Source organism: Alteromonas sp. ALT199, assembly GCF_018619335.1.
Taxonomy (GTDB): Bacteria; Pseudomonadota; Gammaproteobacteria; order Enterobacterales; family Alteromonadaceae; genus Alteromonas.
This window is the reverse complement of the sequence record NZ_JAHHDX010000060.1, coordinates 1-44,363: the sequence shown is the minus strand read 5'-3', so window position 1 is coordinate 44,363 and position 44,363 is coordinate 1. Positions and strand designations below refer to the sequence as shown.

Below are 44,363 nucleotides of genomic sequence, written 5' to 3'. Positions count from 1 at the left end.
AAATAAGGTATAAGGAAGTTATAAGCATGAAATGGTTAAGCACTGTTGCAGTTGCCTCACTAACCCTCGCGAGTTTTTCATTTAACACCCAGGCCAATATCATCATAGGTGGAATGGGCGGACTTGAGGGCTACGGCACAGATGAAACTTACACCGAGTGGGCTCCTGAGTTTAATTTGCCCTTCGAGGTGAAACTCGGCGATAACAGCTATGAAATTTTCCGTCCTAGACAGTACGGTACTATAGCGTTTCTTGAGAGTGCTAGCTTAGCATACAACGGCGATTCTATTGTCCCTTTTACCGCGACCGGCAATTATAACTGTTTTGGTTGCGGTCAAACTTATATTGGTTCGCCCCAAGAAGGTGTAGTTGCTGTAACTTGGAGTGAAATGAGTACTGATGCGTTCTATCAGGAAAGTGAAGATAACCGTTATAATACGTTTCAAGCACTACTTATAGACCGCTCTGATGATACTGGACAAGAAGGTGATTTTGATGTCGAGTTTAGATATCAAAAACTAGAATACAGAGAGGCGGAAGAAGATAGTGAATATACTCCAGCTTCTCAAGCGGGAGTTTCAACTTCCACACAAGGTTTCATTTCACTTCCTGGAAGTGGCGTTGAAAAAATCTTGGAATTAGCTGAAAGTTCGAATGTTGATGAAACTGGCATTTGGGTATATAACTTCAGAGACGGCGTTGCCTCTTTAGCCTCTGATGATGCAACTAGTGAAGGTACGGGTACGTCAGTAGATCCTTTTATGCCAACCGAGGTGGTAGATGGCGGCTGGGAGTTTGACTTCAGTGTTGAACAGGAAGAACAAGTTTTCATCGACCCTGATGTAGCCATTGGATACGACTATGTAGTCGAATCAGGTCCTAACATTGGTTCTGTATACCTACCTTCAGGTTTCGATGCAGATTACGAACTTTGGTTGATGGGAAATAATGGTTGGGAATTTGAGAGCAACCTTCTTGCTGAAGAAGAGTTCCTTTTCAATTCTGATGGTGTGTCTGAGTTTCGTATTTTGGGTATCGACACATCCAACATGATAAATCCTGAAGATGATATGGCATTCGTAACTGGCTTAACGTTTGTTGATTCGGGGAACGTTGTGATGACCCAAACTCCTATCACAGAATTTGTTGCTGCTCCTACAGCAGTAAGTGAGCCTAGTCATATCCTTCTACTTCTCACTGGGTTAGGGTTTATTAGCTTACGTAAATTTCGTAAGAAGTCCGCCTAGTAATTTAGGTTCAAGTAGGTAAATGAATAAGGGTCTAATTAAGAGACCCTTTTTTATATTATAAAAGGTATCAACAAGTGCGACACTCACTCACTAAGCTCATCTTTATTTTATCGTTATTCATAAGAGTTCCATGCAGTTCAGTTTTAGCCGCTGAAGTCTTCGATTCTTGGAGTTATGAATGTAAAGCCAACAGTTGTTTCGCAAGTCAGTTATTGTTGTCGAAAAAGGGACAAAAGACAGGCGTTGTAGCAGGTATGAGCGTTGCTCTTGCGTCTAAGCAACGTACTATTCTTACTTTACGCTTTACGAATGATGCAGAGAAGAGCGCTGGGGTTGGTTTAAAAATAGATAATGAAAAAGCAATTCGCACTAAAATATTGGCTTGCGATAGTAAAATTTGTGAAACCAATATAGTGATGGATGAGAAATTGATTTCAGAAATGCTAGAAGGGCAGGTGGCCCAAGTAGCCTTTATGAGTCAAACCACTAATAAGCAAATCACGCTTCCATTCTCTTTGCAGGGGTTTGCGCCAGCATTTCTCAAGCTCAACGAGAAAAAATAACTTATCCAAATTGTAGGCTGTAAATATATTACGTTCGAGTACGAGAGCAAAACACAGCATCTACCACCTCAAAAATTAGCCGTGCAGCCAGCTTTGCTGTGCGGCTATCAATATCATAGTTGGGGTTCATTTCCGCAATGTCACACAGTCTCCATTGATACCCGTAAGTGCTTTGGTGCTGTGCTAAAAAGTGTAGCGTGTTGATGACAAGCGCTGGGGAAATCCCCAAGGTGCTGGGAGCGCTTACGCCGGGGGCAAGAGCAGCAGGAAATGCATCTAAACATACTGTGACGTAAAGCTCGTCGATGTCTTTTAGCATCGGGGAGAGCAGCTCACCTATTCGCTGCATACAAAGCGATTCATCACCTAATGCCACGTCGGTTAAATAGCGCGTGTTAGACGTATTGGCAAAGTTAAAAAGTGCTTGTGTATTGGCTGCTTTAGATACGCCCAAACAGGCATAATAAAACGGTACGCCGTGAAGCTGACAATGTTCGTATACTTGCCGAAATGGCGTACCAGAACTGGTGTTTGGAGAAGGCTTTCTAAGGTCAAAGTGGGCGTCAAAGTTTATAATGCCAATGCGGGCATTGTCCGCTCTAGTATTGAAAAGCCCCTGATAGCTGCCCCACGCGATTTCATGACCTCCTCCTAAGCCGATTGTTAACCCCTTGTGTTGACTAAGTGCAAAGGTAATAGCATCGGCATATTGCTTCTGCGCTTTGGATAAGTTCTCTTGGGCGGTGACATTACCTAAATCAGCCAGTGAAGTTCTTGACCAGTGCCAGGGTAAGTTAGCAAGTGCTTGGCGAATAGCGTTAGGCCCACTAGATGCGCCTACCCGACCTTTATTAAATGCTACACCTAAGTCGCATTCAAACCCCACAAGGGTAATGGTATTGGCCAAAGCGCTATCTTCACCAACCTCAATTTCGTTAACTTTTTGATGCCAGCGCAAGCCTTCAGCACCATCTTCACTGTCTATTCTACCTTGCCACTTAAACATGTTTACCCTCCTTATACACAGCAATAGGGCGATAGCCATTAATACAGTAGGCAAGTTCAGCTGGCGTTTCTATATCCCACAAGGTGAAGTCGGCAAGCTTTTCCACATCAATAACGCCTCTGTCTTGAAGCCCGAGCGCCTTCGCCGCGTGCACCGTGGCGCCCCGAAGTGCTTCTTCTGGGGTTAACTGAAACAACACGCAACTCATATTCATCGCCGTAAGTATAGAAGCTAAAGGCGAACTGCCAGGGTTAAAGTCTGTCGCTATCGCCATAGGTATTTTATGAGCTCGAAGCGCATTTACAGGCGGCTTTTGTACTTCGCTTAAGTAATAAAATGCACCAGGTAACAAAACGGCAACGGTACCACTTTGTGCAAGTAAGGAAATATCGCTATCAGCCAAATACTCGATATGATCTACCGATAAGGCGCCATATTTAGCCGCTAAAACAGCACCTTTACTGTCGCTAAGCTGCTCTACATGAGCCTTAATCGGCAGGCCATGTTGCTGCGCACTGGTAAATACTCGTTCTGTTTGTGAAGTGGAAAAGCCGATGGTTTCACAAAATACATCGACGGCATCGGCCAATTTCTGTGAGGCAATAAATGGAAGAGCTTGGTCGCAAACAAAGTCGATGTACCCGTCTGGATCCTCAGCAAATTCATTGGGCAGGGCGTGAGCGCCTAAATAGGTGGTTTGAATACTAACAGGAAGGTGCTGTTCAAGAGATTTAGCCACACGTAACATGCGCACTTCAGTGTCTAAATCTAATCCGTATCCTGATTTTACTTCAATGGTCGTTACGCCCTCTTCGCACAGTCGTTTAGCACGCTTTATCGCGGTATTAAGCAAAGTACTCTCATCAGCACATCGCGTTTTTTCCACTGTGCCTTTAATGCCGCCACCTCGCTGTGCAATGTCAACGTAGCTTGCGCCCTGCAATCGCATCTCAAATTCTTCAGCGCGATTACCGCCGTAAACTAAGTGAGTATGACAATCGATGAAGCCTGGCATTAACCAGGGTAGTTTAGTTGGTTCGCCTTTATTTTGTGGAATGAACGTAGTGGCATCTATCATGTTATCTGCCTGCTCAAATGCTTCGTGTAGCGAGCTAGCGCAAGGAAGCAAGGCGGTGATTTTGCCGTCCTTTAGGGCAATAGCGTGTGAAGATAGTTCGCCGTAAGGCGAGCCATTGTATTGCATAGACGCAATACGTACGTTGTAAATAATCGAGTCGTACTGATAGCCCATAACATGATCCACTTTTAGCCACTTCTATCTGATTTTTATCCAATAGTCGTTATTAGATTTGTTGCAACAAACTTCTCTTACAATGACGATTTCTTGGCCGATTTCCGGAACGCCTTCAGAAACTAGTTTGAAGCAACGCCTAAATTCAATTCAGCATACTTGTACATACTTGTATATACAAGTATGCTGTTAGCATATTATTAACAATTTAGTTGTGAATAACCACGATATGCAACCTAGGTACAGGATAATCAAAACGGCAATTTTGGATGCCATAGAAAACGGTGTAATGAAGCCTGGTATTCAAGTGCCTTCAGAAAACCAACTTGCTCAGCAACATGGTGTTAGTCGAATGACTGCACGACGTGCGTTAAGTGAAATGGTCGACGAGGGCATATTAATGCGTAGCCAGGGCATAGGCACATTTGTTTCAGATAGCCGCCCTATGAGTTCAATGTTAGAAATCAAAAGCATTCGCGATGAAATTGAACGGCGGGGGCATAGATACACTAACGAAATATTGGTGCTTGAAACTGCACCTGCCAGTGATGCTATTTCACAGCGTCTAGCCGTTGATGTAGGTGAACCTGTATTTCACAGCATTATCGTGCATTGCGAGAACAATTTGCCCGTTCAGTATGAAGACAGGTGGGTTAATCCAGCTTGGATTAATGACTACTTAGATAAGGATTTTAAAGCGCAAACCGCAAACTTTTATCTAAACCAAGTTGCGCCCCTTTCACAGGCGGACCATAGCGTAGAAGCTGTAATCGTTGAAAAAGATATTGCACAAGCGTTACTGATAAAACCTAAAGAGCCTTGCCTAAAGATTACTCGAAGGACTTTTTCACGTGGGACGGGAAATGAAAATGGGTCAGCCGCTGTAGTTAGTCACGCTGTGTTGTTCCACCCTGGCAGTAGATACCGACTGGGAGGACACTTGGAGTTTTAAGTGTAGACGCGCCTAAGACGCTAACTCTCAAGGCGCTTTTTATAAAGATACTGCTTCTTATAACAAAAATATTTCAGTAAAAGAAAAAGATGCCTAGGAGAAGTTTATGAAACGCCTCGACCCTACAAGAGAAATTCGTGCCCCAAGAGGCAGTACGTTAAACGCAAAGAGTTGGCAAACCGAAGCACCGCTTCGCATGTTAATGAACAACCTGGATCCAGAAGTGGCGGAACATCCACAAAACTTAGTAGTTTACGGCGGCATTGGGCGCGCGGCCCGAGATTGGGCGTCATACGACAAAATTGTTGAAGTACTTAAGCGCTTAAATACAGATGAAACATTACTTATTCAATCAGGCAAGCCGGTTGGCGTATTTCCTACCCATGAAAACGCACCTCGCGTGTTAATTGCTAACTCTAACCTTGTCCCGCACTGGGCTAATTGGGAGCACTTTAATGCTCTGGATAAAGAAGGTTTGATGATGTACGGGCAAATGACGGCAGGGTCGTGGATATATATAGGCTCGCAAGGCATTGTGCAAGGCACGTACGAAACCTTTGTGAGCGTGGCTAAAACCCATTTTGACGGCAGTGCTGAAGGGCGCTGGATTTTAACCGGCGGCTTGGGCGGTATGGGTGGGGCGCAGCCACTTGCCGCTACCATGGCAGGCTTTTCAATGGTGGCAGTGGAGGTTGATGAAACCCGTATAGACTTTAGAATTCGCACAGGCTATCTAGATAAAAAAGCGCATTCGTTAGAAGAAGCTATGCAACTACTAAAGGAAGCCAAGCTAGACGGTAAACCGGTCTCCATTGGCTTGCTTGGCAATGCTGCTGAGGTATTTCCCGATATACTAGAAAACGAGATTATTCCAGATGTCGTTACCGATCAAACCAGTGCTCACGACCCGCTTAATGGCTATTTACCGGTGGGTTGGACGCTCGATCAAGCCGAGGCGCAGCGTGCAAAAGACGAAGCCTGCGTGATTAAAAAAGCGAAACAGTCGATGGCATTACAGGTTAAAGCCATGCTGGGTTTTCAAGAAGCCGGCGCGGCAACGCTCGATTATGGCAATAATATCAGGCAAATGGCGCTGGAAGAGGGCATTGAGCATGCTTTTGATTTCCCAGGTTTTGTTCCCGCCTACATTCGACCGCTGTTTTGTCAGGGGATTGGCCCATTTAGATGGGGAGCGCTGTCGGGCGACCCAGAAGATATCTATAAAACAGACGCTAAAGTCAAAGAACTAATCCCTGACAACCCACATCTTCACAATTGGCTGAACATGGCCAAAGAACGCATTCAGTTCCAAGGGCTACCTGCGCGCATTTGTTGGGTTGGTCTGGGAGAAAGACAAAAGTTAGGTCTGGCCTTTAACGAGATGGTTCGCCGTGGCGAGCTAAGCGCACCAGTAGTGATTGGGCGGGATCATCTCGATTCTGGCTCAGTAGCTTCCCCAAATAGAGAGACCGAGGCCATGCTCGATGGGTCAGATGCCGTATCAGATTGGCCGCTGCTAAACGCGCTATTGAATACCGCAGGTGGTGCAACCTGGGTGAGCCTTCATCATGGTGGTGGGGTAGGTATGGGCTTCAGCCAACATTCGGGCGTAGTGATTGTTTGTGATGGAACTGATGCAGCGGCCGAACGTATTGCTCGGGTATTACATAACGACCCTGCCACAGGCGTGATGCGTCATGCCGATGCGGGCTATGATATTGCGAGAGACTGTGCTGCTAAACACAACCTTGACCTTCCTATGGTCAATACCGTGGCTAATAATAAAGGAGCTGGCAATACAGGCTCAAGTCATGGCTTACACCAAAAAAGCTCACATCAAAATAGCTCATACCAAAACCTAGGCGGGGAGGCGTAGTTATGTCCCAGACGTCTTTTTTCACTGAGCTAGGTGGTATTAAAAAGTTAACCCTTGTTCCTGGCACATTGACCCTAGAACAGTTAAGAGAAGTACATCGAAATCACATTCACTTGTCGCTGGTCGAAAGTGCGATACCTGCCGTAAATGCAGCCGAGCAAGTAGTGTTAAACGTTATCGAAGAAAACCGCACCGTGTACGGCATTAATACGGGCTTTGGGCTGTTGGCTAATACGCGAATTGATGTTGATGAATTGGAGCTATTACAGCGCAGTATCGTGCTGTCTCATGCGGCCGGTACCGGTGACTTTATGCAAGAAGACACAGTGCGTTTACTTATGCTGCTAAAAATAAACTCGTTAGCACGGGGCTTTTCGGGCATTCGGTTAAGCGTAATAGAGGCGCTGATTACCTTGTTTAACGCACAGGTTTATCCTGCCATTCCAGAAAAAGGGTCGGTAGGGGCTAGTGGAGATTTAGCGCCTTTGGCCCACATGAGTGTGGTCCTTTTAGGAGAAGGTGAAGCCTTCTACAAAGGAGAGCGTATCAGTGCGGCCAAAGCGTTAGAAATAGCCGGTATGCAGCCTATTTCGCTGGCCCCCAAAGAGGGTTTGGCACTGTTAAACGGTACACAGGCATCGACAGCGTTTGCCCTTCAGGGGCTGTTTTATACTGAAAATGCGCTTCACAGTGCTATCGGTATTGGTGCTCTCACGGTTGAAGCCGCGCTGGGCTCTCGGGTGCCATTTGACGCTCGCATTCACAAAGTACGAGGTCATAAAAGCCAGTGTGATGTGGCGGCTGCATATAGAACATTGCTGGATACGTCAGAGATTGGTAATTCGCATCAGCGGTGTGAAAAAGTTCAAGACCCGTATTCACTGCGTTGTCAGCCGCAAGTAATGGGTGCTTGTTTACAGCAAATGCGCTACGCCCAAGACATTTTAGTGACTGAAGCTAATGGTGTTAGCGACAACCCGTTAGTTTTTGTTGAAAGCAGTGATGATTCGAATGTTGGCGAAGCGACCGCTGGAGACATTTTATCGGGCGGAAACTTTCATGCAGAAACGGTGGCGATGGCGGCAGATATGCTGGCTATTGCGCTTGCTGAAATAGGCGCGCTGTCAGAGCGTAGAATGTCGTTAATGATAGATACTCACTTAAGCGGTCTACCGCCATTTCTGGTTGAAAACGGTGGGGTAAACTCAGGGTTTATGATTGCGCAGGTGACCTGTGCGGCACTTGCTAGTGAAAATAAAACCTTGGCGCATCCCGCGTCCATCGATTCTTTGCCTACGTCTGCTAACCAAGAAGATCACGTGTCTATGGCTACATTTGCGGCAAGGAGATTAAGAGACATTTTTGACAACGTAGCGGGCATTTTAGCCATTGAATGGTTAGCGGCCTGCCAAGGTTTAGATTTTAGAAAACCTCTAAAAACGAGTGAAAAGCTGCAGGAATTAGTGCAGCTACTGAGAAAGCAGGTGCCTTTTTACGACAAGGATCGCTATTTCGCGCCAGACATAGAAAAAGCCAAGCAACTTATAAAACAGTATGCGCTTATGGATAAAATACAGCTAAACCTGTTAGGCTAAAATGATCACAGACTCGGTAATTCGAGTAGGTACATAACAGGTTATAAATAGCATAGAGGTGATAAAGGTATGAAAACAAGCGGACGTTGGATAAAGCTCAAAAAGCACCGTACTTCTTTAAATAGGACTTCAATAAAAAGCACCTCATTTAAAGGTTCTGTGCTTGGGCTACTCACTGCCTCGCTATTTACAGTAGCAGGCTGTAGCGATAGTGAAGTTGGTGATGTGTCGCTTGGGCTCTTCACCACAAAGGATATCAAAATTGATGCGCTTCAAGACCCTATTGTCACTGGCGTCACCTGTCATATTTCAAGTATTGAAGCGAACTTAGATTTGTCTGACCCATCAGATAGCTCTATTGCGTGCAGACAAACGGGCCCAATTACGGACGAGATGTTAGCGGCGATTGATAAGTCAGATTCCGGTGAAGTGATATTCAAAAAATCTAAAAGCGTGTTTTTTAAAAACATGAAGCTTCGACGAATTTATGATGCAGACTCGAAGACGCTAATTTACCTGTCTTACAGTACTAAAGAAACATCGGGCAGTTACAAACATAGCTTGTCTACCGTCCCACTGTGGGAAACGCTCGCGTTTAAAAATCCAGCGTAAGTGCTAAACCGTAAATATTAAAAATGCCCCGAAGGTAAAGTGCCCCTAGTAAATGGTAATTCCGATTACTGGGGGCTTTTTATATCTAAACATCAAAGGCGAAGGCTTTTACAACTGAGCTCCATTAGTGCAGCTTAAACGAGAGACCAACTGTATAAAGTGGTGCTCAATTTTTACCATTACGAATTCGCATTTACTCGTCGTCTGCCGAGACAAAACAAAACGTTAGAAAAAGCGGGTGTAAACCAGCATGGCACTTAATGCGGTGTCATCGTCGGTTAGCGGGCTATCGCTAATGCTATCGTCAAAGAAAGTAGCGCCAACTTCTAAACGCGTCATGCCGCCTAAAAACTGGCGGGTAGAAACAGCAACGCGAACCTCTGTATTAAGCGCGCTATCGCCGTTATATGCCTTTCGAAACGCAGTAGCTTCCTCGGGACGTACCCCGTAATAATAGTCTACATAGTTACTGTCTTGATAGCTAACGCCGACCGATGGCTCAATCATGAAGTTATTTATTCTAAACCGTTTGCCTATTCGAGCAGATGCTTGGTAACCGTCGAACTTACCAAGAATATCGGCATTAGTTGACAATGAATATAACCAGCTACCCGCGTTATAGTTGAGGCTTACGCCAGCCGCAAAGCTGAAATCTCTGTCTTCCATACCGGTAAACACGGCGCTGTCATCTTCTTCATAACCTGCAAATACCGGCACAAGTTGGGCATCAAGGGTGAAGCCTTTTTCTCTAAATAGCTCGTAACCTATGAATGGCCCGTAAACCCTAAGCTTTTCACCTGTGTAGCCAATGATAGGAATGGGCACAATACGGTTATCAAAGTCGGTATACACATCTTGGGATGCAGCAACACCAACCCCCCACATCCAGCCTTTTGGCTGCTGTGCCCTTGCTGGCTGTTGTGCAGAAACGGTGGAGGAGAAAACGAGCAATGTCGATAGGCTTGCTAAGCCCAAACACTTTAGTAGAGTCATTAGTAAATTTCCTTTTTAATCACTATACAGCCTTAACTTCAGGTTCGATCAATACTTTGCCTGCTCTTTATGTTAAATGCTTATCCAAAAGTGAAATCTAAAAGGGCTATATCTTTTTCGAAGTAGGTGGCTAGCAGGGCTACTAACCCCCTCTATATAAGTCACGGCTGTAATCACCTCTATTGTTAGCTTTTCTTCTATGAGGAAACGAAATCACTGAAAACAGTATGAAGGTTGTTTGTTACAGTCAAATTTAAAGTGATTTGGAAAGTTGAACTGTGTATTAGAAAAGCGTAAAGCAACTATTTATCGTTAGGTAAGATTGCGTGTAATACACTGAGTGCAGGTTTTGTACAAAACCAGAATAGCCTAAATTAAGTATTAAGCTCATTAGCTTTGAAATAGGGAAGTGTTATGAAGTTTGTGACAAAGTTTAGTGTGCTGGTTGCCATATTGATGCTGGCAACAGGGTGTGTGACGCAAAGAGGTATGGAACCAAGAGAAAATGTTCCTTCCGAGATTAATGTCGATAAATCAAGTTCAGGTGATCAAACAAATAATGATGTGGTAGATCAGGAGGCTGATGTTTCAAGGCAAAAAAGCGAGGACGATGCAGATGAAGCTAAAGAGCCGACAGAAGTTCCGAAGCAAAAGATAGGGGTTTTCATCAATGCCAATGAATTCCCATCGCACACCCATGTTGGTACGACTAAGTTTAATAACTTCACGAAAGAGTATGCATACGACTGGCAGATAGCGTCTACGCTTTTCACTAGACTTAAAACAGCAATAGAGCAATCAAGCAGCTTTGAAGTGGTTGATGTATCACCCAAAGTTAAAGGAGCATGGCAACTAGATTTCGTGGTGAAGCAGGATGATAAATGGTTATTTAACGATAATCAAAATGCACTTAGAAAGTCGCTACTTGCTGACGGGGTGACAAAAATTATTGTGGTACAAGAGGCTCCAACAGTAGCCATAACAGAATGCGGCACTTATGGTTGCTCAGAACATCAAAGTGAAGGGTTCGGCCTATTTACTCGAAGCTTTTTGGGAACCGATTATTACATCGCGTCTGCAAGTTTTGATATCAGCATTGAAAGCTTAGATAAGCCCGTAGACAGTGCTTCGAACCCTTTGTTTAAAGAGTTACAAGATGACGCCATGAAGAACGTGCGCATTGAAGAATTTATTCCACCTGAAGACTTTGATGAAGTTACAGAAAAAGAACTAGGGCCTATCAAAGATTCAATCATTAGTTACTTCGATCGCTTAGCTGAAACGGCGGCCAAGTACTTTTCCAATCAATAGATTATAAAAAACAAAAACGGGCACTTAATTAAGTGCCCGTTTTTGTATCGCTTACCAACAAAGCCTCAATCGTATAAAGACTAATTTTCGGTGTTGTTTACGCGCTTTCTGTATGCGTTTTCCTACGCGTTTTCTTTATGAGCCAAAAATTCTTCATAGTTTCCATCGAAGTGATTCAGCTGTTTATCTTTTATTCTATAATTTGTGTAGCTAGCGATGAAACAAACTCGCGGTCGTGGCTTACAAAGATTACTGTGCCATCAAACTTGTAGAGCGCATTATTCAATGCCTCAATCGATTCCATGTCCATGTGGTTGGTAGGCTCATCCATAACCAATACGTTAATATCTTCAAGCATAAGCTTTCCGAACAACAAACGATTCTTCTCACCACCAGAACATACTTGTACCCGTTTGTTGAAGTCATCAGACGTAAACAGTAAACGGCCTAACATGCCTTTAATCTGAAGGTCGTCATGCTTAGGGCTGCGCCATTGGCTCATCCACTCAAACATAGTGATATCTTCAGCAAAGTATTTGGCGTTGTCTTGCGGAATGTAGCCAATAGCGGCGTTTTCGGCCCATTTGTAGCTACCTTCGGTAGGCTCAATATCGTTCACGAAACATTTTAAAAGCGTAGTTTTACCCGCACCGTTTTCACCGATGATGGCCAAACGCTGACCTGCTTCTAACAGTAAGTTAGCATTGTCGAATAAAGGTAGATCTGGGTAACTATGGCCTAACTTTTCTAGGGTGATAGCAAGGCGGTGAAGCTTCTTATGCTGTTTGAAAACAATATACGGCTTACGACGGCTAGACGCTTTTACTTCAGCAAGTTCAATTTTCTCAAGACGGCGTGCACGTGAAGTGGCTTGTTTCGCTTTCGATGCGTTGGCAGAGAAACGCGCTACGAAGCTCTGTAGCTCTTCAATTTCCGCTGACTTTTTAGCATTCTCTGCATGAAGCTGCTCTTGAACAAGCATGGCGGCTTGAATGTAGTCGTCGTAGTTACCTGGGTAAACACGTAGTTCACCATAATCGATATCAGCCATGTGTGTGCACACAGAGTTTAAGAAGTGTCTGTCGTGCGAAATAATAAGCATGGTCGACTTGCGCTTGTTAAGCTCTTCTGCAAGCCAACTGATGGTGTAAATATCCAAGTTGTTGGTAGGCTCATCTAATAGCAGAATATCAGGCTCGGCAAATAGGGCTTGGGCTAAAAGTACACGTACTTTTTTACCGGGTGCCACTTCTTTCATTAAACCGAAGTGATAGTCTTCGTCGATGCCAGCAGAAGTAAGAATTTCACCAGCGCGGGCTTCGGCTGTGTAGCCGTCCATTTCGGCGAACTGGGTTTCCAAGTCTGCTACGCGCATACCGTCGTCTTCGCTCATTTCAGCTTTGCTGTAAATGGCGTCACGCTCTTGTTTAACTTCCCATAGTTCACGGTCGCCCATGATAACAGTGTCGACTACGCTGAATTCTTCGAATGCAAATTGATCCTGGCTCAAGATCCCTAGCTTAGTGCCAGGTGCCATAGAAACGTTACCTGACGATGGGGTAAGTTTACCGCTTAAAATTTTCATGAACGTAGACTTGCCACAACCGTTCGCGCCAATTAGGCCGTATCGGTTGCCGTTGCCGAATTTTGCGGAAATATTTTCAAATAATGGCTTAGAGCCAAACTGCATTGTGATATTTGCGGTGGTAATCAAAACAGGTATCCAGGGGTAAAACGATGAGAAGAGATATTAATTAAGGTCGTTTGACTTCACTAATATATAAAAGCGCGCGCACTATAAGGAATTGAGCGCTTCATGTCGAGGAAATTTTGAACAGCTTTAACGCTGTAATTCACAGAAAGAGTAGTTTCAGCCTTGTTTTTAGTATTGCTTCCTACATGTGGACTGAGCAAATAATTCCAATATAAAGAAAATATTACATATTGGCTTGTAAGGGATGGCGGAACATTGTCACATGGAATACTTACGTTTTTTACTTAAATAGATTTGTCTAAGTCGCGACGCAAGCTAGAGAAAAGATACGATTCGTCTAAAAACGGTTAACAATGTAAACATAGTTTTTTCTTGGTGGTCCTAATCTTGCTGCGATGCTTTATTGAAAACGAGTCGCAGCAGGTATATGTATCTGCTAAATCAGTGCGAAGTTTTATGTGAATGTAGATGGCCTGAAATTGGGCGATATTATAGAAGAATAAAACTGTGCATTTTATAGAGGGAAACATCATGAAGTTTTTGAAAAAAATTGCGATTGGTTGCTTTTCGGCAACGGTTCTAATGTCTGGTAGTGTTCACGCTGAAGCAATTAGCTCAGACTCTGTAATGCAAACTCAAGCCGCTCATTACAATAAGCAGCAGCTTATTGACATGGTTAACCGTTCAGACGTGCAGAGTAAACTAGTAAGCTTAGGTGTAGATAGCAACCAAGCTATTGCCAGAATCAACGGCATGACCGACAGCGAGATTGCGCAACTTAATGATGAAATCAATCAAGCGCCAGCGGGTGGTGTTGTAGGTGCAGTGCTTACTGTACTTGCTATTGTCGCAATTTTGGACCTCATTGGTGTAACCGACGTTTACCCATTTATTCGTCCTGTAAATAGCTAATGGAATGAGTACAATATTTAACAAGGTCTGCATGTTAGCAGGCCTTTCTTTTCTATTTTTACTCTCGGGGTGTCAATCCACGCCTCAAGCTGACAAGCTAAGGCAAGAAGGTCTAGCCTCATTGCCCGAATCTCACACTATTGAATCTGTACCGTTTTTTCCCCAAGAACAGTTTTATTGCGGACCTACCACACTTTCTGAAGTGTTTGGTTACTATGGTAAAAGTACCTCTCCACAAGACATTGCGCCTAAATTGTTCATTCCCAATAAAGAAGGGAGTTTACAACTAGAAATGGTTAGCGCTACCCGACAATTTGGTTTTTTGCCATATACTGAGCGAGGGACATTATCGTCAATTATGGCGTTAGTTAAAGACGATATCCCAGTAATTGTTTTTCAAAACTTATCTATCCAGCTATTACCCCAATGGCACTACGCTGTGGTTATCGGGTTCGATAGTGATAAGGGGACGGTTACTTTACATACGGGCATTACGCCTAATCACGAAATGTCGCTAGAACTTTTTGAAAGAACCTGGGGAAGGGGAAATTACTGGTATTTGGCTCCGGTTCCTCCTAATGTAACCTCGTCTGAAATGACACCTTTCACTTACGTAAGTACAGCCTACGATATGCTTAAAGTGGGGGACAAAGCGCAGTCGCTAGCGTTTTTAAAAACCGCTTCTCAGGCTTGGCCTTCCTATTGGTTAAGCTACTTTCTGATTGCCAATTATTATCTCGAACACCCTGATATCGAAGGGAACGACAAACTGGCGATAACCTGGTTTGAAAAAGGATATGACGTAGGCCAACACCAACAAGCGTATGTGCACAACTATGTTATTGCATTGCGTAAAGGCAATAGGCTTGAGTCAGCAAACGAGGTGCTTAAACAAGCACTTGCACGCTTTCCACATAACGACAGGTTGCTAGCACTAAAAGAGTAGTAACTTTCAGTGAATCTTAGTGAGAATTTTGCGAATTCCTAACAACAGTTGGTGCACCTTTTGCGTATTCTTTCCCGTATTAACATATAGCTAATAAAAAAAGCACCATACTTTTTACGCAGGAGCATCGTCAGCCGTGGATAGCACCCAACTTCTTGAAAATAAGCAGGTACTTGCAATAGCTGGATTAGTCGGTGTTGTTATTGTGCTTTTTATCATTAAACGCCTTATATTGGTGCGCTTGAAAGCCAAAGCGCGTTCTGAAAGCAGCAGCATGTCTGATATTTATCGCGTGCTAGTTCTATCACTAAATGCCCCGCTTAATTTGCTTATTTGGGTTATCTTCCTGCTGTTAGTGAAAAGTATTGTTTCCGTATTTCAGGTAGAAGATGAAAGGGCTATCGAGGCGTTAACTATTGTTATTGAAGCAGGCCTTATAATTACCCTGTTTCTTTTTTTCGAGCGCTTTGTCACTTATTCCTTAAACCGTTATCGCGACCAATCAACCATTGTAAAAAACACCAGCGCTATTGCTGGCGGGGCAGTAAGGGCAGTGTTTGCCGTACTCGCCATTTTAATCATTTTAAGCACAATGGGAGTATCGATAACGCCCATCGTTGCTTCATTAGGTATTACGTCACTTGCAGTAGCACTAGCCCTACAGCCCACGCTTGAAAATTTCTTCTCAGGCATTCAGTTAGTGATGGATAAGCCCATTCGCATCGGCGACTTTATTGAGCTGGATTCGGGGGAGCAAGGGTTTGTCGAGAAAATAGGGTGGCGCTCTACGTGGGTAAGAATGCTGCCCAATAACATCGTTATTATGCCAAACAGCAAGCTCTCTAATTCAAAGCTTATTAACTACTACTATCCCGAGCGCGAACTTTCGGTTCCTGTAGATGTAGGCGTTCACTATAGCTCTGATTTAGATCATGTTGAAAAGGTGTGTTTAGAGGTGGCCAATACTATTTTAGAGCAGCACGAATACGGTGTTGAAACCTATCAACCCTTTGTGTTGTTTCACACCTTTGATAATTCCAGCATCAACTTAACCATTATGCTGAGAACCCGTGAGTACTTTAACCGTTTCTTTATAAAAAGTGCGTTTATAAAAATGCTGAAAAAACGGTTTGATGAAGAAGGGATCGTAATACCATTTCCAATTACTGCGCTCAATATGGAGCAAGAAGGTGCGGCCAATGTGTTGTCGTCAGCGCAAGAGCACGCAAGGCCAAAAGGCTGAGCAAAAGCGATGGTGTTAGCGTAGAACTTTTGTACTTATGAATGCACTGACATTGTCGAACGGATGATCAGTTAAACCTTTTTCAATGTGAAGCAAATAGCAATACTGGCAATACTTAGCGTAAATGTCGCTAAGCTAAAAGAAAAGGTAGGCTCTAGCGTTAGCAGTGTCACTGCATAAGCGCCTATGGCAGCCCCGGTCAGATGAAAAAAGCCAGTGAGTGCTGCTAAAAAACCAGCAGATGTTTCAGAATAGCCCAGCATAATAGTCACGCTACAGGGCATAGCGATACCGATGAAAAAGAACGTGATATAGCAGTAAGCCAAAATACTGACTAACCCACTCCCGGTACCCAAGAAGACGGTCAATGCAAAAAGCACGGAAAGTGCGGCTAAACAGAAACTAGACATCCTGAATTTTTGTAAAGGCGACACAGACGACAGCCGAATATTGAATACGCTGCCTACAACAAAAGACAAGGTGGCTAGCAGTGAGTAAACCGAGAACAAGGTCTTGGAAAGCCCAAACTGCTGCATTACCATAGAGGGCGCAATGGTTATGAAGCAAAACACAATGCCATACAAAAGCCCGCTAGCCATGCCTACCGAGACAAGCTTCACTATAGTGCTTTTAATAAGTACTAACGTATTACTAAAAACATCGTTAGATACCGGCGGCGTAAAATTACGAAGAATGCTAGACACTGAGAATAGCAAAAGTAGGGCGAGTAGCCCCATTACCAGAACGAAATAAAAAATAGCGGAAATACCCAAAGACTCGCCAATTATTGTACCTATCAGCGGCGCTATTGCTGGGGCAATAGCAAAGGCAATATTGATGAGTGAAAGTGAAGCATTTAGCTGCTTTTCGTTAAATATCTGACGCGACAACCCACGCGACACTGATACACCAACCCCGCCACCTAAGCCTTGGATCACACGACCTATCAGAAAAGTAGCCTCTTCACTGGCAAGCGCTACCATAAGCGTGCCTGCAATAAATACTATGATTCCGTAGAACAAAAATTTTTGTTTGTTTATGTAGTCGCACAATATGCCAGACGCTAACTGTGAAAGTGAGAACGCGACTAAAAACACAGCTACGCTTTGTTCGATAATACTCACGTGACTGCCATACATAGTCGCTAAGTCAAAAAAGAATGGGCTATAAATGCTGGTGGAAACTTGGCCAAGAATAGACAAAATAGTGAAGGTAACCGTTAGCGAGTAAAACGCATTGCGCGACATAGTGTGCTTCATCAAATAAGAAACCGGTAACAAAGTAGACTAATAATAAAGATAGGCTACAGATAAGGTATTACAGTTTTAATAAAGGCGCTTTTTTCAAATTTGAGTAGTAGTGTACAACGGAGAACCTAGGGGAGGGACGGTGTTATTAGTAGGTGGCGCTAAGAAAAATGGTGGCCCCACCCTGACTTGAACAGGGGACCTGCCGATTATGAGTCGGATGCTCTAACCAACTGAGCTATGGGGCCGTATAGAGATGTGCTGTGTAGTCATGACTGCAATTATTTTGCATAACAACCACAAGCGAGCGCAAGTATAAGCAGTTTTATTTACCTTGTCACGCCTAGCTGACGGCTTTGTGAATTGATTGCTTTATTTTTGTTCATTTTGCCACTGTTTTACTGTTTTATGCATAGAATGAAAGTACATTTTCCTAGCTTTAATCCTTCAATCCTTCCGCTTAATTACAAAAACAAAGAAGTTAGCACTTTCTTTGTGCAGATAATACTTGTTTACATGGTTTGTATGTTAGTACGCCTTGACTCACAAACGCTAAAAGCAGCACTATTGCCTTAACAGCAATGCACTCATTCTATCGATTATGTGGTGGGTGAAGAAACCGCAGCTTTTTGGGGCTGCGGAATATTTAAAGGAAGTATTGAAATAAATGAAAATACCTTTTCGCATGAAGGCTATGTATTCGTTGCTTTTTACTGCATTACTTACGTTAGTAGGGTGCGATGTTATTAACCTAAAAGGGCGCGAAGCTGGAGAAATACCATTTAAACTTGTGGGCGTAGATACAGGCGCGTGCCCCATGATCATGAGCATTGGCCAGCAGCGTTGGAATATCGATTATTTTGGATTTTATCTTAGCAAACCCGAAGTACGTATAGATGGAAAATGGCAACGGGTGAAGTTCAAGCAAACTCAGTGGCAAACGCCGAATGAAGCATTGTTGAAGTTTCACAATAAGTGCAGCAACCCAGACGATGCTAACAGTAAAATAGTGTTAGATGTATCTGAGGAACTCTTAAAGCTGGCAACTAATCTTCGTTTTACTATGGGGCTACCTTTTGATGTTAACCATGCAAACCCCCTTACTCAACAAACGCCATTAAACGATAAGTCAATGTTTTCGAGTCGTCAGAATGGGCACCAGTTTCTAAGGTTGGATGTTTCCAAAAGTGGTAAAGAAACGCGTAAATGGTCTTATCATTTGGGAAGCGTAGGATGTGCATCTGACTCAGCGTCTACACCACCTGAAACGTCATGTGCATTCACTAATCGCGTTGAGTTTATTTTACCAATGACCCAATTAGATACTGACTTAGACTTAGAGGTTTCTGTCTCTAATATAGTGGCACAAGTTGATATAAACGAAGCTGAAAGCTGTGTATTTAGGTCTCCTGAAACTAAGCCTTGCGAGAAGCTTATCCATAATCTCGTTTATAGACCGTGGATAAAGTGGCAGTAATAGGGCTCTAATCACGGAGCATATATTCTGTTTAAGCTATGATTTCTTTGACGTTCTTGGTTGTTTAGCGTGAAGAGGGGATCGTGTGGTAGATGTAGCCCTTTGAATTTTTAAAACGATAGATTTAAATAAAAAAGGCTTAAATACTAAAAATTAGCGACTTTTTACCCGTTTTATGCATTTTATGTTTATACTTTGCACATAAATATCAACCAAATGCTTATGTGCTGTTTATTAACATCGTGATAGACTCGACTTTCACATTCTTTGTTAATAACTAAATAGCAGGTAAGCGGTCGCGGAGATGAGAATGACTGAAAAACCCTTCATTACAAGTGGTCGAAACACCATCATTCATAAAATTAGAAAGTTAGATTTGTTGGTTATTAATGGCGATGAGCATCCGCCAATTATTGTAACCTATAAAGGCATTAAACAATACGAAGGCAAAGTGCCTGAGAATAAGCGCGATGCCAAAATGATGGATATGGAACTAGTAGACGTAACGACCAGTGACGTTTTTGGCGACGAAAAAACACTATTGTTCATTCAAACGCTAAATGGAAAAGAATATAAGATTGATTACTCGAAAATCGGTACGGGTATGTTTATCAAAATTCACCAAGATAGTATTTTCTAGAAAAACGTTACCTACTTGTGGTAGGTAGTACGCTTTTCTACTGATTTGGGGTTAGGCAATCTGGCCCCAATTGTCGGGCCTTAACGAGTTATAGCCGCCAATTACCCTGCCTTTTCCTTTAAGCTGAACGTAACGTCTTTTAAATATATTGAACCGACAAATGTCAACTGGGGTTACCTCGGAAGCGTTCACGCCAGTCACTACGCCTGCAGTTTCTAGACCTTCAGCAATAAGTTCGGAACAAAACCAGCTATTAAAATCTTCTTGGTTATAGCTAATATTGCTGAAAAGCGGATGCTCGTCAAAGGCGTCAACCGCTGAGCCAAATAGCTGCAGTACATCATAAGGCTTTCCTTCTTGTTCAAACATAAAGTTAAAAAAACTACGTTTGTTTTCTTCGAACACACTTCGTGACGCGTTCGACAAGGGCAGCCACCAAATATCACCGTCATATGACGCGACACGCTCACTTAGCCGGTTTGTCATGACTCCCCGTTTGCCTTTAAAAGATGTGGCCTCCATGACTTGATTGAAATATCGACTTGTTTCATCGTCGCGCATCTTAGTTTGCATAACTACCGCAACATGGGTGACAGAAGAACGAGTGGTGAGTTTTGTCCAACGAGAAAATAAGCTATTTCCACCAAACGCAATGATATCGCCCGGCTGCATGTGTTCTCTTATTAAATGATATTGCTGCTGTTCTAGCATAATGCTTCCTTGTATTCATGTAATTAGTCATAGTGCTGCAGTTTTTTTCACTTAAACAAACTAACTTGCGCACTAAACCTTCGCGATACTCACTTAATTGCGCATTAACTAAATGTTGCAAAGTGTGTGTTAAGTGCGACTAACTACAGTCTTGACCGATTATTAGTCCTTGGGTTTTGTAGTCTTATCGCAATATCTCAGACAGCCGTGTTTTAACGTTTTTATAGCGTGTTTTTTACAAAGTTTCACTAACTTAATGATGCGGAGGCAAAAGAGGTCGTCACCGCGTTGCCAAATATTATCAGAGGAACTTGTTATGTTTATGTCACGCCGTGTTACCCAATTTGCTTTACTCGGAATTACCCTTTCTTTAACTACTACTGCCGCTAGTGCGGGCTCTTATCCAGCAGAACTTGAAGATGATTTAATTGCTGTATGTGAAGCGATTAAAAGCGACAGCCGCTTAAAATTGCATCGTGCTGTGAAAGAAACTGGCCTTAATATGAAAAATTTGCATGAAGGTTTAGTGTGCAACGGACAAGATATGTTGACCTTTGCAGCTACCCACAATGCATCTGAAACTGCTCAGCATATTGCCCGTCGTGTTAATGCAAGCCCTAGAGTTTTAACTGCAAAACGCTAGCAAGAAGTCTTTACCCTGGTGATTGGGCTATGTGGTTTATAGCCCCTTTTTTATAAGAAACAACTAGTTACTTTTTCTTGGTTGTTTTATAAGTTGTTTAAGAGGCGCAGGGTAGGATGCTTTAGCAGCTATAATTATTTGCACTAGCAAGGGAGCTAGGATGATCGCACTGGTTTTCTTACAATCTGAAACTATGCAAAGCTCGCTCTGTGCAATGCTGAAGAGGCTTAATGCTTTTCATAAAATCTTTGAGGCGCAATCGGTGGGGCATTGTTTAACACTTGCCGAAAAGCACCCCGACTCAGTAGGCTTTTATTCGGTTTCTCAATCGAGCAGAAATCTGGCTTCACGCTGCTGGTTAGCAGTAGGAAATAAAGATGAGGAAGCGCTTTTAGCCTTTTCACATAATGCGTCTGGTTTTGTCAAGTTGCCATTTGAAGAAGCACAATTAGTACGTGCTATCGAATATGTTAAAAACAAATGTCATTACTACGAGCGAGATTTTCAATTCAACTTACTTGTAAAAGGTCTATGCGAACAGTACGGCGTATCTGAACCCGCATTGTTAGCAACCTTGCGTCACCAACTAAGTAAAAGTGCTAGACCTAACGTGGTAGGAATTAGGGCTGAAAATGGATGGTGTTGTCTAAACCCCTCAGATATCAGGTGGGTAGAGGCCGCAGGGGATTACATGTGTGTTCAAACGCTATCAGAAAGCTATGTGGTTCGTACAACTTTGTGTGAACTGCTGAAGCGGCTAGGCGAACAGCATTTTAAGCGGTGTAATCGCTCAGTAGCAGTAAATGCAAAGTATGTTGCGCATTTAGAGCAAAGATTAAATCAGCAATGGGCTGTTATGCAGGGGGGCAAGTCTTTTAAAATTACTGACAAATATTACTATCAGTCTTGGCATGTACAAAGCCAAGAACCATAATTGAACATACTGCTTGTTATAGTTTAATAGCCTTTGAACACGAATGTCAGTCAGGTTTTACCAACGAAACTTTGTCATAGAAACCCTTCGATTTTCGATCTTAGCACCATACGACCATGGTCCTGCTGGAGGTCAAACTCGCTAATCGTTACACTTGTCTCTTCATTTAGAGAAATAAGAGATGATAGTGAGTAATGTGAGACATGCAGCAGTGGGGGCTTTGTTGGTTTTTGCCGCTTATTACCTTGGGCTTTTCGTTGTAAACGCGTTGGCCTTGCCTATACCCGGCCCGCTAATGGGGCTTCTTCTCTTGCTGGGGGGATTTTTTATTTTTCCAAAGCTTGAAGTACACACCGCGCGTTTTGTTTCCCTGCCTTTAAAGCATATGTCTTTGTTCTTCGTCCCTGCAGTACTTGGTGTGTCTATTTATTGGAGTGATATTCAAGCCAATGCGCTGGCCATTGCTATCGCCATTATTGCTACTACTTCGCTGAGCCTAGGCTTAACGGCCTGGTTTTCTCAAAAATTATTTCGCAGTAAAAAGAATAAAAGCTCTGATACTTCGCAAGCGAATGAGGAATGTTAATGATAGACGCGTTAAATCAAACGTTTACCCTTACGGGACTATTGTGGCTTTGCGTATCCTTAATTAGCTACGTTATTGCACTGGGGGTTAATAAAAAATGCAATGGTCATCCGGTTGCACACCCCATTATTATTACTGCTCTTTTGGTGTCAGTGGGCCTTTCCCTAACCAATACCAGTGTTGTTGAGTATCAACGCTCGGCTTCCCTATTACATTGGCTTTTAGGGCCTATAACTGTGGCGTTAGCGTTACCAATTTACCGACAATGGCAAAAGCTGAAGTATTACGGTTGGCGATTAATAGTAAGCATAGTTTTTGGAGGAATAATTGCACCTGTTACAGCATGGTTTTCGCTTTATATTCTCGATGCACCAACGGCGATCAATATGACGATGCTAGCTAAATCAATTACTACGCCTTTGGCGATGGAAGCAAGCGCCCAGATTGGTGGAGTGCCAGCGTTAGCAGCTGTTTTCGTTATAACCACTGGTATCGTAGGAGCTATTGTAGCGGCAGGGATGTTTTCGGTTTTTAATGTAACGGATCGTCAAGCGCAAGGTATTGCCTTAGGCACAGTTGCACATGCCGTTGGTACTGCTAAAGCCATTCACATGGGTGAAGAGGTGGCTGCTATGGCAACACTTGGGCTGTGCGTGAATGGCATATTCACTGCTTTAGCGATACCAGTTGTTTTCGGGATATTTGTTTAAATATCCCTTTTAAGGTTTCATTGTTCTAACCATTTAGTAAGCCTGCAGCAAATTGTAAACCACGCTGGCAATATTCCCCAAAAGTGCTATTTCTTAATGAGGGGTTTCGTATCACTATATGCAGGTTACCTGTTTATAAAAATCGATATAGCATAGCCTCTGTCTTATCGCGAAGAAAAATCAATACTTCAGTTCAAATTGGTTGTGCCGATACAATTGAAATTGCTAAAAAATATCAGCATCAGCTGGTTGAAAAAGCTAGGTGGTAAAAGAACTTAATGTTTTCCGTACTCGTATGTGACGATTCGTTAGTTGCGCGCAAGCAAGTGGCTAAGTGCCTCCCCCAAGATTGGGATGTAGCTGTTCACTTTGCAAAAAATGGCCAAGATGCTTTGTCTGCACTTGCGGAGGGCAAAGGCGATCTTTTGCTCTTAGATTTGAACATGCCTGTTCTGGATGGATATGGCACGTTAGAAGCCATTCAAAAGAAGGGGCTGAAAACTAAAGTTATCGTGGTATCTGGTGATATTCAGCCAGAAGCTCATGATAGAGTTACGTCACTTGGTGCCCTAGATTTTATTCGCAAACCTGTCGACCCTAAGAAGCTTGCACAGGTTCTTGATAAATATAATATCCTTCATGTCGAAGAAGAAGAGCCAGAGGAAGTTACGCCACTTGACCCCGATATTCGTGATTGTTATCAAGAGATAACCAACATAGCAATGGGGCAAGCAGGCGACCACCTCGCACGGACTATGAATGTGTTCGTTGAGCTCCCCATACCTAACGTTAACCTTATTGAAGTTTCAGAGCTTCATATGATGCTTTCAGATATTGAAAGCCACGAGCAAGTCACTGCGGTTTGTCAGGGTTTTTTAGGGCCAGGAGTCAGTGGCGAAGCACTGTGTATTTTAAGCGATTCTAGTTTTGACGACGTTGCTAAAATTCTGAATGTAGAGGGTGAAGTAGACGACCAACTTCAGTTAGAACTTCTAATGGATGCAGCGAGTATTTTGATTGGAACTTGTTTAACAGGTTTGGCCAATCAAATGGACATCAATTTCAGCCAAGGCCATCCCATTGTGCTAGGTCAACACCGTGCCATCACTGAAATTATCAGTATGAATCAAATTAAGTGGAAGCGAACCTTGGCCATAGAGCTTAGCTATGGGCTTGAAGGTTACAACGTTCAGTGCGATTTGATTTTGTTGTTCACGGAAGAGTCTATGAAAATGATGAATTCAAAGCTTGCCCACTTGTTGGAGGATTTTTAATGAGCCAGCATTTAGAAGAGTTACAAGAATTCCATTGGATGATGGACATGCTACAAACGGTAGACGTGGGTATTGTGGTACTAGACCGTAACTTTGCCGTTCAGGTATGGAATGGCTTTATGGAAAGCCACAGCGGACTTTTGCCGAGCGAGGTAAGAGATAAATCTCTATTTTCACTGTTCCCTTCAATTAAGCAAGACTGGTTTATGAAAAAAGCAAAGCCCGTTTTCGAGTTAAAAACTCGCGCTTTTATGACGTGGGAGCAGCGCCCTTATTTGTTCAAGTTTCCTAACTATCGGCCGATTACAGGTAGTGAGTCGTATATGTACCAAAATATCACGCTTTCTCCACTTACATCAGCAACTGGCAAAGTGGATTTTATCAGCATGATGATTTACGACATGACTGACGTAGCGGTAGGTAAAAAGCAGCTAGAGGCACTTCAGGTAACGGTATCTGAAGCGCAAGAGGCGAGCTTAGTGGCTGATAAAGCCAAGAACACCTTCTAATATCCGCTACATGTAACGCAAAACGTCTACAGGCCCTTTTGCGATTCTATCTACATCAAGTTTTTGCTCGCACTGCGTTTAACATATCAGCACAGAGTGCGATGGGAGTATGTATGCAATCATGTTTGTCTTCATTTTCAGGCTATCTTCCACGCACCGTGGTTCGAGGGCTAGCCCTTATTGGTGGCGCATTTATGTTAGCTGCCTGCGGTGGCGGTGGCGGCGGTGACTCTAGTGGAGGTGATTCTGGCAGCGGCGAATTAGTTGTGAATGCAGGTCCAGATGCCACCGTTACTGAAAACGTAACCTATTCGCTAAGTGCTGAGGTAAGCGGAGGAGATGGTACTTACGCTTATAATTGGAGTGCATCACCATCGTTAACTATTGCTCACGAAGACACCGGTGCTCCTGCGGCAAGCTTTGTGGCGCCCTCAGTCAATAGCGCTACTGAGTATACGCTTACTGTGACGGTTAACGACCAAAGCGGTAATACAGCTAGTGACTTTACCATCATTACAGTTGCGCCAGTAAACATTGCGCCAGAGGCGAGTATTGACGTGCCTGAATGGGACGACTTACCTGCAAATACGTTTCCCGGCGGCGTCGAAATTGTTTTTGATGGTACGGGAAGCACTGACTCTGACTCCACTGCGTCGGATGGCGAAATAGCTGATTACGTGTGGACGCAAACTGACGGAACTAATGTTATAACGGGTGTGGAAACTAACCTTTCAACTTTGACTATTGTTACGCCTATCGCAAATGATGCTCAGCAGCTCACTTTTCAGTTAGAAGTAACCGATAGTGAAGGGGCAACTGACACTGATACCGTTACTATTTCGGTTCAATCTGAAACCGAAACTTTGCCGGTTGTCGACGCGGGCTACTCGCAAGGCGTATTTAGTGGGGAGGTGGTTATTCTAGATGGCGAGGCCAGTACCAGTATTCCCAGTGCTTTACCACTTACCTATACATGGGAGCGCAGTAACAATGTTTCATCAAGCAGTGCGCTAGCTTCCTTTGCTACAAGTAGCCAAATAGATGACAGTGATACGTTATCTACATTTGCTATAGCACCTTTGGTATCGTCGACTACCGTGGTGGCCTACACCCTTACAGTGACCGACGGCAACGGTAACAGCGTAGAAGACACTATTAACGTAAATATACGACCAATGCCAACCCCGCTTTTGAACGACACCGGCTTTTTACAGCAGGCTACCAATAACGCCTTAACCGAAGCGCAGCAAAATGAATTTCCCGGCCAGGACGGGCAACGAGGTGCTGACATTATTGAGCAAAATGGCTTAATTGAGAAAGCGGGGCGTGGTAAAGCCGGTTTTGACTTTACGCGCTTAAATGCCAACGGCGACGAACAAGATGCCAGTGCTGATACGTGGTCGTGCGTTCGCGATAACGTAACCGGGTTGGTGTGGGAAGTGAAAACAGATGACGGTGCGTTTCAAGACAAAGATTATAACTACTCGTGGTATAGCGACGAAGTTAACGGTGGCTTCGAAGGTGATGAAACCGGTGCAAACGCTACCTGCTTATTAACAAACTGCAACACGTCAGCCTATGTCCAAGCGGTAAATGCGCAAGGCTTGTGTGGTTTTTATGACTGGCGTTTACCTACTCACCATGAACTCTTCTCATTAATGCATTTAGGTATTGCCGATGATGTGGCGATTGATGAAGACTACTTCCCTAATACAGGGACTGTTTCTACGGAGCCACTATGGTATTGGACGTCAGTGCCCAGTGCCGATGGTGTAAATAGTGACGATGCACAAAATGCATGGGCGTTAGATTTTGATTCGGGCGTTGATAACTTCCTTAACAAGTCGTCTGCGGCAAAAGTTCGCTTAGTGAGAGCGGGGAGATAGTCATGAGTAAACAAATTAATAAAGTCGCCAAATCAGTAGCAAAAAATACAGTAGTGAATTCATTAAGGATCTTTGCTGTTTCAACGTTACTTGTAGGGGGATCGTTTTCAGCTTATGCCCAAGAGTGCTTGTCTGATGGGCTAGAAACCACACCCAACGATAATTTTGAAGCGGTTACCACCAGTACCTTACTTGATACCACCACTGATTTAGTGTGGAGGCGCTGTGCAGAAGGGCAAACATGGGATGGCTCTACATGTAGTGGTGAAGCGGTAAAATATACGTGGCAGCAAGCCTTACAGCTCGCTCAGCAAGCAAGCAACGATGACCTGTTGGGATGGCGCTTGCCTAACGTTAAAGAGTTGGCAACGTTGACGGAGCGAGACTGTGTTCGTCCAGCAATAAATAGATCGCTCTTTCCGGCTACGCCTCCCGATGATTTTTGGACTTCAACTCCTTCAGCAGATGATCCGGACAGATCTTGGGTTGTTGCCTTCTTTAATGCTAGTCACTCGATTAAAGAAAAGGATCGATTCATTTATGTACGTTTAGTACGTACTTACACCAACGAGTAGATGTAGAAAAAATTCACACCGCTTCGTATTAGTCTTTCGTCTAGTATCTGTTGTTGAGGCTTTTTATCGACAAAGCACGCTTTATAATGCGTGCTTTGTTGTTTTTGGTCTAGTCGTTCAAGATTCAGATTTTTACCGTTCACATTCGTGGTTAGTTTATGTTTTGCGTAAATTGACAATCTCGACATGTTCAACCTGATTTTTAGCTCGTTAGACTCAAGTTGGCTTTTTATTTCTCAGTAAGCTAGCCACAATGATGGTATGAAAATGATATCTCGCCTTAAGGCTGTTCTCTTCACAATTTGTTTGTTCGCTGGACTAAGCGCATCTGCGCAAGCCGAATATACCTGCAACATCGATTTTGCGTATGGTATTGCCGTTAATAATGAACAACTACGTGTAATGGATAAAACCCGTACTGTGGTTCAAATTAACGGCCAAAACCAGCTGTTTATAGGTGGGCGTTGGCAAACCTTGAGCGAGCAGGAAAAGCAATGGCTTGAAGAGTATTCTTCAGGGCTACACTATGTAGTGCCAAAAATGATTGTTTTGGCTACCGAAGGTGTAGATTTAGCTATTGATACCATTGAGCATGTTTACTTAGGTTTAGTGGGCAGTGACCACGATAGCTATGAACGTTTGAATATTGCTATGAAGCGCGTTCAAAACCGCGTCAAAGATAAATTTAGGCACGCTAGTAATCATTATTTCATTGGCCCTGGATCGCTTGAAAGCGTTGATGAGTTTGTAGATAGCGAAATTGAGGCGCAGCTTGAAGAAGCAATTTCAACATCTGTCGGCGGCATATTATCGGCAATTAGCGGTATTAATACCGGAAGTGGCGAGGTAAACCAGGAAAAGGTGGCTGAAATTACCCGCCAGCTTAATAATGTGGGCGAGCACCTGGATGTAGGTGACAAAGCCACCACCTTGCGTAAGAAGGCAGAGTGGTTTTGTGAAAAGCTTAAACGTTTAGACATAGCAGAAGAAAACCTTCGAGCAAACGTACCCGCTTTTAAGCCTTACAATATTATTACGCGACAAGATAAGAATGAACACTAGCAAAAGTGAGAAATAGCTAAACTAAGCTTGATAAAGGACTGACTAAGACAGAAAAGCCTGCGTGAGCAGGCTTTTTTCGATCTGATTTCTGAGGGGCTCAAAAAAGGCAAGGTTACACGAAACACGACAGTAGCGAGTTGAGATATCTACGCCCTTTTGAGGTTACCTGCCAATGGCTATCTGAAATAGAAAGTAAACCTTGGTGATGAGCATCAGACAGGGCACGCTCGACGTCGTCAGTTAACTTAGTACCCGTGAAATCGCTGAAATCACTAATCGGGCACGGCTCAACTAAACGAAACCTGTTCATGAAGAATTCAAAGGGCAGGTCGTCTGCGCTAACTTGCGTTTGCGTATCTAAATACGGTCGGCTCATCTCCATGTAGCCTCTTGGATGCTTCACTTTAACGGTACGGTGAATTGTGCCATTAGTTGCATCGGTAATCTTTCCGTGGGCACCACAACCAATACCTAAATAGTCGCCAAAGCGCCAGTAATTAAGGTTATGGCGGCATTGATGTCCTGCTTTAGCGTAGCCTGATATCTCGTACTGGTGATAGCCTGCACGCTCTAAAAGGCTGTGACCTTTTTCCTGTATTTCCCACAGAATATCATCGTCAGGTAGCTCTGGCGGCTTTGAATAGAAAGGCGTATTTGGCTCGATAGTAAGCTGGTACCACGACAGGTGGTATGGGTTTAGCTCAATGCCTTGCTTTAAGTCGGCCATGGCATTTTCTACGCTTTGTTCAGGTAGCCCATGCATAAGATCTAAATTAAACGTGGGGAGCCCAGCGCTGTGCGCTTGTTTTACCGCGTTTTCAGCTTGGCTTTCATTATGAATACGGCCTAGCACCTTTAAATGCTTGGGCTGAAAGCTTTGAATGCCTACCGATATTCGGTTTACGCCTGCCTGATAAAAGCCTGAAAACTTACCAGCTTCAACAGTGCCTGGGTTGGCTTCCATGGTTATTTCAGCGGTATCGCTTAAGTTAACCCGTTGCTTAACGCCGTTTAAGATGTCTGCCATGGCCTCGCTTGAAAATAAACTAGGCGTGCCACCGCCGATAAAGATTGTTTCAACAGGGCGGTCGCCAATACGTCTGGCATCAATGGCTAAATCATCCAAAAGGTGCGCTACATACTCTTTTTCAGGTAAAGCTGACTTAAGTCCGTGAGAGTTAAAGTCGCAGTACGGACACTTTTGAACACACCAAGGAATGTGGATATAAAGACTAAGCGGAGGATTACGCAAAAGTCGCTCTCATATTATCAAGCAATATCCCAAGGGCGTTGCCGCGATGGCTAATACGGTTCTTTTCAACTTTCTCCAACTCTGCCGCAGTGCATCCATGAGTTGGCACGTGAAATACCGGGTCGTAACCAAAACCGTCGTTACCAGAGCGAGCGGTTAGGATTTCCCCTTGCCATTTACCTTGGCTAACTAATGGTACTGGGTCTTCAGCATGGCGCATAAACACCAAGGTACAAAAGAAGTGCGCTTTACGCTGGGTCTCGCCATTTAGGGCAGCTAACAGCTTGTCGATATTGGTGTCATCAGTTGCATCAGCGCCAGCATAGCGGGCTGAATAAATACCGGGCGCGCCGCCAAGAGCGTCGACTACTAAGCCTGAGTCGTCAGCAATAGCAGGAAGGCCTGTTACTTGTGCGGCATGGCGCGCTTTGATAATGGCATTTTCAACGAATGTTGTGCCGGTTTCAGGCACATCAGATACACCTAATTCTTTTTGCGCCACAACGTCTACACCGTAATCTGCAAACAGGGACGCAAACTCACGCACCTTGCCTTGGTTACCTGTGGCTAAAACAATTTTTTCTGGGAATTTCATTGTGTACTCTTTTGAACTGACGGTGAGCTAAAGCAGAGGGCGGTGGCTGCGGGCGAAACATTGCCTCCACAAACACGCGGTAAACACATCCATGTGCGCTCCGCTGCCGCATCCCTGCGGCAGAGGGTTTGTGTCGGCAATGTTCCACCTACATCCTGGCCCACCGCATTAACTCACCTGAATGTTACTTATTTACTACTTTCGCACTCTCTACTTTTTCTTTTTAGGCTTAGCTTTTGACTTGGCTTTGTCTTTGGCCTTTACTTTTTTCTTTTTCGGGCCAATTTTAGGCGTTTTGTTTTTAGGGCGTAGCTCGTCAATAACGCGGGCTTTCAGTGGCTCGCCCATGTAACGTGCAGTTTTAGCTACCATATCAAAATCGTGGGCTTCAACTAAGGATATTGCGGTACCTTTGGCGCCAGCACGACCGGTTCTGCCAATACGGTGTACGTAAACGTCGGCTTTACGCGGCATGTCGAAGTTAACAACATGACTTACGTTAGGTACGTCGATACCACGGGCCGCAACATCCGTTGCTAACAAGATAGGCACTTCACCACTTTTGAAACGGGCTAGCGCTGCAATACGTTTGTCTTGTGGCATCTCACCCTGTAGCCAGCAAACAGGAACATCTTTAGAGGCTAAAAAGTCTTTTAGCATTTGCAGGCGTTCTCGGGTTTTAACAAAAACAACAGCAGAGGTTGTTGTTTCTTGCTTCAAAATATTCACTAGCAAAGCTAGCTTGTGGTTCATGTCGTCAGCAAGGTGATACCACTGATGAATTTTATTCTTTTCTTTGCGTGATGGGTTCGCTTCAACAACTTCAGGGTTGTTAAGAATGTCGTGAGCGAAGGTTTTAACACCTTTACCTTCTAGCGTGGCAGAGAACAGTAAGTTCTGCTTGCGCCAGCGCGCTTCAGCTGCAATTTGGTTAACTACAGTAGAAAAACCCATATCCAACATGCGGTCAGCTTCATCAAGAATTAAACACTCAATATCGCGGCAGTCTGCTGCTTCTTTTTCGATGTGTTCAAGCAAGCGGCCTGGCGTGGCCACAAGAATATCGAGATTTTTGCTTAAGGTTTCTTTATCGGTGCCATAGTTAATACCGCCGGTTATTACGCCGCACACAATTTGTGTATGTTTAGTAATAGCGACCGCTTGTTCGTATACTTGTAGCGCCAACTCGCGGGTGGGCGTTAAAATCAAAATACGTGTCGCACCAGGCTGTCTGCGTGGGTAATCAAGTAAAAACTGGCACGCAGGTAATAAGAATGCGGCTGTTTTACCTGTACCTGTAGGGGCAGAGGCCAAGATGTCTCGTCCATCCAACGCATGCGGGATCACGAGTTCTTGAATGCTTGTTGGAGTTTCAAACCCCATATCGGCAGCTGCGTGACACAGTGCTTCGTCTAATTCGAGTTCTTCGAAAGTCATAGTATAAAAAACGCTCTAAATGAATGGGGCATATTGTAGCATTGCTACACCAAAACATTGAGAAAAACTGGCGTTAAATTCGTATACCGTAGGTAAATACACATTCTGACGCTAACGGGTTGGCACTGTTGGCGTTAAGTAAATGCAAGTGCGTTAAATCGAGCTTACTCACTTTATCCTCACTTTCAACCCGTGAAATTTCGAAGTAGTAGTTGGCGTACGGTGAATTTGGTTCTTGAAGCTCTAGGTAAGGAAACTGGCGAAACTTCCATTTACCCTTTACATCTTCTGAAGATGTGGGCTTTTGAAGTGTGAGGATATACGTACCGTCTTTATACAGCGTGAGGCGCTGGCCGTTACCACACCCATTGGCGATATAGCTATGGATAAGGTCTTGGGCAAGAAGGGTTCCACGGGGGCGATTGCCGTCAGGAAACACGAACAGCGCCAAAGAGTTTTTAGTATACCAATGATTGCCTTGAGTGAGCGATTGGACATTGTTTATAGAGTAACCCGCATGCTCTGCGATACTAGTGGTATTGTCGATTGCTTCTGGTGATTGTAGCATCAAGGAATAGAGCAACGTATTGGTAGACACGGATGTAGGAAAATCAAAGTCGTTTACTTCAACATCTAAGCCTTTATCCGTTAACTGTTCAGATAGTGCTTGAACTTTGGACGGCTCAAGATATTTGCCATAAAGATAAACGGTTGGGGGGCTTGCACATCCACTAACTACAAGGGCAAAAGATAAAGTTATAAGGTACGTTATTATTGTTTTTTTCACTTAAGAATCTCCAAACCAATGTCAGATTTCTTCATTTAAAAGGACGAACCGTTTATTCAAAACGAATCGCGCTTTGAAGTAGTTATTTAACAAACGGTGAACAAGCCACAAATATCTAGTGAGTAACTGTTGCACAAATGCATTCAAGGATTACAATTGTAATCCTTGCTCAATAATAGCGACATGCTTCAGCTGTGTAAACGAAAACTTGTAAGCAAAAAGGTGGGCAAAGGCTGTGAGGGACGGCATCAGAATTCGGCATATCAAAGTGGCGTAACCAGTGCGCGGTAATCCCAGCTTTGAAGCACGCCATCAGAGGAGAGGGTGACAACATCAACATCCTCATTCAGTGTAATAAAGAGAATGGTGGTATCGCTTGAGTAGCGTTTAATTTCCCATGAGGCTATCTCTTCGCCAGAGTTGGCATTCCATAGCGTCACCACTGATGTGGGTGATGTTGTTAAGTAGTTTCCTTTCAATCATTGCTTTAGCACAATTATGTATTAACAGTGGCAATAGCGGATAGCTTTGCTTGGTCGAGTGCGTCTTTTATTTCGGGGCCTTTAACGCCCGTGGCAATGATGTCTTGTACATTCACTTGTTTGGCGGCTGCTAATGCTTGTTCGATGCGTTTCTTTTGGTGTTGCCAATTTATGCCCTTGTTGTGCGCATAGGGCGCAAAAGCGCTAAGCAATAAGGTAAAGCGTTCTTCTCTTCGCCATGCATCACAGCCATTGAATAAGGCGAGTAGATCGGCGGGGGAGTTCTGCGTACTCAATAAAAAATCTTTAAATTTGCAGGCAAGGATGACAATTTCACTAACTTGGTTCTGCACTTTGAGCCGACTGCATAACTGTTTCGCTTCTTCCTCATTAAGGTGAGTAAGCAGCGCTGTAAACCTTAATATCAGCCTAGCGGTTTCTGAATCAGTGCTTTTGGCGAGGCTTTCGTTTTCAGCCTTTTCTAGCGCTACCGCCGTTTTTAATGTTGCCAAAGCAGTATCTAAGTTCTTTTCAAGCTCAGCAAACCAGTCACTGAGGCCATGGGCTTGGTGTAATACAGTGAAAAAAACATGGGGTGTTTTTTCTAAAAGACTGCGCTTTGTTTCTTGCCATACCCGCTCAGCACTTAGCGTGCTTAACTCGCCGCTTTGCGCCATAGACTGCATAAGAGCGATGGTTTCATTGGCGATAGAAAAACCTAAATAAGCATAGCGGGTGGCAAAGCGTGCCACGCGAAATACGCGTAGAGGGTCTTCACTAAAGGCTTCTGATACGTGGCGAAGTAGGCGGTTTTCTAAATCTTTTTCACCACCATAGGGGTCGATAAGGTGTCCAAAGTTATCTTGGGCTATCGCATTAACGGTAAGGTCTCGGCGCAGTAAGTCTTCTTCTAAAGTTACGGTACTTGAAGCATCACACACAAAGCCAGTGTAGCCTTTTCCTGATTTACGTTCTGTGCGAGCTAGTGCATATTCTTCCTGTGTTTTTGGGTGTAAAAAAACAGGGAAGTCTTTGCCTACTTGGGTATAACCTTGGCTAAGCATTTCTTCTGGTGTAGCGCCCACTACTACATAGTCGCGTTCAACAACTTTTCTGTTTAACAGTGCGTCACGTACTGCGCCACCAACGAGATATACTTGCATGCTCTTCCAACGATTTCTTTAGTCAGTAATATTTTTCATTCTAGGGAGCTGCCGTAATTTAGCGTGCCGCTAAAATCGACATTCCCAACGTAATAGTGGCGCAGTATAGCAATGTTACAAATAAAATTCGTCGCCACATCGTTATGCGCTTTCACTTCAAGGTTGCGTCTGGTAGTTTAATCGTCGTTAAAAATTAAAACAGATAGGCGCTTCAGCAACTATGTATTTGAACTACTTCGGGTTAAATGACAATCCTTTTTCGATTGCGCCTAACCCCGATTATTTGTATATGAGCCCAAGGCATAAAGAAGCGTTGGCACACTTGACCTTTGGACTTAGAGAAAGCGGTGGCTTTGTGATGCTCACCGGAGAAGTAGGCACAGGGAAAACTACGGTTTCAAGAAAATTGTTGCAGCAGCTACCAGACAATACTCAGGTAGCTATGATTTTAAATCCTACTCTGTCTGCTCTTGAGTTATTAGCGACAGTTTGTGATGAGCTGGGTTTAGCCTATTCACCTGAAAAGGCGAGCCTTAAGTATTTTACTGATTTGATTTTGTCTAAATTGGCAGAGAATCACAAGGCAGGCATCAATACGGTACTTATGGTAGATGAAGCGCAACATCTATTGCCTGAAGTTCTGGAGCAACTTCGTTTACTGACGAACCTAGAAACGAATCGTGAAAAGCTGTTGAAGGTCGTATTGATTGGTCAACCTGAATTACAGCAGCTGTTAAAGCGTAACGAGTTGCGTCAGCTGGCCCAACGCATTACAGCTAGGTATCACTTACTGCCTTTAACAGCGCCAGAGGTAAGTGCCTATATTGCCCATCGCTTGAGCGTAGCCGAAGGGGATATTAGTATTTTCAGTAAGTCTACCTTACGCGCGGTGCATCAAATTACTGGTGGAATTCCAAGGGTAATTAACTTGCTGTGCGATAGGGCGTTAACCTTATCTTTTACGAAGCAGCATGCGGTCGTACAAAAGCCTATTTTTTTGGCCGCGGCCGAGCAAATTTTGGGTGAAGATGTCGTCAGCCAGCGCGTGCAAAGCCAGCGTAAATGGTATTTAGCATCGGCATTTGTTTTAGCCATTATTTTTGGTTACGGATTAGGGAGCTTGTATGTCTAATATCGTTGCCATTGAAAACCTAACGCCCGGCATGGTGATTGTTCAAATTACCAAGCAAAATGGGCCGGTTAAAATTAGAAAGTCGGGTTTAGTGACAAGCGATGCTATGGTGCAGGGCCTGTCTGAAATGGGCGTGCAAGAGGTTGAAGTAGACCCTGAGCAAACTGTGGAAATTGCCCCCGCTGCTGCAGTGCACCATAGAACGCAGACCCAAGCCTTGCTTCGCGGAGAGCACGATACAAGCGCCACGTTTGATAAATCACTTAACGAGCAGTTTAATCGCAGTTTGTTTTTGCCAACGGTAGAGGGGCTACCGTCGGCGTGGAAGCTGTACACCAAGCAAGTTGCGCTTTTTGCTGTCGTTATACTTGGCGGCTTATGCATTGGCTTTTCTGCCGCCACGGCCAAGCGCTGGTGGCCAATGTTAACGGCGCCCTCTGCGGTGCCTATGACAGCATCTGAAGCTAGCGCACCGAAGGGAGGCGAAAGCGAAGACGCTTCAGAGCTTGCAGCTACGCAAAACGGTAGCGAAACGCCGACTACCTCAGAAAACCAAAGTCAACAATCACTACCTACAGCCCAGACAGGTACACAAAGTGTCAGCTCGAATGTTTCTAAAGACGAAGCTAGCGTTTTAGTTGCTAACACTACTCCTTCAAGCGAAGCCGTAATTGACCCAGATACGCAACCAGACGTAGTAGGAAACAATAAAACCGATAATAATTTAGCTGCTACGAAGGATGAGAATTCAAGCGAAGCTCTGTCTTCGCAAGATTATGAAGGGAAAGTGCTAAACGAAACGGCTTCTCAATCAGATGTGTCAGTGTCGCCAGAGCTCATGGCGCGCTTTAACGCCGCAGTGGCGGCGCTGGACTCAAAAGCGCAAGACGATACACCTGTTGAAGAAGAGACAAGAGTAACGGTTAAAAACGACATTCCTCGTGTTGACCAGCTGCCAGTTCGCTTACTAACGCGACTTCCTACGATGAATTTTAGTGCACATATGTATGCTTCTCGCCCAGCTGATAGATGGGTTAGAGTGAATGGCCGCCAGCTTGGTGAAGGAGACTGGATTGCTGACAAAGTACAAGTGATTAATATTGAAGCACAGAAAGTTGTTCTGTCTTTTGAAGACGAGTTGTTTACCATGGCTGCGCTCACTGATTGGTAATGCCTTCGACTAATAAGAGAGCGTGAATCTATGTGCTTACAAAGAGAGTAGAGCTCATCAAATAAGGGCAGTAGTCGTTTAAAGGCTAGCTCAATCAATAATAATAGTAACCATGTGAAAAAGGCCCGTTTGGGCCTTTTGAGTAACTTAAACTGGCATTTGATTTATAAAAACGTCCTTAAAGAATTTAGGTAGATTCAAATTAAATTCTTCAGGGCGAACTCCGGATACAATTTCGTCATCATATTGGCTTAGGTCGATACGTTTTACTTCATTAAAATGCTGAGAAGCCACGCTGTAGAATGTCATAACGTGGGGGCTTATAGGATCTTTGGGGTTAATCTTACTAACAATACCTAACTTCCCGCTTTTGAGGCGAACTAACGAACCCACAGGATGCACACCAATACACTGAATAAATTGATTCACCAGTTCTTGATCTAAGTTCTCAGTCGCCGTAAGACGTTTAAGCGCCTGTGTGGGAGTAATACTATTTTGGTGAGTGCGGTCAGATGTCATGGCATCATAGGTATCGACAATAGCAGCAATTCGCGCATATTCGGATATTTCATTACCAGCCAACCCTCTTGGGTAGCCACTTCCGTCAACGCGCTCATGGTGCTCTTCAATAATGCGCAGTGATAAGTCGGATATGTCACCATATTGTTCAACCAAGTCAGCGCCAAGTTCCACATGGGTTTTCATTACTTCCCAATCGTCACTAGAAAATTCACCTTTATTGCTGCGAATTTCTTCAGGTAACGACGACATGCCAATGTCCATTAAGAGGGCGCCTAAGCTGACTTGTTCTGTGGTGTCCCTATCGTAGCCCAGAAACTCACAGAAAATACCGCTAAGTACACTACAATTAATGCTGTGCTCAAGAAGATACTGGTCAGTGTCTTTTATCATGGTAAGACAACTCAACGCGTCTTTATTATCAAATACACTTTCAATCAGGCTTCTCGATAGAGACTCCATGGGAGAGAGGTCGGAAACAGCGCCATTTTTTAAGGATTTAAGAAAGCTGCTTTGAATGGTAAGTGCGTTATCATACAACTCGCTAGCTTCATTAATTGAATCACGACCAACTGGTTTAACTGGTGCTTTTGTAACCTCAGGCATTTCTTTCTTTGGTGGCTCAGGCGCTTCTGGCGTTTTAGGAAGCTTTGACTTGGCTAGGTCTACTTCAACTGTAAGAATTCCCTTAGCTCTAAGACTATCAATGATGGCTTGAGTTTTTACAATGCCCTTAGAGCGCATTTTAAGTGAACCCGTTTGTTCAAGTACTTGATTGACGTACATCCCAGGCTGCAAATCATCAATGGGTACCTGTTCTAGCATTATCTCTCCTGTACGGCACAGTGTTGCCATAGCCTTTTACTACATTAGAGACAAATAATACGATATTCCAGTGGAAAAAGTGAGAAGTTTGTTAGTCTTTAGTATAGCTAGGTGGCTTATCTTAGACACAATAGTTTTTTCAAAAGTGCTCTGCAACAAAAGGGCATTCAAGATTCTACGTCTTCCGTCATATGGTATTTGAAACATAGTTATGTTCGTTGAAAAGTGAAAACATAAAGGTGCATATATAAAAAAGAGCGCCATCTTTCGACAGCACTCTTCTGGCTAAGTTTTATTACTAGCACTATAGAATTGCGAAGACTTCGCTGCTACAACCACAAAGGTTGTTTGTCTTCAAAGGCTTCAATGGTGCTCGTTAGCTCTAGCGTTTGACCAATTGCATCTAAACCCTTAATTAGGTTGTTCTTGTGATGCTCTGCAATGTCGAAACTGAAGCTAGTGTCGTTAAAACTTACGGTTTGCGCGGGAAGGTCAACAGTAATCGTGGTTGTTGGATCTGCCTTAACAGCCGCAAATAATGCGTCCATTTGTTCGCTAGACAGCGCAACGGGAACTAGCTGATTGTTAATGCAGTTGCCGTAGAATATATCTGCAAAGCTGGTGGCGATTACGGTTTCAAAACCAAAATCTGCCAGTGCCCAAGGCGCGTGTTCACGACTAGAACCACAGCCGAAGTTCTCGCGTGCTAGTAATATACTTGCGCCTTTGTGCTCAGGCTTGTTGAGCGCAAAGGCCGGGTTTGGCTCTTTCTCTTTTAAATCCAAATAGCGCCAGTCGTGAAACAAATGTTTGCCGTAGCCTGTACGTGTAACACCCGTTAGAAACTGCTTTGGAATAATTTGGTCGGTATCGACATTGGCCTGATCAAGTGGCGCAGCAATCCCTGTGTGTTGTGTAAAACCTTGTTCAGACATAACTTACTCCTGATAATCTCTAACGTCAGCAAAGCGACCGGTAATCGCTGCAGCGGCTGCCATTGCTGGGCTTACTAAGTGAGTGCGCGCCCCACGACCTTGACGGCCTTCAAAGTTACGGTTACTGGTAGAAGCACATCTATCACCTGCCACTAGCTTGTCATCATTCATACCAAGGCACATTGAGCAGCCGGGCAAGCGCCATTCAAAACCTGCATCAGTAAAGATTTTATCTAAACCTTCAGCTTCTGCTTGGCGTTTAACATTACCTGAGCCTGGCACCACAATGGCAGTCACTGAATCGGCGACTTTGCCGCGCTTGGCAATTTGTGCCGCTGCGCGCATGTCTTCAATACGCCCATTAGTACATGAGCCAATAAATACGTGATTTACCGGAATATCAGCTAGCTTTTCGCCTGGCTTCAAATCCATGTATTTAAGGGCTTTTACCGCGCTTTCTTTTTCGATTGGATCGCTGAAATCTTCTGGTGCTGGAACTGGCGTGTTTACGCCAATAACCTGGCCCGGGTTGGTGCCCCAAGTAACCTGAGGAGCGATATCCGCAGCTTCAAGTTCAACTACAGTGTCGAAGGTGGCGCCTTCTTCGGTGTAAAGGGTTTTCCAATAAGCGATGGCGTCTTCCCAGTCTTGGCCTTTAGGTGCGTATTCACGACCTTCAAGGTAGGCAAAGGTTGTTTCGTCTGGTGCAACAAGGCCAGCTTTTGCGCCAGCTTCAATACTCATGTTACACACCGTCATGCGTTCTTCCATGCTCAAACCACGAATAGCTTCGCCTGCGTATTCGATAACATGACCAGTAGCGCCGGCGTGGCCAATCCTTCCAATAATGGCAAGAATGATGTCTTTTGCGGTAATGCCTACAGGAAGCTTGCCGTTAACGTTAATCAGCATGCTTTTAGCACGACTTTGCTTTAGCGTTTGTGTAGCCAGTACGTGCTCTACTTGAGAAGTACCAATACCAAAAGCCAGTGCACCAAATGCCCCGTGGGTAGCCGTATGTGAATCACCACATACAACCGTCATACCCGGCTGAATTAACCCTAGTTCAGGCCCCATAACGTGCACAATACCTTGTTTCTGATGGCCTACTGGAAACAGCTGTATGCCATGTTCTTCGCAGTTCTTTGCCAAGGTTTGTAGTTGAAGCGCATTGGCTGGGCCGCATGCATCAATAGCCAGTGAACGAGTTGAGATACTGTGGTCCATGGTGCCAACAGTACGATCAGGACGTCGCACTTTACGGCCTTTTTCATTAAGGCCAGCAAATGCCTGAGGCGACGTCACTTCGTGAATTAAGTGGCGGTCGATATAAATTAAACTGTCTTCACCGATTTGGTCGATAATGTGGGCTTGCCACACTTTGTCATATAAGGTCTTGGCCATGAGGTTGTTTTACTCCTGCGCCATTAATTGTTTTACGATTTCATCGCCAACTTGCGACGTGCTTGCCGCCTGGCTGCGCTTTTCTGCTGGTAGTAACTCGCCTGTAAGTACACCTGCTTCTAGTGTCGCCACCACTGCTTTTTCAATAGCGTCTGCGGCATCGCCCAAGTTCATGCTAAAACGTAGCATCATGGCAGCTGATAAAATTTGTGCGATAGGGTTAGCAATGCCTTGGCCAGCAATATCAGGCGCTGAACCGCCGGCTGGCTCATAAAGGCCGAAGCCTTCTTCGTTCATACTTGCCGATGGTAACAAGCCCATAGAGCCTGTCATCATGGCACATTCATCAGAAACGATATCGCCAAAAAGGTTTGAACATAGCATTACGTCAAACTGTGCCGGGTTCTTCATGATTTGCATAGTGGCATTGTCGATGTAAATATGGTCAAGCTCTACATCTGGATAGTCTTTTGCAACTTCTTCAGCAATTTCACGCCATAAACGGCTGGTAACCAATACATTAGCTTTATCTACTGAGGTAACTTTACCGCGCCGCTTTTGGGCTGCTTCAAATGCAGCAATAGCAATACGGCGAATCTCGCGTTTGCTATAGCGCATAGTGTCATAAGCAAACTCTTCTTCGCCTTCACCTTCACGCCCTTTTGGCTGACCAAAATAGATACCGCTGGTTAATTCGCGCACTACTAAAACATCTACGCCTGATTTAGCAATGTCTTCACGAAGAGGAGATAAGCTTTCAAGGCCCGGATAAATGCGAGCAGGGCGTAAGTTGCTGAAAAGGTCAAAATGGCTGCGAAGAGTAAGCAATGCGGCGCGTTCTGGGCGTTGTTCTAGCGGTAATGTGTCCCATTTAGGGCCGCCGATACTGCCGAACAAAATTGCATCGGCCTGCTCACAACCCAGCAAGGTTTTAGAGGGCAGGGCTTCACCTTCAGTATCAATGGCATAGCCACCTACAGGATATGCAGTACGGTTTAAGCTAACGTTAAACTTCTTTTCAACAGCATCTAAAACCTTATTGGCTTCCTGCATAACTTCTGGGCCGATACCGTCTCCGGCTAATACGGCAATTGAATACTGGCTCATTTATACTCCTGCAACGCGTTCTTGTTGGTTTTTTTGCTGATCAATTTGATCGGCTAAATAAGTGTTGTTTAATACAAAAATTAAGGCTTTCACGCCGGCTTCTACAATGTCTGTAGCAAGGCCAATTCCGTGGAAACGGCGACCTTTATAGGTGGCGATAACGCTCACTTGTGCCAAGGCATCGGCACCTTCACCTTTTGAATCTAATTTAAAGTCTACAACTTCTAAATCTTCGTGACCAAGTATAGACATAATAGCTTTGTACGCCGCATCTACAGGTCCATTTCCAATACTAGATTGGGTAATTTCTTCATCGCCCACTTTCATTTTGACCGTAGCACTTGGGATTATTTCACGGCCTGAGTTTGCTTGAAGGTAAAGCAACTGGAAGTGCGCTTGGTCATGCTTTTGCTTATCGAAGAACAATAATGCTTCAAGGTCGTAGTCGTATACTTGACCTTTCTTATCCGCTAGCTTCAAAAAGGCGTCGTACACTGCCTCTAAATCGTAGTCTTCTGCTTTGTAACCCAGCTCTGTTAAGCGGTGCGTAATTACATGGCGGCCAGAGCGAGAAGTTAGGTTTAGGTTATTCTTATTAATGCCCACACTTTCAGGGGTCATAATTTCATAGGTGTTTTGTGCTTTTAAAACACCGTCTTGGTGAATACCTGACGAGTGGCTAAACGCATTGGCACCTACAATTGCTTTGTTGGCCTGAACCGGCATATTACAAAGTTGACTGACTAATTTAGACGTGCGAGAAATCTCGGTTGAGTTGATGTTAGTATCAATGCCTAACATGCTCTTACGGGTTTGTAAGATCATGGCTATTTCTTCAAGCGATGCATTACCGGCACGCTCTCCAATACCATTGATAGTACATTCTACCTGCCTCGCGCCTTGCTCAACGGCTGCTAAAGAATTCGCAACGGCCAAGCCTAAATCGTTGTGGCAGTGGACAGAGATTGTGGCTTTGTCGATATTTGGGACACGGTTAAATAACTGTTGGATGATACCGCCGAACTCAGTTGGTGTAGTGTAGCCCACTGTATCTGGGATATTAACGGTAGTCGCGCCGGCGTTTATCGCGGCTTCTACCATGCGGCATAAATAATCGATGTGAGTACGACCGGCGTCTTCACATGAGAATTCTACGTCATCAGTGTACTGTCTAGCGTGTTTGACGGCCTTAACTGCCATATCAACAATTTCATCTTGTGACTTACGAAGCTTGGCCCCAACGTGAATTTCCGACGTGGCGATAAAGGTATGAATACGGAATTGTTCGGCAACGCTTAGCGCTTGACCACAGGCATCAATATCGCCTGGCAAAGCACGAGATAGGCCACAAACGACAGAGTTTTTAACCTCTTTCGCAATCATTTGTACAGAGCGGAAGTCACCAGGAGAAGACACGGGGAAACCTGCTTCAATAATATCTACGCCTAAGCGTTCCAGCGCCAGCGCGATCTGTAATTTCTCTTTGGCACTTAGGCTTGCAGGTAAGGCCTGCTCACCGTCTCGCAATGTGGTATCAAAGATCTTCACTTGATTTGTCATGACGCTCTCTCAGTTGAATAGTTAAAAAAAAACCCGTGCTAAGCACGGGTTTTAGTGATTTTGAATCGCTGGTCGCAATCTACCCGTGCAGTCTGGCTGCCATAAGGAGTAGAGATAGAAGAAGAAAACGGATACGCATTTGCTGTTGTTTCTTTGCTGACCAAGTTGATAGCGACAATGTACCCATGTGGCATGAAGAGGTCAACCATTGTTTACGATAATGAGTATATTTTTCGCGTATAAAAGCTATCTTTTGATTATTTAGGATGTATATCCTAATAATTGTCGTTTAGAGCAGGGAGTGGGCAGTCTTTAGTGCAATCTTTTACAATTTACAGCATATGATTAAGGTGGGTTAGGACAGGCATACTAATAAAGTTAATAAGATGGTTTTTTATTCTTGAAATACCATGCAAAAAAACTGAATAATTATTGTTTGTTTCGCCTTGAAGTGAAATTTTTCCAATTGACCTGAGTGGACAAGCGCATCTCTCTTAATGAAAGAGAACGCGGGCTTGTTTTTGATTTGAAGTTCCACATGTGCCCGCAGCAAGCACTACTCATTATGACTTTAGTAGGCTTTAACAATGTAAGTGTTGTACTTGATAGTTGGGAGGAAGAGAATACGCTTTCTGCTATTTCATCAATAGGTTGAGCGTCAATAGTATCTTGTGTCACACATTTTTTAGTTGCTTGGCCTTCGCCGATATTGAACCAACCATGCTTATTTAAATGAATTTCATCCTTGGACTCGCAAAACATATCAATAGAGTCAAGTTCAATCGTAAGTCCTTCAATGCTTTGAACGAGTACAGGAACTATTAAACCGTAGTCCGTGTTCTTCTTAAACCATTGCACGCATTTTTCGTTATCTTGCGTTAAACCAGGACACTTACTAGGTTGCCTACCAAACCAGCTTCCGTTGTGTGTATCCACCTTTAAGGGAGCAAATGACTGAGGCTGTGTAACCATAAAACGCGCCACGCTTCTTATATGGTAAGGTAAGCCTCCAATTCGGCGCTTTAAAATAGATGCATTGTTTGTGTTTAAGTGAGAGAGCGCTAACAGTTCTCTTTCATATAGCGCGGTACAAATTTCGGTAAACTGCGCATGGCTTCCGCCTAACTCTCCCGAATCACTGAAAAAGCCTGTCTGAGACCGAGAAGAAGATTTCTCTGATGTCATTACTTATCTACACAACTCTATTTGTTATTGAATAACCGTACCAAGAAACTGTGCCAAGTGCCACTTAGGCTTTTTGAAAACCTTTTCTCTGCTATAAATTAAGTTAATTGTACAAAGTTTGTACAAATAGACTGCGCTATTGGTCGTGTTACTACTAATTAACAATAAACCTGTATTACCAATTTTCACGTTGTGATAAGTTTTGTTAAAAACTATGCAGCTATTCTTTCGGAATTCATCGTTTGTATTTAAGTTGTTGATAATAAAGTTTATTGTTGGTTTTCGTCTGGTTTTATTTCAGTGTTTTATAAGTGTCATTTATATTGGTAA

At 44.0% G+C, this 44,363-nt stretch carries 41 protein-coding genes, 1 tRNA gene and 1 pseudogene; 23 read left to right on the top strand and 20 right to left on the bottom strand.

The window, feature by feature from the left end:
• Together KL866_RS06695 and KL866_RS06690 are read left to right on the top strand one after the other, a co-directional pair.
• On the top strand, positions 1-1,247 hold a 1,247-nt coding region (locus KL866_RS06695; protein WP_214994167.1), incomplete at its 5' end, for a nidogen-like domain-containing protein.
• Between the two features lie 77 nt (positions 1,248-1,324).
• Positions 1,325-1,813: an invasion associated locus B family protein gene (locus KL866_RS06690; RefSeq protein ID WP_214994160.1), complete on the top strand. Its 489-nt coding sequence runs from the start codon at positions 1,325-1,327 to the stop codon at positions 1,811-1,813.
• A 28-nt stretch (positions 1,814-1,841) separates the two neighbouring features.
• Here KL866_RS06690 and hutG read toward each other — a convergent pair whose 3' ends face one another.
• Together hutG and hutI are read right to left on the bottom strand one after the other, a co-directional pair.
• The gene (hutG, locus tag KL866_RS06685) at positions 1,842-2,819 is read right to left on the bottom strand and encodes a formimidoylglutamase (protein ID WP_214994158.1); all 978 of its coding nucleotides are present in this window, start codon (positions 2,817-2,819) and stop codon (positions 1,842-1,844) included.
• Positions 2,812-4,071, bottom strand: a complete 1,260-nt coding sequence (gene hutI, locus KL866_RS06680) for an imidazolonepropionase (RefSeq protein ID WP_214994171.1) — start codon at positions 4,069-4,071, stop codon at positions 2,812-2,814. The genes hutG and hutI overlap by 8 nt, the downstream gene beginning before the upstream one ends.
• Positions 4,072-4,300: 229 nt before the next feature.
• Here hutI and hutC point away from each other — a divergent pair, with 229 nt between their 5' ends.
• From hutC to KL866_RS06660, 4 genes are all read left to right on the top strand, one after another.
• Entirely contained in the window at positions 4,301-5,023 is a 723-nt protein-coding gene (hutC, locus tag KL866_RS06675) for a histidine utilization repressor (RefSeq protein WP_214994156.1), read from the top strand.
• A gap of 106 nt (positions 5,024-5,129) precedes the next feature.
• The gene (gene hutU, locus KL866_RS06670) at positions 5,130-6,899 is read left to right on the top strand and encodes a urocanate hydratase (protein WP_214994155.1); all 1,770 of its coding nucleotides are present in this window, start codon (positions 5,130-5,132) and stop codon (positions 6,897-6,899) included.
• A 2-nt stretch (positions 6,900-6,901) separates the two neighbouring features.
• A complete protein-coding gene (gene hutH / locus KL866_RS06665) occupies positions 6,902-8,494 on the top strand; it encodes a histidine ammonia-lyase (RefSeq protein ID WP_214994153.1) in 1,593 nt (530 codons plus the stop codon).
• Positions 8,495-8,563: 69 nt separating this feature from the next.
• Positions 8,564-9,106, top strand: coding sequence for a CreA family protein (locus KL866_RS06660; protein ID WP_214994151.1), 543 nt, complete (start codon positions 8,564-8,566; stop codon positions 9,104-9,106).
• Positions 9,107-9,331: 225 nt separating this feature from the next.
• Here the strand turns inward: KL866_RS06660 and KL866_RS06655 are convergent, their stop codons facing one another.
• Positions 9,332-10,099 carry a MipA/OmpV family protein gene (locus tag KL866_RS06655; RefSeq protein WP_214994149.1) on the bottom strand — a complete coding sequence of 256 codons (768 nt, stop codon included), beginning with the start codon at positions 10,097-10,099 and terminating at the stop codon, positions 9,332-9,334.
• 414 nt (positions 10,100-10,513) lie between these two features.
• On the opposite strand from KL866_RS06655, the gene KL866_RS06650 reads away from it, so the two are divergent.
• Entirely contained in the window at positions 10,514-11,410 is an 897-nt protein-coding gene (locus tag KL866_RS06650) for a hypothetical protein (RefSeq protein ID WP_214994147.1), read from the top strand.
• A gap of 122 nt (positions 11,411-11,532) precedes the next feature.
• Here KL866_RS06650 and KL866_RS06645 read toward each other — a convergent pair.
• A pseudogene (locus KL866_RS06645) lies at positions 11,533-13,124 on the bottom strand (ABC-F family ATPase).
• Positions 13,125-13,655: 531 nt separating this feature from the next.
• Here KL866_RS06645 and KL866_RS06640 point away from each other — a divergent pair.
• The 3 genes from KL866_RS06640 (at position 13,656) to KL866_RS06630 (ending at position 16,225) form a co-directional block, all read left to right on the top strand.
• Entirely contained in the window at positions 13,656-14,036 is a 381-nt protein-coding gene (locus tag KL866_RS06640; protein WP_025256374.1) for a PA2779 family protein, read from the top strand.
• Between the two features lie 4 nt (positions 14,037-14,040).
• Positions 14,041-14,982, top strand: coding sequence for a PA2778 family cysteine peptidase (locus KL866_RS06635; RefSeq protein ID WP_025256373.1), 942 nt, complete (start codon positions 14,041-14,043; stop codon positions 14,980-14,982).
• Between the two features lie 136 nt (positions 14,983-15,118).
• Positions 15,119-16,225, top strand: coding sequence for a mechanosensitive ion channel family protein (locus tag KL866_RS06630; RefSeq protein WP_025256372.1), 1,107 nt, complete (start codon positions 15,119-15,121; stop codon positions 16,223-16,225).
• A 71-nt stretch (positions 16,226-16,296) separates the two neighbouring features.
• On the opposite strand, the gene KL866_RS06625 is transcribed toward KL866_RS06630, so the two are convergent.
• A complete protein-coding gene (locus KL866_RS06625) occupies positions 16,297-17,484 on the bottom strand; it encodes an MFS transporter (RefSeq protein ID WP_214994169.1) in 1,188 nt (395 codons plus the stop codon).
• 159 nt (positions 17,485-17,643) lie between these two features.
• Positions 17,644-17,720: transfer RNA gene (locus tag KL866_RS06620), tRNA-Ile, on the bottom strand.
• Between the two features lie 419 nt (positions 17,721-18,139).
• On the opposite strand from KL866_RS06620, the gene KL866_RS06615 reads away from it, so the two are divergent.
• A complete protein-coding gene (locus KL866_RS06615; protein ID WP_025254211.1) occupies positions 18,140-18,949 on the top strand; it encodes an MbnP family protein in 810 nt (269 codons plus the stop codon).
• Positions 18,950-19,259: 310 nt separating this feature from the next.
• Positions 19,260-19,589: a hypothetical protein gene (locus KL866_RS06610; protein ID WP_025254212.1), complete on the top strand. Its 330-nt coding sequence runs from the start codon at positions 19,260-19,262 to the stop codon at positions 19,587-19,589.
• A gap of 51 nt (positions 19,590-19,640) precedes the next feature.
• Here KL866_RS06610 and KL866_RS06605 read toward each other — a convergent pair whose 3' ends face one another.
• Positions 19,641-20,300 (bottom strand): hypothetical protein, encoded by a 660-nt coding sequence (locus tag KL866_RS06605; RefSeq protein ID WP_025254213.1) that lies wholly within the window; start codon positions 20,298-20,300, stop codon positions 19,641-19,643.
• A 316-nt stretch (positions 20,301-20,616) separates the two neighbouring features.
• Here KL866_RS06605 and KL866_RS06600 point away from each other — a divergent pair, with 316 nt between their 5' ends.
• From KL866_RS06600 to KL866_RS06560, 9 genes are all read left to right on the top strand, one after another.
• Complete coding sequence (locus KL866_RS06600) at positions 20,617-20,943, top strand: DUF3718 domain-containing protein (RefSeq protein WP_214994145.1); 327 nt, start codon at positions 20,617-20,619, stop codon at positions 20,941-20,943.
• 160 nt (positions 20,944-21,103) lie between these two features.
• Entirely contained in the window at positions 21,104-21,877 is a 774-nt protein-coding gene (locus KL866_RS06595; RefSeq protein ID WP_214994143.1) for a LytTR family DNA-binding domain-containing protein, read from the top strand.
• Positions 21,878-22,064: 187 nt separating this feature from the next.
• A complete protein-coding gene (locus tag KL866_RS06590) occupies positions 22,065-22,463 on the top strand; it encodes a CidA/LrgA family protein (protein WP_025254216.1) in 399 nt (132 codons plus the stop codon).
• On the top strand, positions 22,463-23,173 hold the full coding sequence (locus tag KL866_RS06585; RefSeq protein ID WP_214994141.1) for an LrgB family protein: 711 nt from the start codon (positions 22,463-22,465) through the stop codon (positions 23,171-23,173). The genes KL866_RS06590 and KL866_RS06585 overlap by 1 nt, the downstream gene beginning before the upstream one ends.
• 278 nt (positions 23,174-23,451) lie before the next feature.
• Complete coding sequence (locus tag KL866_RS06580) at positions 23,452-24,447, top strand: response regulator (RefSeq protein WP_025254218.1); 996 nt, start codon at positions 23,452-23,454, stop codon at positions 24,445-24,447.
• Entirely contained in the window at positions 24,447-24,956 is a 510-nt protein-coding gene (locus tag KL866_RS06575; protein ID WP_025254219.1) for a PAS domain-containing protein, read from the top strand. Before KL866_RS06580 ends, KL866_RS06575 begins: the two co-directional genes overlap by 1 nt.
• A gap of 113 nt (positions 24,957-25,069) precedes the next feature.
• On the top strand, positions 25,070-26,842 hold the full coding sequence (locus KL866_RS06570; RefSeq protein WP_025254220.1) for a DUF1566 domain-containing protein: 1,773 nt from the start codon (positions 25,070-25,072) through the stop codon (positions 26,840-26,842).
• A 2-nt stretch (positions 26,843-26,844) separates the two neighbouring features.
• The gene (locus KL866_RS06565) at positions 26,845-27,417 is read left to right on the top strand and encodes a DUF1566 domain-containing protein (RefSeq protein ID WP_214994140.1); all 573 of its coding nucleotides are present in this window, start codon (positions 26,845-26,847) and stop codon (positions 27,415-27,417) included.
• 267 nt (positions 27,418-27,684) lie between these two features.
• Positions 27,685-28,479 carry a YggN family protein gene (locus KL866_RS06560; RefSeq protein ID WP_025254222.1) on the top strand — a complete coding sequence of 265 codons (795 nt, stop codon included), beginning with the start codon at positions 27,685-27,687 and terminating at the stop codon, positions 28,477-28,479.
• A 112-nt stretch (positions 28,480-28,591) separates the two neighbouring features.
• Here the strand turns inward: KL866_RS06560 and hemW are convergent, their stop codons facing one another.
• From hemW to KL866_RS06530, 6 genes are all read right to left on the bottom strand, one after another.
• Positions 28,592-29,731, bottom strand: a complete 1,140-nt coding sequence (gene hemW / locus KL866_RS06555) for a radical SAM family heme chaperone HemW (RefSeq protein WP_214994138.1) — start codon at positions 29,729-29,731, stop codon at positions 28,592-28,594.
• Positions 29,724-30,326, bottom strand: coding sequence for an RdgB/HAM1 family non-canonical purine NTP pyrophosphatase (gene rdgB, locus KL866_RS06550; RefSeq protein ID WP_214994131.1), 603 nt, complete (start codon positions 30,324-30,326; stop codon positions 29,724-29,726). Before rdgB ends, hemW begins: the two co-directional genes overlap by 8 nt.
• A gap of 210 nt (positions 30,327-30,536) precedes the next feature.
• Positions 30,537-31,763 (bottom strand): ATP-dependent RNA helicase SrmB, encoded by a 1,227-nt coding sequence (srmB, locus tag KL866_RS06545; RefSeq protein ID WP_025254225.1) that lies wholly within the window; start codon positions 31,761-31,763, stop codon positions 30,537-30,539.
• Between the two features lie 73 nt (positions 31,764-31,836).
• A complete protein-coding gene (locus tag KL866_RS06540) occupies positions 31,837-32,550 on the bottom strand; it encodes a hypothetical protein (protein WP_025254226.1) in 714 nt (237 codons plus the stop codon).
• Positions 32,551-32,813: 263 nt separating this feature from the next.
• Entirely contained in the window at positions 32,814-33,029 is a 216-nt protein-coding gene (locus KL866_RS06535; protein ID WP_251139885.1) for a hypothetical protein, read from the bottom strand.
• A 17-nt stretch (positions 33,030-33,046) separates the two neighbouring features.
• Positions 33,047-34,195, bottom strand: a complete 1,149-nt coding sequence (locus KL866_RS06530; protein WP_214994124.1) for a CCA tRNA nucleotidyltransferase — start codon at positions 34,193-34,195, stop codon at positions 33,047-33,049.
• Positions 34,196-34,415: 220 nt separating this feature from the next.
• On the opposite strand from KL866_RS06530, the gene KL866_RS06525 reads away from it, so the two are divergent.
• Positions 34,416-35,327, top strand: a complete 912-nt coding sequence (locus KL866_RS06525; RefSeq protein WP_025254229.1) for an ExeA family protein — start codon at positions 34,416-34,418, stop codon at positions 35,325-35,327.
• A complete protein-coding gene (locus KL866_RS06520) occupies positions 35,320-36,498 on the top strand; it encodes a general secretion pathway protein GspB (RefSeq protein ID WP_025254230.1) in 1,179 nt (392 codons plus the stop codon). Before KL866_RS06525 ends, KL866_RS06520 begins: the two co-directional genes overlap by 8 nt.
• 147 nt (positions 36,499-36,645) lie before the next feature.
• Here KL866_RS06520 and KL866_RS06515 read toward each other — a convergent pair whose 3' ends face one another.
• From KL866_RS06515 to KL866_RS06485, 7 genes are all read right to left on the bottom strand, one after another.
• Positions 36,646-37,842, bottom strand: coding sequence for an HD-GYP domain-containing protein (locus KL866_RS06515; RefSeq protein WP_025254231.1), 1,197 nt, complete (start codon positions 37,840-37,842; stop codon positions 36,646-36,648).
• Positions 37,843-38,171: 329 nt separating this feature from the next.
• On the bottom strand, positions 38,172-38,777 hold the full coding sequence (gene leuD / locus KL866_RS06510; RefSeq protein ID WP_214994122.1) for a 3-isopropylmalate dehydratase small subunit: 606 nt from the start codon (positions 38,775-38,777) through the stop codon (positions 38,172-38,174).
• 3 nt (positions 38,778-38,780) lie between these two features.
• Positions 38,781-40,181 carry a 3-isopropylmalate dehydratase large subunit gene (gene leuC, locus KL866_RS06505; RefSeq protein WP_025254233.1) on the bottom strand — a complete coding sequence of 467 codons (1,401 nt, stop codon included), beginning with the start codon at positions 40,179-40,181 and terminating at the stop codon, positions 38,781-38,783.
• Between the two features lie 9 nt (positions 40,182-40,190).
• Positions 40,191-41,288, bottom strand: coding sequence for a 3-isopropylmalate dehydrogenase (gene leuB / locus KL866_RS06500; protein WP_118490115.1), 1,098 nt, complete (start codon positions 41,286-41,288; stop codon positions 40,191-40,193).
• Complete coding sequence (leuA, locus tag KL866_RS06495; protein ID WP_214994120.1) at positions 41,289-42,848, bottom strand: 2-isopropylmalate synthase; 1,560 nt, start codon at positions 42,846-42,848, stop codon at positions 41,289-41,291.
• Between the two features lie 38 nt (positions 42,849-42,886).
• Positions 42,887-43,042, bottom strand: a complete 156-nt coding sequence (locus KL866_RS06490; RefSeq protein ID WP_155852389.1) for a hypothetical protein — start codon at positions 43,040-43,042, stop codon at positions 42,887-42,889.
• Between the two features lie 235 nt (positions 43,043-43,277).
• Positions 43,278-44,033, bottom strand: coding sequence for a hypothetical protein (locus tag KL866_RS06485; protein WP_214994118.1), 756 nt, complete (start codon positions 44,031-44,033; stop codon positions 43,278-43,280).
• Between the last annotated feature and the right edge of the window lie 330 nt (positions 44,034-44,363).

Excerpts from the sequence above, each read along its gene's own strand:
- hutG (WP_214994158.1), bottom strand. The coding sequence starts at position 2,819 with ATGTTTAAGTGGCAAGGTAGAATAGACAGTGAAGATGGTGCTGAAGGC.
- hutI (WP_214994171.1), bottom strand. The coding sequence starts at position 4,071 with ATGGGCTATCAGTACGACTCGATTATTTACAACGTACGTATTGCGTCT.
- hutC (WP_214994156.1), top strand. The coding sequence starts at position 4,301 with ATGCAACCTAGGTACAGGATAATCAAAACGGCAATTTTGGATGCCATA.
- hutU (WP_214994155.1), top strand. The coding sequence starts at position 5,130 with ATGAAACGCCTCGACCCTACAAGAGAAATTCGTGCCCCAAGAGGCAGT.
- hutH (WP_214994153.1), top strand. The coding sequence starts at position 6,902 with ATGTCCCAGACGTCTTTTTTCACTGAGCTAGGTGGTATTAAAAAGTTA.
- KL866_RS06660 (WP_214994151.1), top strand. The coding sequence starts at position 8,564 with ATGAAAACAAGCGGACGTTGGATAAAGCTCAAAAAGCACCGTACTTCT.
- KL866_RS06655 (WP_214994149.1), bottom strand. The coding sequence starts at position 10,099 with ATGACTCTACTAAAGTGTTTGGGCTTAGCAAGCCTATCGACATTGCTC.
- KL866_RS06650 (WP_214994147.1), top strand. The coding sequence starts at position 10,514 with ATGAAGTTTGTGACAAAGTTTAGTGTGCTGGTTGCCATATTGATGCTG.
- KL866_RS06640 (WP_025256374.1), top strand. The coding sequence starts at position 13,656 with ATGAAGTTTTTGAAAAAAATTGCGATTGGTTGCTTTTCGGCAACGGTT.
- KL866_RS06635 (WP_025256373.1), top strand. The coding sequence starts at position 14,041 with ATGAGTACAATATTTAACAAGGTCTGCATGTTAGCAGGCCTTTCTTTT.
- KL866_RS06625 (WP_214994169.1), bottom strand. The coding sequence starts at position 17,484 with ATGAAGCACACTATGTCGCGCAATGCGTTTTACTCGCTAACGGTTACC.
- KL866_RS06615 (WP_025254211.1), top strand. The coding sequence starts at position 18,140 with ATGAAAATACCTTTTCGCATGAAGGCTATGTATTCGTTGCTTTTTACT.
- KL866_RS06610 (WP_025254212.1), top strand. The coding sequence starts at position 19,260 with ATGACTGAAAAACCCTTCATTACAAGTGGTCGAAACACCATCATTCAT.
- KL866_RS06605 (WP_025254213.1), bottom strand. The coding sequence starts at position 20,300 with ATGCTAGAACAGCAGCAATATCATTTAATAAGAGAACACATGCAGCCG.
- KL866_RS06600 (WP_214994145.1), top strand. The coding sequence starts at position 20,617 with ATGTTTATGTCACGCCGTGTTACCCAATTTGCTTTACTCGGAATTACC.
- KL866_RS06595 (WP_214994143.1), top strand. The coding sequence starts at position 21,104 with ATGATCGCACTGGTTTTCTTACAATCTGAAACTATGCAAAGCTCGCTC.
- KL866_RS06585 (WP_214994141.1), top strand. The coding sequence starts at position 22,463 with ATGATAGACGCGTTAAATCAAACGTTTACCCTTACGGGACTATTGTGG.
- KL866_RS06580 (WP_025254218.1), top strand. The coding sequence starts at position 23,452 with ATGTTTTCCGTACTCGTATGTGACGATTCGTTAGTTGCGCGCAAGCAA.
- KL866_RS06575 (WP_025254219.1), top strand. The coding sequence starts at position 24,447 with ATGAGCCAGCATTTAGAAGAGTTACAAGAATTCCATTGGATGATGGAC.
- KL866_RS06570 (WP_025254220.1), top strand. The coding sequence starts at position 25,070 with ATGCAATCATGTTTGTCTTCATTTTCAGGCTATCTTCCACGCACCGTG.
- KL866_RS06565 (WP_214994140.1), top strand. The coding sequence starts at position 26,845 with ATGAGTAAACAAATTAATAAAGTCGCCAAATCAGTAGCAAAAAATACA.
- KL866_RS06560 (WP_025254222.1), top strand. The coding sequence starts at position 27,685 with ATGATATCTCGCCTTAAGGCTGTTCTCTTCACAATTTGTTTGTTCGCT.
- rdgB (WP_214994131.1), bottom strand. The coding sequence starts at position 30,326 with ATGAAATTCCCAGAAAAAATTGTTTTAGCCACAGGTAACCAAGGCAAG.
- srmB (WP_025254225.1), bottom strand. The coding sequence starts at position 31,763 with ATGACTTTCGAAGAACTCGAATTAGACGAAGCACTGTGTCACGCAGCT.
- KL866_RS06530 (WP_214994124.1), bottom strand. The coding sequence starts at position 34,195 with ATGCAAGTATATCTCGTTGGTGGCGCAGTACGTGACGCACTGTTAAAC.
- KL866_RS06525 (WP_025254229.1), top strand. The coding sequence starts at position 34,416 with ATGTATTTGAACTACTTCGGGTTAAATGACAATCCTTTTTCGATTGCG.
- KL866_RS06520 (WP_025254230.1), top strand. The coding sequence starts at position 35,320 with ATGTCTAATATCGTTGCCATTGAAAACCTAACGCCCGGCATGGTGATT.
- KL866_RS06515 (WP_025254231.1), bottom strand. The coding sequence starts at position 37,842 with ATGCTAGAACAGGTACCCATTGATGATTTGCAGCCTGGGATGTACGTC.
- leuD (WP_214994122.1), bottom strand. The coding sequence starts at position 38,777 with ATGTCTGAACAAGGTTTTACACAACACACAGGGATTGCTGCGCCACTT.
- leuC (WP_025254233.1), bottom strand. The coding sequence starts at position 40,181 with ATGGCCAAGACCTTATATGACAAAGTGTGGCAAGCCCACATTATCGAC.
- leuB (WP_118490115.1), bottom strand. The coding sequence starts at position 41,288 with ATGAGCCAGTATTCAATTGCCGTATTAGCCGGAGACGGTATCGGCCCA.
- leuA (WP_214994120.1), bottom strand. The coding sequence starts at position 42,848 with ATGACAAATCAAGTGAAGATCTTTGATACCACATTGCGAGACGGTGAG.
- KL866_RS06490 (WP_155852389.1), bottom strand. The coding sequence starts at position 43,042 with ATGCCACATGGGTACATTGTCGCTATCAACTTGGTCAGCAAAGAAACA.
- KL866_RS06485 (WP_214994118.1), bottom strand. The coding sequence starts at position 44,033 with ATGACATCAGAGAAATCTTCTTCTCGGTCTCAGACAGGCTTTTTCAGT.